This is a genomic window from Bacillus sp. PK6-026 (assembly GCF_054161455.1).
This window is the reverse complement of sequence record NZ_CP096418.1, coordinates 3,139,755-3,196,828: the sequence shown is the minus strand read 5'-3', so window position 1 is coordinate 3,196,828 and position 57,074 is coordinate 3,139,755. Positions and strand designations below refer to the sequence as shown.

61 protein-coding genes and 1 other annotated feature (2 of these 62 cut by a window edge) are annotated in these 57,074 nt (G+C 45.2%); of the genes, 46 read left to right on the top strand and 15 right to left on the bottom strand.

The window, feature by feature from the left end; translation table 11 throughout:
* The 10 genes from M1D59_RS16240 to motS form a co-directional block, all read left to right on the top strand.
* Nucleotides 1-263 carry the end of a DNA translocase FtsK gene (locus M1D59_RS16240; protein WP_458117526.1) on the top strand. Its footprint begins 2,644 nt before the window's first position, so the window shows 263 of its 2,907 coding nt (coding positions 2,645-2,907); its start codon lies off the left edge, out of view; its stop codon occupies nt 261-263.
* Nucleotides 264-528: 265 nt separating this feature from the next.
* Nucleotides 529-1,827, top strand: coding sequence for a UDP-N-acetylmuramate--L-alanine ligase (gene murC, locus M1D59_RS16235; RefSeq protein ID WP_023855512.1), 1,299 nt, complete (start codon nt 529-531; stop codon nt 1,825-1,827).
* 167 nt (nt 1,828-1,994) lie between these two features.
* On the top strand, nt 1,995-2,417 hold the full coding sequence (locus M1D59_RS16230) for a DUF948 domain-containing protein (protein WP_458117525.1): 423 nt from the start codon (nt 1,995-1,997) through the stop codon (nt 2,415-2,417).
* A gap of 3 nt (nt 2,418-2,420) precedes the next feature.
* Complete coding sequence (locus M1D59_RS16225) at nt 2,421-2,837, top strand: YtxH domain-containing protein (protein ID WP_020452608.1); 417 nt, start codon at nt 2,421-2,423, stop codon at nt 2,835-2,837.
* Nucleotides 2,838-2,857: 20 nt separating this feature from the next.
* Complete coding sequence (gene ytxJ / locus M1D59_RS16220) at nt 2,858-3,184, top strand: bacillithiol system redox-active protein YtxJ (protein WP_146873372.1); 327 nt, start codon at nt 2,858-2,860, stop codon at nt 3,182-3,184.
* A 149-nt stretch (nt 3,185-3,333) separates the two neighbouring features.
* On the top strand, nt 3,334-3,783 hold the full coding sequence (locus tag M1D59_RS16215; protein ID WP_458117524.1) for a hypothetical protein: 450 nt from the start codon (nt 3,334-3,336) through the stop codon (nt 3,781-3,783).
* Nucleotides 3,784-3,995: 212 nt separating this feature from the next.
* Entirely contained in the window at nt 3,996-5,072 is a 1,077-nt protein-coding gene (locus M1D59_RS16210) for a bifunctional 3-deoxy-7-phosphoheptulonate synthase/chorismate mutase (protein ID WP_003184447.1), read from the top strand.
* 315 nt (nt 5,073-5,387) lie between these two features.
* Complete coding sequence (gene ccpA, locus M1D59_RS16205) at nt 5,388-6,389, top strand: catabolite control protein A (protein ID WP_020452605.1); 1,002 nt, start codon at nt 5,388-5,390, stop codon at nt 6,387-6,389.
* A gap of 95 nt (nt 6,390-6,484) precedes the next feature.
* Complete coding sequence (gene motP / locus M1D59_RS16200) at nt 6,485-7,303, top strand: flagellar motor protein MotP (protein WP_020452604.1); 819 nt, start codon at nt 6,485-6,487, stop codon at nt 7,301-7,303.
* Nucleotides 7,293-7,985, top strand: a complete 693-nt coding sequence (motS, locus tag M1D59_RS16195) for a flagellar motor protein MotS (RefSeq protein ID WP_144499106.1) — start codon at nt 7,293-7,295, stop codon at nt 7,983-7,985. The genes motP and motS overlap by 11 nt, the downstream gene beginning before the upstream one ends.
* 63 nt (nt 7,986-8,048) lie before the next feature.
* On the opposite strand, the gene M1D59_RS16190 is transcribed toward motS, so the two are convergent.
* Genes M1D59_RS16190 through M1D59_RS16180 form a run of 3 tightly spaced genes read right to left on the bottom strand, consistent with a single transcriptional unit; the run spans nt 8,049 to nt 10,504 of the window.
* The gene (locus M1D59_RS16190; RefSeq protein WP_043054433.1) at nt 8,049-9,209 is read right to left on the bottom strand and encodes an acetoin utilization protein AcuC; all 1,161 of its coding nucleotides are present in this window, start codon (nt 9,207-9,209) and stop codon (nt 8,049-8,051) included.
* Nucleotides 9,206-9,850, bottom strand: coding sequence for an acetoin utilization AcuB family protein (locus M1D59_RS16185; RefSeq protein ID WP_020452601.1), 645 nt, complete (start codon nt 9,848-9,850; stop codon nt 9,206-9,208). The genes M1D59_RS16190 and M1D59_RS16185 overlap by 4 nt, the downstream gene beginning before the upstream one ends.
* Nucleotides 9,851-9,871: 21 nt before the next feature.
* Nucleotides 9,872-10,504 (bottom strand): GNAT family N-acetyltransferase, encoded by a 633-nt coding sequence (locus M1D59_RS16180; RefSeq protein ID WP_020452600.1) that lies wholly within the window; start codon nt 10,502-10,504, stop codon nt 9,872-9,874.
* A 155-nt stretch (nt 10,505-10,659) separates the two neighbouring features.
* Here M1D59_RS16180 and acsA point away from each other — a divergent pair, with 155 nt between their 5' ends.
* Together acsA and tyrS are read left to right on the top strand one after the other, a co-directional pair.
* Nucleotides 10,660-12,378, top strand: a complete 1,719-nt coding sequence (gene acsA, locus M1D59_RS16175; protein WP_458117523.1) for an acetate--CoA ligase — start codon at nt 10,660-10,662, stop codon at nt 12,376-12,378.
* Nucleotides 12,379-12,431: 53 nt separating this feature from the next.
* Nucleotides 12,432-12,672, top strand: a binding site (T-box leader).
* Between the two features lie 48 nt (nt 12,673-12,720).
* Nucleotides 12,721-13,986 carry a tyrosine--tRNA ligase gene (gene tyrS / locus M1D59_RS16170; protein WP_023855507.1) on the top strand — a complete coding sequence of 422 codons (1,266 nt, stop codon included), beginning with the start codon at nt 12,721-12,723 and terminating at the stop codon, nt 13,984-13,986.
* Between the two features lie 306 nt (nt 13,987-14,292).
* On the opposite strand, the gene M1D59_RS16165 is transcribed toward tyrS, so the two are convergent.
* On the bottom strand, nt 14,293-14,739 hold the full coding sequence (locus tag M1D59_RS16165) for a hypothetical protein (RefSeq protein ID WP_458117522.1): 447 nt from the start codon (nt 14,737-14,739) through the stop codon (nt 14,293-14,295).
* Nucleotides 14,740-15,055: 316 nt separating this feature from the next.
* On the opposite strand from M1D59_RS16165, the gene M1D59_RS16160 reads away from it, so the two are divergent.
* The gene (locus M1D59_RS16160) at nt 15,056-15,202 is read left to right on the top strand and encodes a hypothetical protein (RefSeq protein WP_176275258.1); all 147 of its coding nucleotides are present in this window, start codon (nt 15,056-15,058) and stop codon (nt 15,200-15,202) included.
* Between the two features lie 49 nt (nt 15,203-15,251).
* On the opposite strand, the gene M1D59_RS16155 is transcribed toward M1D59_RS16160, so the two are convergent.
* Nucleotides 15,252-15,671, bottom strand: a complete 420-nt coding sequence (locus M1D59_RS16155) for an Lrp/AsnC family transcriptional regulator (RefSeq protein WP_144499104.1) — start codon at nt 15,669-15,671, stop codon at nt 15,252-15,254.
* Nucleotides 15,672-15,803: 132 nt separating this feature from the next.
* Between M1D59_RS16155 and M1D59_RS16150 the strand changes: the two genes are divergently transcribed.
* Both M1D59_RS16150 and M1D59_RS16145 read left to right on the top strand, forming a co-directional pair.
* Nucleotides 15,804-16,565 carry an MBL fold metallo-hydrolase gene (locus M1D59_RS16150; protein ID WP_186439855.1) on the top strand — a complete coding sequence of 254 codons (762 nt, stop codon included), beginning with the start codon at nt 15,804-15,806 and terminating at the stop codon, nt 16,563-16,565.
* Nucleotides 16,566-17,045: 480 nt separating this feature from the next.
* Entirely contained in the window at nt 17,046-17,483 is a 438-nt protein-coding gene (locus M1D59_RS16145) for a DUF805 domain-containing protein (RefSeq protein WP_026579070.1), read from the top strand.
* Between the two features lie 276 nt (nt 17,484-17,759).
* On the opposite strand, the gene M1D59_RS16140 is transcribed toward M1D59_RS16145, so the two are convergent.
* Complete coding sequence (locus M1D59_RS16140; RefSeq protein WP_458117521.1) at nt 17,760-17,990, bottom strand: hypothetical protein; 231 nt, start codon at nt 17,988-17,990, stop codon at nt 17,760-17,762.
* 109 nt (nt 17,991-18,099) lie between these two features.
* Here M1D59_RS16140 and M1D59_RS16135 point away from each other — a divergent pair, with 109 nt between their 5' ends.
* Nucleotides 18,100-18,234 (top strand): hypothetical protein, encoded by a 135-nt coding sequence (locus M1D59_RS16135; RefSeq protein WP_256164420.1) that lies wholly within the window; start codon nt 18,100-18,102, stop codon nt 18,232-18,234.
* A 52-nt stretch (nt 18,235-18,286) separates the two neighbouring features.
* Here M1D59_RS16135 and rpsD read toward each other — a convergent pair whose 3' ends face one another.
* Complete coding sequence (gene rpsD, locus M1D59_RS16130) at nt 18,287-18,889, bottom strand: 30S ribosomal protein S4 (RefSeq protein ID WP_020452596.1); 603 nt, start codon at nt 18,887-18,889, stop codon at nt 18,287-18,289.
* Between the two features lie 331 nt (nt 18,890-19,220).
* Here rpsD and M1D59_RS16125 point away from each other — a divergent pair, with 331 nt between their 5' ends.
* Nucleotides 19,221-20,921, top strand: a complete 1,701-nt coding sequence (locus tag M1D59_RS16125) for a sensor domain-containing diguanylate cyclase (RefSeq protein ID WP_144499102.1) — start codon at nt 19,221-19,223, stop codon at nt 20,919-20,921.
* 13 nt (nt 20,922-20,934) lie between these two features.
* Here the strand turns inward: M1D59_RS16125 and M1D59_RS16120 are convergent, their stop codons facing one another.
* Nucleotides 20,935-21,429, bottom strand: a complete 495-nt coding sequence (locus M1D59_RS16120) for a GAF domain-containing protein (protein ID WP_020452594.1) — start codon at nt 21,427-21,429, stop codon at nt 20,935-20,937.
* Between the two features lie 129 nt (nt 21,430-21,558).
* Here M1D59_RS16120 and refZ point away from each other — a divergent pair, with 129 nt between their 5' ends.
* Nucleotides 21,559-22,197: a forespore capture DNA-binding protein RefZ gene (refZ, locus tag M1D59_RS16115; RefSeq protein WP_020452593.1), complete on the top strand. Its 639-nt coding sequence runs from the start codon at nt 21,559-21,561 to the stop codon at nt 22,195-22,197.
* Here refZ and hisJ read toward each other — a convergent pair.
* Complete coding sequence (hisJ, locus tag M1D59_RS16110; RefSeq protein WP_020452592.1) at nt 22,190-23,002, bottom strand: histidinol-phosphatase HisJ; 813 nt, start codon at nt 23,000-23,002, stop codon at nt 22,190-22,192. The genes refZ and hisJ overlap by 8 nt on opposite strands.
* 186 nt (nt 23,003-23,188) lie before the next feature.
* Here hisJ and ezrA point away from each other — a divergent pair, with 186 nt between their 5' ends.
* A complete protein-coding gene (ezrA, locus tag M1D59_RS16105; RefSeq protein WP_039072913.1) occupies nt 23,189-24,883 on the top strand; it encodes a septation ring formation regulator EzrA in 1,695 nt (564 codons plus the stop codon).
* Nucleotides 24,884-24,990: 107 nt separating this feature from the next.
* On the opposite strand, the gene brnQ is transcribed toward ezrA, so the two are convergent.
* Nucleotides 24,991-26,328, bottom strand: a complete 1,338-nt coding sequence (brnQ, locus tag M1D59_RS16100; RefSeq protein ID WP_020452590.1) for a branched-chain amino acid transport system II carrier protein — start codon at nt 26,326-26,328, stop codon at nt 24,991-24,993.
* Between the two features lie 194 nt (nt 26,329-26,522).
* Here brnQ and M1D59_RS16095 point away from each other — a divergent pair, with 194 nt between their 5' ends.
* From M1D59_RS16095 to M1D59_RS16075, 5 genes are all read left to right on the top strand, one after another.
* Nucleotides 26,523-27,668 (top strand): cysteine desulfurase family protein, encoded by a 1,146-nt coding sequence (locus tag M1D59_RS16095; RefSeq protein ID WP_105981145.1) that lies wholly within the window; start codon nt 26,523-26,525, stop codon nt 27,666-27,668.
* Between the two features lie 7 nt (nt 27,669-27,675).
* Nucleotides 27,676-28,881, top strand: a complete 1,206-nt coding sequence (gene thiI, locus M1D59_RS16090; protein ID WP_023855502.1) for a tRNA uracil 4-sulfurtransferase ThiI — start codon at nt 27,676-27,678, stop codon at nt 28,879-28,881.
* A gap of 111 nt (nt 28,882-28,992) precedes the next feature.
* Nucleotides 28,993-29,205 carry an alpha/beta-type small acid-soluble spore protein gene (locus M1D59_RS16085; RefSeq protein ID WP_003184396.1) on the top strand — a complete coding sequence of 71 codons (213 nt, stop codon included), beginning with the start codon at nt 28,993-28,995 and terminating at the stop codon, nt 29,203-29,205.
* Nucleotides 29,206-29,338: 133 nt separating this feature from the next.
* On the top strand, nt 29,339-30,937 hold the full coding sequence (gene mbcS, locus M1D59_RS16080; protein ID WP_035339327.1) for an acyl-CoA synthetase MbcS: 1,599 nt from the start codon (nt 29,339-29,341) through the stop codon (nt 30,935-30,937).
* Between the two features lie 25 nt (nt 30,938-30,962).
* Nucleotides 30,963-31,391: a MarR family winged helix-turn-helix transcriptional regulator gene (locus tag M1D59_RS16075; RefSeq protein WP_020452586.1), complete on the top strand. Its 429-nt coding sequence runs from the start codon at nt 30,963-30,965 to the stop codon at nt 31,389-31,391.
* Between the two features lie 272 nt (nt 31,392-31,663).
* Here the strand turns inward: M1D59_RS16075 and M1D59_RS16070 are convergent, their stop codons facing one another.
* Nucleotides 31,664-32,461 carry an NAD kinase gene (locus tag M1D59_RS16070; RefSeq protein ID WP_026579076.1) on the bottom strand — a complete coding sequence of 266 codons (798 nt, stop codon included), beginning with the start codon at nt 32,459-32,461 and terminating at the stop codon, nt 31,664-31,666.
* Nucleotides 32,462-32,654: 193 nt separating this feature from the next.
* Here M1D59_RS16070 and sppA point away from each other — a divergent pair, with 193 nt between their 5' ends.
* From sppA to M1D59_RS15995, 15 genes are all read left to right on the top strand, one after another.
* A complete protein-coding gene (gene sppA / locus M1D59_RS16065) occupies nt 32,655-33,662 on the top strand; it encodes a signal peptide peptidase SppA (protein ID WP_026579077.1) in 1,008 nt (335 codons plus the stop codon).
* Between the two features lie 15 nt (nt 33,663-33,677).
* Nucleotides 33,678-34,196 carry an RDD family protein gene (locus M1D59_RS16060; RefSeq protein ID WP_105981144.1) on the top strand — a complete coding sequence of 173 codons (519 nt, stop codon included), beginning with the start codon at nt 33,678-33,680 and terminating at the stop codon, nt 34,194-34,196.
* A gap of 120 nt (nt 34,197-34,316) precedes the next feature.
* On the top strand, nt 34,317-35,000 hold the full coding sequence (locus M1D59_RS16055; protein ID WP_020452582.1) for a DUF2953 domain-containing protein: 684 nt from the start codon (nt 34,317-34,319) through the stop codon (nt 34,998-35,000).
* Between the two features lie 12 nt (nt 35,001-35,012).
* Complete coding sequence (gene ytfJ / locus M1D59_RS16050) at nt 35,013-35,471, top strand: GerW family sporulation protein (protein ID WP_020452581.1); 459 nt, start codon at nt 35,013-35,015, stop codon at nt 35,469-35,471.
* Between the two features lie 137 nt (nt 35,472-35,608).
* Nucleotides 35,609-36,112, top strand: coding sequence for a thiol peroxidase (tpx, locus tag M1D59_RS16045; RefSeq protein ID WP_023855499.1), 504 nt, complete (start codon nt 35,609-35,611; stop codon nt 36,110-36,112).
* Between the two features lie 85 nt (nt 36,113-36,197).
* On the top strand, nt 36,198-37,184 hold the full coding sequence (locus tag M1D59_RS16040) for a class I SAM-dependent methyltransferase (protein ID WP_020452579.1): 987 nt from the start codon (nt 36,198-36,200) through the stop codon (nt 37,182-37,184).
* 229 nt (nt 37,185-37,413) lie between these two features.
* Nucleotides 37,414-38,601 carry an acetate kinase gene (locus tag M1D59_RS16035; protein WP_020452578.1) on the top strand — a complete coding sequence of 396 codons (1,188 nt, stop codon included), beginning with the start codon at nt 37,414-37,416 and terminating at the stop codon, nt 38,599-38,601.
* Between the two features lie 98 nt (nt 38,602-38,699).
* Nucleotides 38,700-39,218, top strand: a complete 519-nt coding sequence (locus M1D59_RS16030; protein ID WP_023855497.1) for a MogA/MoaB family molybdenum cofactor biosynthesis protein — start codon at nt 38,700-38,702, stop codon at nt 39,216-39,218.
* 193 nt (nt 39,219-39,411) lie between these two features.
* Complete coding sequence (locus M1D59_RS16025) at nt 39,412-40,623, top strand: argininosuccinate synthase (RefSeq protein WP_195257989.1); 1,212 nt, start codon at nt 39,412-39,414, stop codon at nt 40,621-40,623.
* Complete coding sequence (argH, locus tag M1D59_RS16020; protein WP_195257988.1) at nt 40,620-41,999, top strand: argininosuccinate lyase; 1,380 nt, start codon at nt 40,620-40,622, stop codon at nt 41,997-41,999. Before M1D59_RS16025 ends, argH begins: the two co-directional genes overlap by 4 nt.
* Before the next feature lie 74 nt (nt 42,000-42,073).
* Nucleotides 42,074-42,217 carry a hypothetical protein gene (locus M1D59_RS16015; protein WP_020452574.1) on the top strand — a complete coding sequence of 48 codons (144 nt, stop codon included), beginning with the start codon at nt 42,074-42,076 and terminating at the stop codon, nt 42,215-42,217.
* A gap of 165 nt (nt 42,218-42,382) precedes the next feature.
* Complete coding sequence (locus M1D59_RS16010; RefSeq protein WP_023855495.1) at nt 42,383-43,144, top strand: SDR family oxidoreductase; 762 nt, start codon at nt 42,383-42,385, stop codon at nt 43,142-43,144.
* Nucleotides 43,145-43,176: 32 nt separating this feature from the next.
* Nucleotides 43,177-43,863: a metal-dependent hydrolase gene (locus M1D59_RS16005; protein ID WP_020452572.1), complete on the top strand. Its 687-nt coding sequence runs from the start codon at nt 43,177-43,179 to the stop codon at nt 43,861-43,863.
* A 117-nt stretch (nt 43,864-43,980) separates the two neighbouring features.
* Nucleotides 43,981-44,538, top strand: a complete 558-nt coding sequence (locus tag M1D59_RS16000) for a PadR family transcriptional regulator (protein WP_020452571.1) — start codon at nt 43,981-43,983, stop codon at nt 44,536-44,538.
* A gap of 92 nt (nt 44,539-44,630) precedes the next feature.
* On the top strand, nt 44,631-45,953 hold the full coding sequence (locus tag M1D59_RS15995) for a CBS domain-containing protein (protein WP_020452570.1): 1,323 nt from the start codon (nt 44,631-44,633) through the stop codon (nt 45,951-45,953).
* Nucleotides 45,954-45,981: 28 nt separating this feature from the next.
* Here M1D59_RS15995 and M1D59_RS15990 read toward each other — a convergent pair whose 3' ends face one another.
* Complete coding sequence (locus M1D59_RS15990; protein ID WP_023855494.1) at nt 45,982-46,284, bottom strand: YtpI family protein; 303 nt, start codon at nt 46,282-46,284, stop codon at nt 45,982-45,984.
* Between the two features lie 146 nt (nt 46,285-46,430).
* On the opposite strand from M1D59_RS15990, the gene M1D59_RS15985 reads away from it, so the two are divergent.
* Nucleotides 46,431-47,375: a DHH family phosphoesterase gene (locus M1D59_RS15985; RefSeq protein WP_023855493.1), complete on the top strand. Its 945-nt coding sequence runs from the start codon at nt 46,431-46,433 to the stop codon at nt 47,373-47,375.
* A gap of 113 nt (nt 47,376-47,488) precedes the next feature.
* Here M1D59_RS15985 and M1D59_RS15980 read toward each other — a convergent pair whose 3' ends face one another.
* The 3 genes from M1D59_RS15980 to M1D59_RS15970 form a co-directional block, all read right to left on the bottom strand.
* Nucleotides 47,489-47,668, bottom strand: a complete 180-nt coding sequence (locus M1D59_RS15980; RefSeq protein WP_020452567.1) for a hypothetical protein — start codon at nt 47,666-47,668, stop codon at nt 47,489-47,491.
* Between the two features lie 111 nt (nt 47,669-47,779).
* Nucleotides 47,780-48,283, bottom strand: a complete 504-nt coding sequence (ytrI, locus tag M1D59_RS15975; RefSeq protein WP_020452566.1) for a sporulation membrane protein YtrI — start codon at nt 48,281-48,283, stop codon at nt 47,780-47,782.
* Complete coding sequence (locus tag M1D59_RS15970; protein ID WP_003184343.1) at nt 48,280-48,621, bottom strand: YtrH family sporulation protein; 342 nt, start codon at nt 48,619-48,621, stop codon at nt 48,280-48,282. The genes ytrI and M1D59_RS15970 overlap by 4 nt, the downstream gene beginning before the upstream one ends.
* A gap of 139 nt (nt 48,622-48,760) precedes the next feature.
* On the opposite strand from M1D59_RS15970, the gene dnaE reads away from it, so the two are divergent.
* From dnaE to pyk, 6 genes are all read left to right on the top strand, one after another.
* Nucleotides 48,761-52,105 carry a DNA polymerase III subunit alpha gene (dnaE, locus tag M1D59_RS15965; protein WP_025810999.1) on the top strand — a complete coding sequence of 1,115 codons (3,345 nt, stop codon included), beginning with the start codon at nt 48,761-48,763 and terminating at the stop codon, nt 52,103-52,105.
* 142 nt (nt 52,106-52,247) lie between these two features.
* A complete protein-coding gene (locus M1D59_RS15960; RefSeq protein WP_020452564.1) occupies nt 52,248-53,483 on the top strand; it encodes an NAD(P)-dependent malic enzyme in 1,236 nt (411 codons plus the stop codon).
* Between the two features lie 362 nt (nt 53,484-53,845).
* The gene (gene accD, locus M1D59_RS15955) at nt 53,846-54,721 is read left to right on the top strand and encodes an acetyl-CoA carboxylase, carboxyltransferase subunit beta (RefSeq protein ID WP_020452563.1); all 876 of its coding nucleotides are present in this window, start codon (nt 53,846-53,848) and stop codon (nt 54,719-54,721) included.
* Nucleotides 54,706-55,683 (top strand): acetyl-CoA carboxylase carboxyl transferase subunit alpha, encoded by a 978-nt coding sequence (gene accA / locus M1D59_RS15950; RefSeq protein WP_197407189.1) that lies wholly within the window; start codon nt 54,706-54,708, stop codon nt 55,681-55,683. The genes accD and accA overlap by 16 nt, the downstream gene beginning before the upstream one ends.
* A 242-nt stretch (nt 55,684-55,925) precedes the next feature.
* Nucleotides 55,926-56,885 carry a 6-phosphofructokinase gene (gene pfkA, locus M1D59_RS15945; protein WP_020452561.1) on the top strand — a complete coding sequence of 320 codons (960 nt, stop codon included), beginning with the start codon at nt 55,926-55,928 and terminating at the stop codon, nt 56,883-56,885.
* A 24-nt stretch (nt 56,886-56,909) separates the two neighbouring features.
* On the top strand, nt 56,910-57,074 hold the 5' portion of the coding sequence (gene pyk / locus M1D59_RS15940; RefSeq protein WP_020452560.1) for a pyruvate kinase. The gene runs 1,593 nt beyond the window's last position; the window shows 165 of its 1,758 coding nt (coding positions 1-165); it begins with the start codon at nt 56,910-56,912; the stop codon falls past the right edge of the window.

The following is a 57,074-nucleotide window of genomic DNA, read 5'->3' as shown; positions in this document are numbered from 1 at the left end:
AATTGGTCAGACAAAATCCGGCCGGATTTGATCAGGATGAACTGTTTCTGGAAGCGTGCGAATTTGCCGTGGAACAAAACAGCGCCAGCACTTCAAGCCTGCAGCGGCGCTTTCGCATCGGCTATAACAGAGCTGCCAGATTAATCGATATGATGGAAAGGGAAGGCATGATTTCTGAGGCGAAAGGAAGTAAGCCGAGAGAAGTCCTGATTACAAAGGCCGACCTGGAACAGTTAATAGAAAGTAGTTCACTTTTCGGCTAAACATGGTATGATAGCAGATGGGCGTGTTTTTTTTAGAGCGCCGCATATTAAAGCGCCGGCAGCGGCGTTTTAATCCGTTTTTAAGAGCACTTCCGTGAAAGGGTTCAAAAAAATCCTTTACGCAGGAGGTTTATTCACTCTTGAAAATGTCTGATACTGAATATAATGATGACTTTGAAGAAAACGATGCGGCCGAGCTTAGGTTGCAAATTGAAATAAGCGTCATATACTGGGAAGCAGATAGACGTTTGTTGGAGGTACAATTATGACTGTTTATCATTTTGTCGGAATAAAAGGGACAGGTATGAGTCCGCTTGCCCAAATTCTCCATGATAATGGATATAATGTCCAAGGATCGGATATCGAAAAGTACATTTTTACACAAACCGCTTTAGAGGAGAGAAATATCCCGATATATCCGTTTGATCCGGAAAATATCAAGCCGGGAATGATTGTTATTGCCGGAAATGCTTTTCCCGACACCCATCCTGAAATTGAAAAAGCGCGAGCGGAAGGCCTGCAAGTCGTGCGGTATCATAAATTCCTCGGTGACTATCTGAAGAAATTTACGAGTATTGCCGTGACAGGGGCACATGGCAAAACGTCAACGACGGGTCTTTTATCCCATGTCATCCAGAAAGCAAAACCGACATCTTATCTGATTGGAGACGGGACTGGAAAAGGCTGCGAAAACAGCGAGTACTTTGTGCTTGAAGCCTGTGAATACAGAAGGCATTTTCTGAGCTATCAGCCTGATTATGCGATTATGACAAATATTGATTTTGATCATCCCGATTATTTCGCGAATATCGATGATGTATTTGACGCATTTCAAACGATGGCATTACAGGTGAACAAGGGAATTATCGCATGCGGCGACGACGAATATTTGATGAAAATCCATGCGAACGTTCCAGTCGTATACTACGGCTTTGCCGAGGAAAACGATTTTCAGGCGAGAAATGTCATCAAAAATACCGAGGGCACAACGTTCGATGTTTTCGTCAGGAACACATTCTACGATACCTTCTATATACCGGCATACGGCAGCCATAACGTTCTGAACGCTTTGGCCGTTATCGCACTCTGCCATTATGAACAGGTCGATGTCGATATCATTAAAGAAGGATTGCAAACCTTTGGCGGCGTTAAACGCAGATTTAACGAAAAACATGCCGGCAGCCAAGTGTTGATTGACGATTATGCCCATCATCCGACTGAAATCACGGTGACGATTGAAGCAGCCAGACAGAAGTATCCGGAACGGGACATTGTCGCAGTATTTCAACCGCATACATTTACGCGTACGCAGTCGTTCCTGAATGAGTTTGCCGAAAGCCTCAAGAAAGCCGATTATGTATATCTTTGCGATATATTCGGATCTGCCCGAGAAAATGCAGGAAAGCTGACGATCGGCGATTTGCAGGAGAAAATCCCGCAGGCGAAGCTGATCGATGAAAATGACACATCGATTTTAAAGGAGCATGAAAATGCAGTGTTAATTTTCATGGGCGCAGGTGACATTCAAAAGTATTTAAAAGCATATGAAAATGTATTAGCATAATGAGAAAAAGGCAGTGTGAGTCAATCCGCTGCTTTTTTGTACATATGGAGCCGGGAGTTTCTGTTAAAGGAATTCTCTCGTGCGTGTAGAAAAAGTAAATATAAAGGTTTACGATTTAAACAATTGGGTATACATCAATTGTAAGACCTTAGCTCGAGGAGGATAAGATGATTATTATTCTATATTTAAGCGCCGCACTCATCGCTGTCAGCTTTCTTATTCTGGTTATCTATTTATCAAAAACATTAAAATCGCTTCAACTCACACTCAATCATGTTGCCGCAACGCTGGAAGGTGTTGAAGGACAAATGAAAGGCATCACAGCTGAAACAACGGAGCTCCTGAATAAGACGAACCGGCTCGCTGATGATATTCAGGAAAAATCTTTGAAGCTGAATACGGTCGTGGATGCCGTTCAGGAAGTCGGCACATCGGTCAGGCAGTTTAACAGCTCCATTCAGCAGGTTTCAGAGTCCGTCACATCAGCCGCAGAGCAAAACCGTGAAAAAATTTCTCAAGTTGTCAGCTGGAGCAATGCAGCTTTGGAAATTTGGAATAGATGGAAACAAAAGAAGATGAAGGAGGAATAATTTATGAGTAAAGATGGAATGAATACTAAGGATTTTTTAATCGGCACGTTTGTAGGCGGAATCATCGGGGCAGCCGCAGCTTTATTTTTAGCACCGAAGTCAGGGAAAGAGCTTCGCGATGACCTCGGAAATCAGGCTGTCGTTTTAAAAGATAAGACCGGAAAGCTCACAAGCGAAGCGAGGGAGAGAGGTTCTGAGTACGTCAGCATCGCCAAAGAGAAGACATCTTCGATTTCACAGCTTGTTGCCGACCAGTCTTCACAGATCATGGATAAAGTCAAAGACTTGCGAAACAAAGGTGCTGAAAAAGCTGATGAACTAAAGGAAGAAGCATCGACTAAAATCGAAGAACAGGCTGAAGAAGCCAAAAATGAAATAGAAGATGAAGCAAGGGAAACAGCGGATACCGTCCAGAAATAATGGAGGAAAGGGAGATCACCGTGTCGAAACAGCTCATTCAAACAGAGGATGAATTTAAAAAGCTTCCAAAAAACAACGATACATTTATCTTTTTGAAACATAGTGTGACATGCCCGATCAGCAGGCGCGCGTTTGAAGAATTTGAATCATTCGCCAATCAGCATGAAGACATACCGGCTTATTATCTAAAAGTGCAGGAAAGCCGACCGCTGTCAAACTATATCGCTGAGCAGTACGGAATTAAACACGAAAGTCCTCAAGCCTTCATTTTTACAAACGGGAACGTGAAATGGCACGCCTCCCATTCGCAAATTACAGCTCAAGCACTTGCGGAAAACAGCAGATAATCCGCAGGTAAAAACGGCCAAGACGTATAGCGTTTTGGCCGTTTTCTATGTTGTTATGATGCTTTTGCCTCATGGAAATGCCTTTTTAGGAAAATGTATCGTTTGATCTATGGTTGTACGTTATAATTAATAAAACAGGAGGTGATGAGTTGAACACTGAATTAAAGGACATGCTTCAATCCGTTCTAAAAGAAGAATTGAGTCCGATCAATCAGCGTCTTGATGGAATCGACAAGCGCTTAGACAAAATCGACGCACGCTTCGCTGAGATCGACAAGCGCTTCGATGAAGTGGACGCACGTTTCGTTGAAGTAGATAAGCGCTTTAACGCAATCGACAAGCGCTTCAAAGAAATAGACGGGCGCTTAAACAAAGTAGAAAACCGCTTAAACGCAATGGACAAGCGGCTGAATCGGCTTGAAACAGATATAGATGAACTGAAAAGAGGACAGGAGAGGCTCCCGAAAACGATCATCGAGAACATCGGACAATTTACGGAGAACATTGTCGAACATGCCGATGATAAGGCGGCTGCCTTGAATGACAGGGTTTTTAGCGTCGAAACCGCAATACAGAGAATATACAGGTTATCAAGTTAAAGAATCAAACAGGATTCTTTTTTTTTTATTCTTCCGACAAACACCCGCACAGCAAGGGATAAACTGCATATAATGCTTTATCGCTTAAAAGCGTTTTGGTAATAAAGAATTTTTTCGTGACATTTTAAGAAACATTGTTTATAATAAACCCTAATCAATTGAATCATTCTTATTCTCATAGAGGGTGAAGTTAAAAAGAAAGGATGGATAACATGAGCAACACTGAACTTGATTTGCTGAGGCAGCAGGCGAATGAATTAAACTTGCAAATATTAAAGCTGATTAATGAGCGAGGAAGAATCGTTCAGGAGATTGGAAAAGCGAAGGAAGCGCAAGGCATCAACCGCTACGATCCAGTCAGAGAAAGAGCGATGCTGAACGAAATTATTGAAAATAATGACGGACCGTTTGAAAACTCGACGATCCAGCATATTTTCAAAGAGATTTTCAAAGCTGGACTTGAGCTTCAGGAAGACGATCACAGCAAAGCACTGCTCGTTTCCCGCAAGAAAAAGCCTGAAAATACGATCGTTGATTTGAAAGGCGAAAAGATCGGCGACGGAGAACAAAGATTTATCGTCGGTCCGTGTGCAGTTGAAAGCTATGAGCAAGTAGCCGAAGTTGCAGCCGCAGCTAAAAAGCAAGGCTTGAAACTGCTTCGCGGCGGAGCCTTCAAACCCCGTACAAGCCCGTACGACTTCCAAGGCCTCGGTGTTGAAGGCCTGCAAATCTTAAAGCGTGTTGCTGATGAGTATGATCTTGCCGTCATCAGTGAGATCGTGAATCCGCAGCATATTGAAGAAGCCATTGATTACATTGATGTTATCCAAATCGGCGCCCGCAACATGCAAAACTTCGAGCTCTTAAAAGCCGCCGGTTCAGTGAAGAAGCCGGTTCTGCTAAAGCGCGGACTTGCCGCAACGCTGAAGGAATTCATCAATGCAGCGGAGTACATCATGTCACAGGGCAATGATCAAATCATCCTTTGCGAACGCGGAATCAGAACGTATGAGACAGCGACTAGAAATACGCTTGATATCTCAGCTGTGCCGATCCTGAAGCAGGAAACTCACCTTCCTGTATTCGTGGATGTCACTCATTCTACCGGACGCCGCGACTTGCTGCTTCCGACAGCAAAAGCAGCGCTTGCGATCGGAGCTGACGGCGTCATGGCCGAAGTCCACCCTGATCCTTCTGTCGCGCTTTCCGACTCTGCTCAGCAAATGGATATCCCGACATTTGAAAAATGGTTAAATGAACTGAAGCCGCTCGTTCAAGTAAAAGCATAAGATTCGTTTATGGACCGCTTTCGAGCGGTCCTTTTTTTAGTTGTCATCAAAAATTGTCGAAAAAATGTCTTATTTTTAATTAAAAAGCTGTTTATTCTTATTTAAATTAATTATAAAAATAAAGGGAACGTTTTCATATTAGGTAAAACCGTGTATAATTTCAGAGAGCCCCTTTTGTTTTGGCAGGTTATGAAAAATAATGTAAACTTGAGTTCTGTTTATTTTACATAAAGTTTTACATTTTGACATTTCTCTACATGAAAATGTTTATGCTATAGGAAAAGAAAAGTGTACCCAGTTGAAGGAGTGGTAAAAATGAGTAATGTGACAATATATGATGTAGCACGCGAAGCAAATGTAAGTATGGCAACCGTTTCCAGGGTTGTGAACGGAAATCCGAACGTCAAGCCGACGACGAGAAAGAAGGTGCTTGAAGCCATCGAGCGTCTTGGCTATCGTCCAAATGCCGTGGCAAGGGGCCTTGCAAGCAAAAAGACGACGACTGTCGGCGTGATCATTCCCGATATTTCCAGCATCTTTTATTCAGAGCTGGCGAGGGGAATCGAAGATATCGCAACGATGTACAAGTACAATATTATTTTGAGCAACTCCGACCAGAATATGGACAAAGAACTTCATCTTTTGAATACGATGCTAGGAAAACAAGTTGACGGTATCGTCTTTATGAGCGGAAATGTCACTGAAGAGCATGTGGAGGAGTTTAAGCGGTCACCAGTTCCGATCGTGCTTGCGGCATCTGTTGAAGAAAAAGGGGAAACGCCGTCGGTTGCGATCGATTATGAACAGGCGATTTATGATGCGGCTACCATGCTGATTGAAAAAGGCCATAAGCGCCTTGCGTTTGTATCAGGACCTATGACTGAGCCGGTCAATCAAGCGAAAAAACTTCAAGGCTTTAAAAGAGCGCTTGAGGATAAGGGGCTGACATTTAAAGAAGAGTATGTCGCAGAAGGCGATTATACGTACGATTCAGGAATGGAAGCGCTGGAGGCGCTAATGAAGCTGGATGAAAAACCGACGGCCGTCCTGTCAGCGACAGACGAAATGGCACTCGGCGTTATTCACGCAGCACAGGATAAAGGACTGGCTATTCCGGATGACCTTGAAGTGATCGGCTTTGACAATACAAGGCTTTCATTAATGGTTCGACCGCAGCTGTCGACTGTCGTCCAGCCGACGTATGATATCGGTGCCGTAGCGATGAGACTTCTGACAAAGCTGATGAACAAAGAGGAAGTCGAAGAGCATATTGTCCAGCTGCCGCATCGCATTGAACTCAGACAATCAACAAAATGATCATGATTAAATAAACGAGAAAGAAAGCAAGTGTTCACAGCTTTTTTCGTGAATTGCTTGCTTTCTTTTCCTTGAGCTGGAGAGATTATGAAAAAATGAAACGATTTGATTATCTGACACCGGTCGGTTTGATTTTGGGTATTTTCATTTTAGTAATCGGCGTTGTCTCTGGAGCGGGGCTTTCCGGTTTTTATTCGTTTATCGATTTGACGTCTTTCTTTATCGTGACGGGCGGATTGTGTGCAGCTGTTTTCATCAGCTTTTCCCCGAAAGATTTAAAAAGAGCGCCGGCTGTGCTGAAGCAGGTCTTTATTTCGGAAGAAGACGATGTACGCGACTTGGTCAAAACCTTTGTCAGCCTGTCTGAACAGGCGCGCAAACAAGGAATTTTATCATTGGACGCCAATATCAATGAAATGAAAGACCCGTTTTTGAAAAAAGGTCTGCTTCTTGCCATCGACGGATGGGACGAGGAGACGATCCGTAATGTGATGAACTCGGAAATCGCCGCGATGGAAGAAAGGCACAGAAAGGGAAGAAGAATCTTTGAAAAAGCGGGGGAATTTGCCCCTGCATGGGGAATGATCGGAACCCTTGTCGGACTCGTCATGATGCTCAAAAACCTGAACAAGCCGGAAACGCTCGGTCCGAATATGGCGATCGCCCTTTTGACGACGCTTTACGGATCCCTTTTAGCCAACATGCTGTTTATACCGATCGCCGCAAAGCTTGAAGAAAAGACTGAGAATGAAATCTTTAAGAAGCAGGTCATGATCGAAGGCATCATCGGCATCCAGTCGGGAAGAAATCCGCGAAATCTGGAAAGCCAGCTTGTCGTTTTCAGTTCAAAAGAAGAATGGGCAAAAAAGCGGGCGGATCATATAAAACAAAAGGACAGGGCTCATGAAGCTTAGACATGAACGAAGAAAGCGCGAGCAGGGTCGCAAATCGTCAAACTGGATCATCACGTTTTCGGATTTGATTACGCTCATCCTCGTGTTCTTTATTTTACTGTTTTCGATGTCGCAAATCGATTTAAACAAATTTAAAGCAGCAGTCGGTTCATTTCAAGACAGGGCCGACGACAAATCCGCCGCAGAGCTGAAAAAAGAAAACGCGGACGATCAGAAGGCTGAAAAAACGGCTAAAAGCCAAGAAGATTTATTAAAGAAAATCAACGACTATATTGAAAAAAATGAACTGTCAAGTTTGATAGCGGCCAAGCGTGATGAACGGGGCATCATCCTCGTCCTTCAGGAAGCGGTTTTGTTTGATTCGGGAAAAGCGGATCTGAAAGACCAGGCTCACCCGCTTTTGCATAAAATCGCCGTCCTTCTCAAATCAGTGTCCAACCCGATCCGTGTGGAGGGGCATACGGACAGCCGCCCGATTTCGACTTACCGTTTTCCATCCAATTGGGAGCTTTCTGCGGCAAGGGCGAGCACTGTGATCGGCTACTTTACGTCGAAAGAAAAGCTCGACTCTTCACGTTTTCTTGCCATCGGTTATGCCGATACAAAACCGGTCAAGGACAACCGCACAGAGAGCCATATGAAGGAAAACAGGCGCGTTGAAATTGTCATCGCAAAAAAATAAATGAGAAGAAAGCAAGGTCTTGCATAAAAGCAAGGCCTTTTCTGTACGCCGGGATTTTTCGCATTAAGTGGCGCGCTTGGCAGAGCGAATCGGATAAAGAGCTTTGGCAACGGTTTGGGCGTTTTTTTCCGTTATTTCGGATTTTCTTGGAATCGAAGGATACAAATCTGCCGGGTCGGACCAGTTGGCAGGAAGTCGGACAGATGCCTGCTTCCCCCACTTTTTCAGCCATTTTTCAGGCATCTTATCCTCAGGTTTCATTCCTTTCATTTCAAGCCAGATTCTTGCCCATGCCCTCGGTACGACGCGCCAAATGTCGTACCCGCCTCCGCCGACAGCGATCCATCTTCCGTTGCAATAGGTGTGTGCAAGTTCGTGAGCGAGCTTTGGAATCTCTTCGTAAATCTTCATCGTCGTGCACAAGTGTGTCAGCGGATCGTAGTAATGCGCGTCAGCTCCGTTTTGCGACAAAATAACGTCCGGTTTGAAAAACTCGGCTATTTCAGAAACAGCCGTCCGGTAGGATTCAAGAAAAGACTCATCTTCTGTGAAGGCATCGAGCGGGATATTAAAAGCGTAGCCGTAGCCTTCGCCATGACCTCTTTCCTGTACTTGCCCCGTTCCCGGGAAAAGGTAGCGGCCGGTTTCATGAATCGAGACGGTACACACGGAAGGATCATCATAGAACGTAAACTGCACCCCGTCGCCGTGATGGGCGTCCGTATCAATATATAAAACCTTCGCATGATATTTTTTCTGCAAATATCGTATCACAACTGAACTGTCGTTATAGACGCAAAATCCTGAAGCTCTTCCTCTGAATCCGTGGTGAAGCCCGCCTCCGAGATTGAGGGCGTGTCTTGCTTTGCCCGTCATGACATAGTCTGCAGCTGTCAGTGTTCCGCCCACCAAAAGGGAGGCGGCTTCGTGCATCCCGGCAAAGACAGGGGTATCTTCTGTTCCAAGCCCGTAGTTTTCGCTTTCGGCTGCCGGGAGTTTTCCCGCCCCTGCAAGCTGGACGGCCTTGATATAATCGCCTGTGTGAACAAGGGCGAGCTCGGCTTCTGTCGCTATGCGCGGAGCAATCGTTTCTCCCGGTTCAAATGCGCCGACTGTATTCAAAAGATCGTATGTTACATAGACTCGCAGCTGATTAAACGGGTGATCTTGATGAAATTGATAGGTTTGGTAAGAGGGAGAAAAAATAAATACGCTGTCCTTCATGGCAAATCCCTTTGAACAGCCGGCCAAAGAACCTGATACCCTTTGGACTTCACGTCTTTGATGATAGAGGCGGGATTCATTGTTTGAACGCGAAACACGAGTATTTTCGAATCATCTTCATCACCGGGATATACGAGCACGCTCAATATGGCGATTTGGCGCCTGCTGAAAATGGCGCTGATATCAGCGAGGCTACGGGCGATATGATCGGTTTTGATTTCGATTTGGGAGCCTGGAAAATGGGCTCCTGTCAGCTGGACGAACGTATGCAGCAAATCGGATTTTGTCACAATGCCGACAAGCTTCCCGTTTTTTACGATCGGGAGGCAGCCGATTTCGTGTTCGAAAAAAATAGCTGATATTTCTTCGGCAAAATCAAGCGGGTGACCGGTGATCACTTCTTTTGACATAATCAGTTCCACCGGCTTTTTTAAATCTTCGTCAGATCTGTTTTGGGCAAAAATACTCGGACTTGCTGTTTTGACGTCCCTGTCCGTGACGATGCCTATGACCGTTCCCCGTTCATTGATGACGGGAAGGTGTTTAATATGAAATGTTCGCATGCGTTTGATCGCTTCTTCAATCGTATCCGTTCTGGAAAGTGTCACAACATCCCGTTTCATGATTTTTTCAACAATCATATTCAGGTCCCCTTTGCTCCCTTAATACATAAAACGATTGTGGAATCTGAGTCTGTCAAAACGCTCGATCGACTCCTGACTGACCTCTTTTCCGATGCGGGCCATTAAACAGTTGGCGGGATGGGAGCTGATTTCCGGATCGTCTGTCGCAAACCAGACAAGCCCTCCGGCATTCATCATTTTCTCCATCATCTTTCTGTATTCCCAAACATCTTTATTAGTCCCCTTTAGATCCCAATGCCAGTAATATTCAGTCGTGATGATGATATATTTTTCCATCTGTGGATCCATCATGCTGACCGCAAGCAGCGTCTTCCCGACAGAGTGACCCCTGAACGCCGGAATGACTTCGATGGCTCCAAGCTCAATTAAATTTTCCATGTTTCCTTCAGACCATCTTTCAAGCGGGTCTGGATAAACATATGTCACATAGCCGACAATGGTTTGCCGGAAACGGGCGATGATGATCCGTCCTTCGGGAAGCCCTGCGATTTCGATTAATGCTTCATGTTGTTTTTGAGATGGGCGAAAGGCTGTAAGCTCGTTGTGAAATTCATATTGTGCGAGTTTTTCGGGACTGATAGGGCCCTCTATCAGCACGGAGCCTTTCTCGGTCTGCAATTCTTTGGCATGATAAGTTTTGTGATGGTCCACGTATCCACCGCCTTACATCTTAGTTGAAGTCTTTTATACATAACATACCAAAATATTAAGCGTTTTCATAGGATGGAAGAGTATTTTTTAAAAATTGAGAAAATAAAAAATCTATACTATAATATATTTTGATGAGCGAACAAAGGGGGATGGGCATGGAATTGAAAGCGTTGCCAGCAGAAAAGGGAAACTACAACTTGAAAGACTATAATGAAGCATACCGGACATTTGACTGGAAGGATGCCGAAAAACATTTTTCATGGCACAAAACGGGAAAAATCAATGCAGCTTATGAAGCGATCGACCGCCACGCTGAGTCAAATTTGAAAAATAAAGTGGCATTTTACTACAAAGATCCGGTCCGCGAAGAAAAGTACACCTTCAGAGAGATGAAAAATGAAACGAATAAAGCCGGGAATGTCTTAAAGCAGCATGCCAATGTGGGAAAGGGAGACCGTGTGTTTGTTTTTATGCCGAGATCACCCGAGCTTTATTTTATTCTTCTCGGCGCTGTCAAATTGGGAGCGATCGTCGGGCCGTTGTTTGAAGCATTTATGGAAGGCGCTGTCAAAGACAGGCTTTTAAACAGCGGAGCGAAGGTTATCGTGACGACGCCGGAATTGCTTGAACGGGTGCCGGCCGGCGAACTTCCGGATCTTGAATCAATCATTGTCGTTGGAGAAGGCGTAAAGGAAGAAGGGTCTGTCATCGATTATTACGCGAAAGCGGCTGAAGCAGATACTGATCTTGAGATTGAATGGATGGATCAGGAAGACGGGATGCTGCTTCACTATACATCGGGTTCGACCGGCGCGCCAAAAGGGGTTCTCCACGTCCACAAAGCAATGATTCAGCATTATCAAACAGCCAAATGGGTTCTTGATCTGCACGACGATGACATTTATTGGTGCACGGCTGATCCAGGCTGGGTTACCGGAACGGTCTACGGGATCTTCGGTCCGTGGCTGAATGGAGCAACGAATGTTGTCGTAGGCGGCAGATTCAGTCCCGAAGCATGGTACGAAACGATTGAAAAAATGGAAGTGACGGTATGGTACAGCGCGCCAACGGCTTTTCGGATGCTGATGGGTGCTGGCGACGATCTCGTGAACAAATATAATCTGAGCTCATTACGGCATATTTTAAGCGTAGGGGAGCCGTTAAATCCTGAAGTCATCAGATGGGGGCATAAAGTCTTCAGCAACCGGATTCATGATACATGGTGGATGACCGAAACAGGAGCGCAGCTCATCTGCAATTACCCGTGCATGGAAATTAAACCGGGATCGATGGGCAAGCCGATTCCAGGCGTAGAGGCTGCAATCGTCGATCACCAGGGAAATGAACTGCCTCCTTACAGAATGGGGAATCTCGCCATTAAAAAAGGCTGGCCGTCGATGATGCATTCGATCTGGAACAATCCTGAAAAATACAGCTCCTATTTTATGCCGGGGGATTGGTATGTGTCAGGAGATTCCGCCTACATGGATGAAGACGGATACTTCTGGTTCCAGGGAAGGATCGACGATGTCATCATGACATCGGGCGAGCGCGTCGGCCCGTTTGAAGTCGAAAGCAAGCTTGTTGAGCATCAAGCTGTCGCTGAAGCAGGCGTCATCGGCAAACCGGATCCCGTCCGCGGTGAAATTATTAAAGCGTTCATCGCCTTGAGGGACGGTTATGAACCGTCAGATTCGTTAAAAGAAGAAATCAGGCAGTTCGTGAAACAAGGTTTGGCCGCACACGCCGCGCCAAGGGAAATCGAATTCAAAGATAAACTGCCGAAAACAAGAAGCGGAAAGATCATGAGACGCGTCCTGAAAGCTTGGGAGCTGAACCTTCCGGCAGGCGATCTCTCATCGATGGAAGACTGATGTCTCATTGACAATGCAAAAATATTATGTTAAAAAAGATTTAGTCGAATATTCAAAAGGTGAAGACTGAGATCAGTAAAACGCATCCTTCCCTGTCTTAGAGAGCTGATGGCCGGTGAAAATCAGCACATATGGATGGTTTGAATTACACTCACGAACCGCTTTTGCGAAAAAAGCCTCCCGGGCTTTGTGTAGCAGAAGAACGGAAGCTTTTCCGTTATCATTGAGAGTGAAAAGAGCGCGGCCATGCGTTCTTTTAAGCAGGGTGGTACCGCGATTTTTATCGTCCCTTCGTTTTTGCGAAGGGGCGTTTTATTTTTGGAAAAAAGGAGCTAAATGATGATGACACACTTACTTGATGATTTGTCCTTCAGGGGACTGATTCAGCAGCAAACCGATGAAGCAGGCTTGAGAGAACTGCTGGATAAAGAAAAAATCAGCTTATACTCCGGATTTGATCCGACAGCTGACAGTCTGCATATCGGACACCTGTTGCCGATTTTAATGCTTCGTCGCTTTCAGCTGGCCGGACATCGTCCGATTGCGCTCGTAGGCGGAGCGACGGGCCTGATCGGCGATCCGAGCGGAAAGAAAGCGGAGCGCACGCTGAACAATGAAGAAATCGTCCGCGAATGGTCGCAGAAAATCAAAAACCAGCTTTCGCGTTTCCTGGATTTTGAAGCTGAAAAAAATCCGGCGATTATGGCGAACAACTATGACTGGATCGGCAAAATGAACGTCATTGATTTCCTGCGCGATGTCGGCAAAAACTTCGGAATCAATTACATGCTTGCCAAAGATACGGTAAGTTCCAGAATCGAGACGGGCATATCTTATACTGAATTCAGCTACATGATCCTACAGTCTCTCGATTTCTTGAATTTGTACAGAAACCAGGAATGCAAGCTGCAGATCGGCGGAAGCGACCAGTGGGGCAATATCACGTCAGGCCTCGAGCTTATCCGCAAATCTGAAGAGAATGCAAAAGCTTTCGGATTGACGATTCCGCTTGTGACAAAAGCAGACGGCACGAAGTTCGGAAAAACGGAAGGCGGCGCGATCTGGCTTGATAAAGAGAAGACGTCGGCATATGAGTTTTATCAGTTCTGGATCAATACCGACGACAGGGATGTCGTGAAATACTTGAAATACTTCACTTTCTTGTCCAAAGAAGAAATTGAAGATCTCGCTGAAAAAGCAGAGACGGCGCCTGAAAAACGCGAAGCGCAAAAGCGCCTCGCCGAAGAAGTGACCGTTCTTGTACACGGCCGTGAAGCGTTTGAGCAGGCTGTCAACATCTCAAAAGCACTCTTCAGCGGAGATATTAAACAGCTGACTGCTGAAGAAGTGAAGGTCGGCTTTAAAGGGGTTCCTTCCATGGAACTTGAGAAAGCGGATGAACTGCCTCTTGTTGAGGTGCTCGTCCAATCCAAGCTGTCTCCGTCTAAACGCCAGGCGCGCGAAGATATCACAAACGGCGCGGTATACGTTAACGGCGAGCGCCGCACCGATGTTGCGGACGTCCTCACCGGCGACGACCGCATCGAAGGACAGTTTACCGTCATTCGCCGCGGTAAAAAGAAATACTTCCTGCTGACTTATAAATAATCAAAAAGCTCTTGCCAAACGGCAAGGGTTTTTTTGTGTCCGTATGTTTCATGTATGTTCATTCAGGAAATGTCAAAAATATAGAGGCTTTCGGAGTTTATGGGGGATTATCACAAGTAAAGAGAATGAATTTTTTCGGGGGAAAGGGGTGAGGAAAAGAATTTAATTTATTTAATGGATTTTAAATTTGAACATCACGAAGTCTGATCTTTAGTTTCAACTTTTTACGGTTTAAAGAGTGAAAATCTCAATAATAAAAAATAAGGCTCTCTTTAGTAAGAGAGCCTTGCTAAAAATATATATTTTTTAGCGAGTCCATTTACTTGAATATACAGTTTGCATTAACTCTGAGTGCTTCCAATTATTATAAAGGTTTACCTTTACTCGTGTTGAAGCAGATTTTTTGGCGATATTTGAAAATGTAACATTTAATTTTTTTCCAGTTTCTGCATATCCGGAAGCCGAATCAATCGTTTTCCAAGACCCCTTAGTATAACGTTGTAGATATAATTTACAGTAAGCTGCTGAATTCCAAACGTGACTTCTACTTCCTAATTCAATTGTGGCATATACATTTTTATAGTTGTCTGATGTATGTATATATGATTTAGATGGACCTAAACCTGATTTAAATGTAAAACTTGTAGTTTTACTTACAGCCTGTGCAGTCTGACCTGGTCCAATAAAAGTAAATCCAAATAACATTACACCAGCTAAAACTAAAGCCATAAAATGATTTACTCTTTTTTTCATAAAAATCCCTCCATTAAAATTTTATATCTTGTTAAATATGAGATTCTTATCCATTATAATCCACATTAGCAGATTTTTCAAGTTCAGATTAGTAGAATTGAGTCTTTATGTTTACGGTTAAATAAAATACTTCACTTGATTTTCATTTTTTTGTATAATTTTTTAGTTATAACGAGTAACAAGTTTCAAAAAGCTCTTGCCAAACGGCAAGGGTTTTTTTGTGTCCGTATGTTTCATGTATGTTCATTCAGGAAATGTCAAAAATATAGATGTAATAGGTAGAGCATTTCCATCGTTGAAGAGGGAGGAATGTAGCATGAACCTGTTCATTGCGGCGAAAGAAAAGTTTATGGAAGATTACAACAAGCAGCTGGAAACGGAACGAAAACAAGAGGCGCAGCAGTCAGCTGACGGATACAATCAATTGAATCAGACGGAAAATGCAGCAAAGCGGCTGAAGTAGAGGGTCTTTAGGGCCCTCTTTTTTATAAAAAAAGCGGACGGCGGATTCTTCACACGCCCGTTTTATTAATAACGATCGACAGTTTATAATTTGCATGATGGTTTAAGTCTGTTAAAAATTGATCCAACAGTTGATTTGACGGAAACTTGCATTCGAGAAGATAACAGCCGTCCCCGCTGATTTTATAGTTTTGAATGATGTATTTCTGCTGTGCTTTGATAAACGAAAGATAAGGCTTATGATAAGTGCTTTTTGTATAGATATTGATAAAAGCGTGAATAAAACACCCGAGTTTGTCTTGATTCACTTTTATGGTATAACCTTCAATCACTCCTTGATCCTCTAATTTTGCAACCCTTGAGGAAGCCGCCTGCCCTGTCAAATGAACTTTCTCTCCTAATTCCTTCATGGTCATCCGGCTGTTTTTTGATAATTCCTCTATGATTTGCCTGTCTGTATGATCCAGCATTTCATCAAATCCTCTCAAAAGAACGTTTTTCAAAAATCAAGTCAAATGCTAAAAAGACTTGACTATATCTATTTAAATGATGATCGGTCATAGTATAAACTAATCGTAAATAAAAGGAAAGGCATGATAACCATGGATATTCAACAAATTCGAAATGCAACATTAACCGTTAAATATGCTGGCAAAACATTTTTAATAGATCCGATGCTGGCTGAGAAAGGCACTTATCCTCCTTTTCCGAACTCAGCAAGACAAGATCAAAACAACCCTTTAGTCACCTTGCCTGTGCCAACCGACGAGCTCGTCAAGAATACCGACGCAGTCATCGTCACTCATCTGCATTTAGATCACTTTGACGATGCTGCCAAAGATCTGTTGCCGAAAGAAATCAAACTGTTTGTCCAAAATGAAGCAGATGCTGAGGAAGTGAGAAAAGCAGGTTTTCAAAATACAGTGGTTTTAACAAAAGATACGGTGTTTGAGGGGATTCAATTAATCAAGACAAAAGGCGAGCATGGACGAGGAGAGATAAAAAAGCTTGCCGGAGAAGTGTGCGGCGTTGTCTTCAAGCACTCAAAGGAGAAAACGCTGTATGTAGCAGGGGATACGGTTTGGTATGAAGGTGTCCGGGAAGAAATCGCTGCGCATCAGCCGGACATCATAGTCGTTAACGGAGGAGACAATCAATTCTTTGAAGGAGGGTCTCTCGTCATGGGGAAAGAGGATATTGCTGAAGTCTATCAAGCCGCTCCTGACGCCACAATCATTTCCAGTCATATGGAAGCTGTCAACCATTGGACTTTATCACGGGAAGAATTGAAGAGTTTCATTCAGGAAAAAGGAATGTCTTCACGTGTTTTTGTGCCGGATGACGGCGAATCTTACACATTTTAATATATGACAGGTCAAAGCCGTAAAAAACAGACAGTGAATTTCTGTCTGTTTTTTTGGCTTCTTCTTCGAGAACAAAGATCAATGCCTCCGGCGGGATTCGAACCCGCACTCCTCTCGTAAGCATAGGCTAGGGGAGAACACGCTTCCCTACGGACTTTCACCGACAGGAATTCCACCTGTCTCAGCTATTTGCTTTTCGGTGCTTCTGAAACCCTTGCCTTGCGACCCGTTCCTACAATGTTTTACGGCGCTCTTCCCTTCTAGAGCTACAGAGGCGAAATGGATGATTCATATTATACAGAAGCAATGGTGAAATGAGAACTGAAATTTTGAAAAGGAACAAGCTCAAATTTCAATTAAAAAAATGTTCCTCTAAGATGACTTGGGAGCATCCTTCAAGTAAATGGTCGATAATGATATTTTATGGTATAATTCATATGTTTTTCGCAAATTTATAGATTTGACAATGGAGGAACTTGTATGAAGTGGTTTTGGAAAGGCTTGAGGAATTATGCGAATTTTGAAGGGAGAGCAAGACGAAAGGAATATTGGTTGTTTCATTTGTTTAACGGTATCATATGTTTTATTTTATTTATCTTAACAGTAATGATCGTAAGTTTATTTATTTCAGGAATCATGACAGCGGAAGGATATGATGGATATCAAGTAGGATATATCATCGGGTATGGCGGTGGATTCCTCGGGTACGTCCTGATCTTAATTTATCAGTTGGCTGTTTTGGTGCCTTCTTTGGCTGTCAATGTCCGCAGGCTGCATGATACCGGAAGAAGCGGCTGGTGGATTTTAATTGGCTTGTTGCCGATTATCGGTGCTGTCATTCTGCTGATTTTTTACTGTCAGGCTGGCGAAACAAAAGAAAATCAATATGGACCAGATCCAAAAGTAAATGTATCGTAAATTGCACCCCAATTGTTAGACAATCATCTGGCGATTGGGGTTTTTTATAGTCTGAAGAAGACCGAAGGGGAACGACTGTTAACTTGATTTTTAATGAGAGATGCCCGTATTTCCGATGATTGTTTGGCATATCAATTTCAGTGACGATTCAAGATGGTTTTGAGATACCGGAGACAGTCAAATGGGCGAGACTAAAGCAAAAAAGCAGTCACTGAAGTTCATGCCCCTTGTATCGCGAGACGGATCTTGGCCCTCATCGAAGCTTTCGGGAGTTTTTTATAAATAAATCGCACACCATCCCGCTAACATCCCCATCACAAAGCAGTCGTTGCTGTCCATTTTCTTACCGTGTTTAACAAAGACATTCAAAGCCCAATTCAGTTTAGTGCCATCTTCAGTCTTTGCAACCCATTTTTTGCTGATATTGTAGTACATGACTTTGAAAATGGCGAATGCAGCTAAACAGAACAAGTAGAACAAGAGAAACTTACCAAAAAACATAAGCATTTGTTGGTCACTCCTCCGTTTTCATTCTTTAACCAACGATTTGATTTTACCGAATATATGCATAAGAGAAAAGGAGACGTTTGTCATATCTTGCTTGTGAGGAGGTATCTTGCAAGAAAAATCATCTATTAAAAACTTGACGCTTATGAGCTGGGTCCGTTTTATTCCCGGCTTATCAACAGCCTGCAATCTCCCCGAATCAACGGGGGAAGAAGAATACAACAAAAAACCCTGGAATCGCTGATATATCAACAATTCCAGGGTTTTTGCCAATGCTCTTTAAAGAGCATTTTCTATTAACGAGAGTAGAATTCAACGATCAATGCTTCGTTGATCTCAGCAGGAAGCTCAGAACGCTCTGGAAGGCGAGTTAGTGAACCTTCAAGCTTTTCAGCGTCAAAAGTCAGGTATTCAGGAACGAAATTGTTCACTTCAACCGCTTCTTTAACTGCAGAAAGGTTTTGAGATTTTTCACGAAGTGAAATCGTTTGGCCAGGTTTAACTTGGTAAGACGGAATGTCAACGCGGCTTCCGTCAACAAGAATGTGACCGTGGTTTACCAATTGGCGTGCTTGGCGGCGAGTGCGCGCTAGGCCAAGACGGTAAACGATGTTGTCAAGACGTGCTTCAAGAAGAATCATGAAGTTTTCACCGTGTTTACCAGCCATTTTCGCAGCTTTGTCAAAAAGGTTGCGGAATTGGCGTTCGTTCACACCGTACATATGGCGAAGCTTTTGCTTTTCTTGCAATTGCAAACCATATTCTGATAGTTTTTTACGCTGTCCCGGACCGTGAGGACCTGGTGCGTAAGGACGTTTTTCTAATTCTTTACCCGTACCGCTCAAAGAGATGCCTAAACGGCGGGATAATTTCCAGCTTGGACCTGTATAGCGAGCCATAATGTGACTCCTCCTTTGGTTTTATTTTTGTGAAAATAAAACCCATCTGTTCAATTCAGCCATGTCCATTTTGTTTTCATGTATCCTCGCTCCAGCAGCAAAGAGTTACACGATACACCTTAATAGATAAGGAACAAAATGAAACACAGAAGCAGAACAAAAAGGCTGCATTATTTCACACAAAGAAGATTATATAATGTCCGCTGTGCAAAGTCAACCATTCATGGACTGTCCCAAAGAGCCTGAATCGTTAATAAGTATAAAGTCCTGTTTTTTATGATATAATCAGGAAAATAAAATACATAAAACGGATTTTTTTAAGGTGATGACCATGAATAAACAAACTGAAGACCTATATCTGTCTTTTCATCAGAAGCTGTTCCAATTTCTTTTAAAAAAGCCGGCCGTCTCGTACGATGACTCTGTTGCCTGGCTAAAAGCGGCAGCAGAGTCATTTTTTTCGTTTATATCTCTTACATTGCGTCCTTCTTCAAGTCCGCAGGGAGCGAACGGCCAAAGCGGCCAGATCAGCCGAGTTAATGATTATTATATCATTATAACAATAGAAGAAAACAGCAAATATATAGAACTTTTGTGTCAAAAGAATCATAAAGTACCAGAACGTCTTGCTGAATCCATCCGCCTGTTTTTAATGCATTGTCTGAAACTTGATGCATTATTTCATGAGGAGCTCAATAAAACAAAGATTTATGAAAAGACGGCGCTGCTGCATGAGCTGATGGATCAGGAGCAGGTGCTCAAGACAATGGTTGAAAGTTTGAGGGATGTTTTTCCTTTTTTGGCATATTGTCTTTTCTTGTCATACGACGAGGACCAATACATCAGCCTTCCTGCGATAGAGTTAGATGTGCAAAGCGAATCGACCGATTCTTTCGCCTTAGAGGCATACTTATCAGGACAGGCGAAGAGCAAAAATGAATCGGAAGTTTACATTCCGATTAAAGGCCGGCAGGGAACGTATGGCGTTTTGAAGGCTTTTGGACCAGGGGCTGCCGATACGGCAGCGGATATATGCATTATTTCGAATGCGGCAGGGAAAGCATTTGAAAATTCCCGGCTTTACGAACAGTCGCAGAATATGATTTCAAATTTGGAGCTGATTAATGAAACATCGCATCAGCTGAACCGGACGAAACGCCTCCCTGATATGATGAAGAGTTTGTCCGAAAGGCTGATCAGTTCATTTGGCGCCGAAGAGGTGGGCTTTTTTTATAAAAATCATTTGGACGAGGAAACCCTGCTGCCGGGAAGCACAGGTTTTTTTCAGACGGATGCGGCCCTTCCATATATCCGCTATGTTAAAGAAAAGATTTCAGAGGAAAACGGGGTATTTGTCGGAAACGGTTCTTCGTTTTTTGGAAATGACGGTTATGCTTCATTAATGGGCGTTCCGATGCTGGAGAATAATGAAAACAAAGGATTTGTCATCGTATTGAAAAAAAACGTCTGCTCTTTTTCATTTGAAATGTTTAAGCTGTTTCAGACGCTGATCAGGCATTCCACGCTCGCCGTGTCGAATTTGATGCTGCGCGACCGGCTGAAGTATCTTGTTCAAACAGACCGTTTGACAGAGCTTTACTCGAGAAGCTATTTCGATGAAAAAATCGGGTACAGTATGAAAGCGGATGAGAGCGGCGTACTCGTATTGATTGATATCGATGATTTTAAACAGATTAACGATACGTACGGCCATCAGAAAGGCGATGATATTCTCATTCAAGTCGCCAGGGTGATCCAGCGAAACATCCGCGACCAGGACGTCGCAGCAAGGTGGGGAGGAGAAGAGCTTGCGGTATACTTGCCGAAAGCAGGGCTGAACACCGGTGAAATGCTTGCTGAGAGGCTGATTACGCTTGTCAGGGAATGCACTGATCCAAAGGTGACGATTTCGTGCGGGGTATCCAATTGGTCTCAGGATCGTCCGAAATCTTTAACCTGCCTTTTTAAAGAGGCGGATGTCGCGCTGTACAATGCAAAGCGAAACGGGAAAAACAGGTTTATGACACATTAAAAAAGAGCCGGATTTACCGGCTCTTTTCGCTTAAACGCTCTCCAAGCATCTCTGTGAACTTTTTCAAATAATACTCATCTGTTTCATCGAAGCGGTTTTTAATCGGGCTGTCGATATCGAGCACTCCGATGATGTTCCCGTCCACTTCAAGCGGAACTACGATTTCGGATTGGGATGCCGCATCACACGCAATGTGTCCGGGGAACGCGTTCACATCTTCAACGCGCTCGACCCGGCCGTTTGTATAAGCGGTGCCGCAGACGCCTTTCCCGAACGGGATTCTTACGCATGCAGGAAGTCCCTGGAACGGCCCGAGCACAAGCTCGCCGTCTTTGGCAAAATAAAAACCCGCCCAGTTGATGTCTTCCAATGATTGATATAAAAGAGCGGAGGCGTTTGCTGTATTGGCGATCATATCAGGTTCGCCTTCTGTCAGCGCATCGATCTGTTTGAGGAGAAGCTCGTATTTTTTTTCTTTGCTGCCTTCTGTTTTTTCGACATGAAACATGATAATTTCCCTCGCTTTTTCTTTGAAATGGCAAAAACACGCTTGCCGTGATGCTATTTGTCGAGCACTTTTTACAGGAACAATTCCGCTTGAAGTGGAATTGTTTTAAGTAAGAAGGGGTGAAACAAGATGGGATCAAACGCTATTTCAACCACGAAGGACAGGATCATCGAATCTGCCGTGGAGCTGTTCAACCAAAAAGGTTTTTCAGGAACATCCGTCCGCGAAATTGCCCGAGCAGCCAATGTCAATGTCGCCCACATCTCCTATTATTTTAATGGAAAAGGCGGTTTAATGGAGCATTTGATATCCCGTTTTTATGAAGGCTATTTAAGAGTCCTTGAAAAGGGTTATGAACGCCTTCCGGATGCAGGTGCAACGGATTGCCTTCTTCAATTGGTTTTTGATATTCTATCGTATCAGCATGAGCACCGTCAATTAACTCGGTTTGTTTATCGCGAAGTCACGATTGATTCCACACTGAATCGCGAAGTGATGTCGACATATTTAACAAAAGAAAAGTACATTCTCCACCTGATCATTGAAAAGGGAAATGAGGACAATGAATTTTCCCGTTTTCCCCTTTCCCATTTTATGATTCAGCTGAAGTCGCTTTTAATGATGCCTTATCTGCAGCCTCAATATATTTCAGAAGTGCTGTATGTACAGCCGCACGAGCCGTACTTTTATCAGGCGTATTACAAGGAAGTCAAAACATGGCTTCTCAGTCTGTTGTACAGAGAAGGTCGGCAAGCCGCCGTTATTTAGCCAAGCGGCTCTCAAAATGTTCGTAACCAAATCCGGCATCCTCTGCTTGGTGGGCATCAGACCCAAAGACAAGCGGGATGTTTTTTTGTTCCGCTTCTTTTATCATCCATTCTTCCATATAGACGTCGCCTGCATAAGGCTTGCGGAGGCCGGACGTATTAAAGTCAAGTTCGTATCCGCGCTTTGCGGCTTCATCCAAACAGGAGGAGACCGATTTTCTGACGCTTTCTGACATCGAATACGGAAACAGCTTCACAAATTTTTTCGCAAGCGTAATGTGGCCGATTCGTTTTGGCTTAAATGCTCCCAGCGGTGATACAATGGAAGAATAAATTTCGTCATAATAGGCGAGATAGACCTGTTCTGTGCTGCCGTAGCAGCCGATCAGCTGCTGAAACGCTTTTTCATCGTAGTCAAGGCAGATGTGCGATGATCCGGCCGGCAAAAAATGAACGGAAAGAATGCTGTCGTCAAGATGCGTGCCGTATTGATCGAGAAAAGCTTTCGTTTCGTGTTCAAAGGTGCGGATATAATCGACTTCAAGACCGATTAAAACGTCGAGCTGTCCTTTGTACTCTTCCTTCAGTTCGGTCAGCCGTTCAATATAGCGGTCCAGCTCGGAGATCGGCATGGCGCTGTCTTTCTCCGGGGTCGGATCCATGAATGAAGGCGGAAGCGGCGCATGCTCGGTGAAGGATACGGATCGGAAGCCTTTTTTGCATAATTCTTCTATATAATATCTGAATTCGTCTTTTGATCCGTGCGGACAAAAGGGAGAATGAACATGACCGTCTCGTTTCAGCATGATGTCACCCCGTAAAAAAATAGTCAGATGTTGTCACTTTGATGTAAAAAAATTAAAAATTCTGCTCAAAAAATGTTGGTTACATGGTATCATAAGAACAATGAAAACGATAGTTTAACTTCATTTTTACATAACAATTTCAAATACATACCCTGACAGAACAGATAAACAGCAAGGGGGCTCATTATGGAGTTTGTCATTGGCTTACTGGCGTTATTTTTAATCTTATTCGCTACGGGCTACTTATTCAGAAAAAATATATATAAAGAGATCGACCGTTTAGAAGCTTGGAAAATCGAAATCATGAACCGATCGATCGTGGAAGAGATGTCAAAAATCAAGCATCTGAAAATGACGGGGCAGACTGAGGAATTCTTTGAAAGGTGGCGCCGGGAATGGGATGAAATCGTCACCTCGCATATGCCCAAAGTCGAAGAGCTTCTGTTTGAAGCCGAGGATTGCGCCGACAAATACCGTTTTCAAAAATCGAAACAGGTGCTCGCGCATATTGAGAATCTTTTATCAGCGGCTGAATCCAACATTGAAGACATCTTAAAGGAAATCGCCGATCTTGTCTCGAGCGAAGAGCAGAACCGCAAAGAAATCGAAGAGGTAAAAGAACGGTATACAAAAGTGCGGAAAAACCTTTTGGCATACAGTCACCTGTACGGAGACCTCTATGAGAAAATTGAAACCGACCTCGATACCGTGTGGGAAGGCATTAAACAGTTTGAAGAGGAAACAGAAGGCGGAAATTATATAGAAGCCAGAAAGGTGCTGCTCGCCCAAGACCGTTTGCTTGAAGAGCTTCAATCATACATAGACGATGTGCCGAAACTGCTTGCAAGCTGCAAGCAGACCGTTCCGCAGGAACTCGCCAAATTGAAAGCCGGCTATCAGGAAATGATCGATAAAGGGTACAAGCTCGATCATATTCAAGTGGAGAAGGAGCTCGAAAACCTTTTGAAAGAATTGAAGCGTGCTGAAGGTGCGCTTTTGGACGAACTTGATTTAGAAGAAGCCGCCGCAATCGTGCAGATGATTGATGAAACGATCCAGACGCTGTATAACCAGCTGGAGCATGAAGTCGAAGCAGGGCAGGAAATTTTGGGGAAAGTGCCTGAGCTTGCCGCTGCATTGGAAAAGCTTGAAGCCTCCAAAAAGGATACCGAAGCTGAAACCGAACTCGTCAAGAAAGGCTACAGACTGACAACCGGAGAACTGGAGAAACAGCAGTCATACGAAAAACGCCTTGAAATGATCGAAAAGCAGTTCGAACAAGTGAAAGAAAGGCTTGATCAGAAACATGTCGCCTACTCGCTGTTAAAAGAAGAGCTTGCGGATATCGAAAAGCAGATGGAAGCCGCTCAACGGGAGCATGACGAATACAGAGACATGCTGCAAATGCTGAGAAAAGAAGAGCTTCAGGCAAGAGAGCTTCTCAAGCAATTAAAGCAGACGATCAAGGATACGGCGCGGAGCCTGGAGAAAAGCAATGTTCCAGGGATTCCGGAAGCCATAACCGAAAAGATCCGGCAGTCGCAGACGACTGTGCAGAAAGTGACAGAACAGCTGAATGAGCTGCCGCTGAACATGGATGCGGTGAACGAACGCCTTCAAGAGGCGGAACAGCTTGTCACAGAAGTGAAAACAAAGACGGATGAACTGGTTGAACTGGTTTTGCTGATCGAACGCATCATCCAATATGGCAACCGCTTCAGAAGCCAGGACCGGATTCTTTCCGAACAGCTCAAAGAAGCAGAGAAAAGTTTTTATGCATATCAGTATGAAGAGGCTTACGACATTGCCGCCAGAGCGGTCGAAAAAGCGTCGCCGGGAGCAGTTGCCCGGCTTGCAGCGGACGCGAAGCAGCCTGAATAGAGCAAAAACCCGGCACGTGAAAAGGCGTGTCGGTTTTTTTTGTCTATAGCTGCAATGAAAAATAAAAAAACCGGCCCTGTTTAAAAACAGAGCCGGTTTTTCAAAGATCAGCTGACTTTCTTTAATTTGTCTTTCGGCGAAGCGATGAAAAATGTCACAATGTAACCGATCACCGCGCCGATAACAGCCGGAATGACCCAGCCGACACCCATGCTGAACAGCGGGATGTTCGCTTTTAAGATATCGTTTACCGGACCCAGCGGAATTTTCGCCGCGTTTAATCCGTCGATGATGCTTAAAATTCCAGTCGGGATAAGGGCACCGATATAGACTTCGCGTCGTTCAGCAAACAGCTTGTCAATGAAAGAGAGCAAAACGACGACGATCGCAAGCGGATAAATCGCCGACAGAATCGGAACTGAAAACGAGATGATTTCTGTCAGTCCGAAATTGGCAATCACAAGGCTGAAAAGCGTCACGATGATGACAACAGCTTTGTAAGAGAGCTTCGGAATCAGCTTTGAAAAATACTCTCCGCAAGAGGAAACGAGTCCGACGCTCGTCGTCAGGCAGGCGAACAAGATCGCGATACCGAGCACGGCATTTCCAAGCGAGCCGAATAAATACGCGGAAGCTTTGGACAATATTTCGCCGCCGTTGTTGAGCGAACCGACGGTTTCAACACTTGTCGCCCCTAAATAAGCGAGAGAAACATAAACGAGTCCGAGACCGACTGCAGCGACGATCCCCGCTTTGATGCATGAAGCGGCGATTGACTTTGGATTTGTAACGCCGCGGTCTTTAATCGCGGTAATAACGACAATTCCAAATACGATTGAAGCGATCGCATCCATCGTTTTATATCCTTCTAAAAATCCGACAAACAGAGGTGCGGATTGATAGGCCTCTGTCACAGAGCCGATGCTGCCCATCGGGGTGATAAACGCTTTGATGACTAATATTGCGATTACAGTCAATAATATCGGTGTTAAAATTTTACCGATGCGGTCAACAAGCTTGCTTGGGTTTAAAGCCAGGAAATAAGTGATTCCGAAAAATATCAGGGTAAAGATAAACAGATAAAGACTTGATGAATGTTTCCCTAAAAACGGCTCCACCGCTATCACGTATGAAACATTTCCTGTCCTTGGAATAGCAAACAAAGGTCCGATCGTCAAATAAATGCTGACGATTAATATCGTGCCGAAGACCGGATGGGCTTTGTCAGCTAGGCCTTTTGCACTCCCTTTTAGAGCAACCGCGATGACGCCGAGCAGCGGAAGACCGACGCCTGTCAGCAAGAATCCGATGATAGCCGGCCAAACATTCTCTCCGGCAGCTTGACCGAGCTGGGGAGGAAAAATCATATTTCCCGCTCCGAAAAAGAGGGCGAACAGCATAAGTCCAATCGCCGTCGTTTCCTTAGCGGATAGTGAAGTTTTCATTAAAAAGAACCTCCTGGTTTGTTGTTTAAATTTTCTGTCAATTTATTTTCGTGATATAATATGACAAAAGTCCAAAGACTATTATATTTTAAAAATCAGAGAAGTCAAACATTTATTTTTAATTTTCAATTACAAGTTGATATGATAACATATACAGTCATGAAAAAGAACGTTCATTTTTAAAGGAGTAGATCATGATTTATCTTGATAATAGTTCAACAACAAAACCATATCCTGAATTATTACAAATTTATGAACAAGTAAATCAGCGCTTCTTCGGCAACCCTTCGTCGTTGCACCGCCACGGCATTGAAGCGGATCAATTGCTTTCAGAAGCAAGGAAACAGATCAAAACGGCGCTTTCGCTAAAAAGTCATGATATCGTGTTTACGTCCGGGGCTTCAGAAGCCAACAACATGGCGCTGAAAGGCATTGCTTTGGCACATATGCAAAAAGGAAAACATATTATTGCTTCCTCCATTGAACACCCGTCTGTGACGGAATCTTTGGAGCAGCTGAAGACAGCCTTCGGCTTTGAGGTTACATATCTTCCTGTCGACAGCCGCGGATTTGTTTCGCTTGAAGATCTGAAACAAGCGTTCCGCAAAGACACGATTCTGGTGAGCATCATGCACGTCAACAATGAAACAGGTGTCATCCAGCCTGTGGAAGACATCGGCAAAATCGTAAAAGAAAACACAAGGGCATACTTTCACGTTGATCACGTTCAAGGCATTAACAAGGTTCCGCTGGACATCTCCGGGGCGGACATTGACCTTTGTACGATATCGGGCCATAAATTTCACGGCTTAAAAGGAACAGGAGCGCTCATTCTGAACGAACGGATTTCGCTTTTTCCTTTGATTTCCGGAGGAGAACAGCAGAACAACAGGCGTGCCGGAACTGAAAATACCGCCGGCGCTGTTACGCTTGCAAAAGCGATCAATATGTCAAAACAGGATTATAACCATTATATAGAAGAAATAAAGGCGGCAAAATTGGCTTTTATCAAGGAGCTAAAAGAGCTAAAAGGTGTTATATTAAATACGCCGGAAGAAAACAGCGCGCCGCATATCATTAATTTTTCCGTGCCGGGATTGAAGGCCGAGGTCCTTTTGCATATGCTAGAAGAGCGGGGTATTTTCGTATCGACGACATCAGCATGCTCTTCAAAACAGCATAAGCCGAGCAAGGTGCTTTTAGCAATGGGAAAAGGTGAAGATGCAGCGGCAAGCAGCATCAGAATCAGTATGACATACCGGGACAATCAGGAGATTGTCGACCCGTTTATGACGGCCTTAAAAGAAAGTTTACACAAACTAAAAGGAATTATGAGGTAGAGACACAATGAATGAAGACTATATTTTAATCAGATTTGGCGAAATTTCAACAAAAGGAAAGAACAGAAAGCTTTTTGTCGATCGCCTGAAAAGAAATATCAAAATGGTCTTGCGCGATTTCCGCAACGTCCGTTATGAGTCAACACGTGACAGAATGACTCTCGTATTAAACGGAGAAGACGCGGAAGCCGTAATGGCCCGTCTGAAAAACGTTTTCGGCATCCAATCGTTCAGTCTTGCCGTGAAGTGCCGGACAGATCTGGAAAGCATTAAAGAGACGGCGCTCGCGTCTGTTCAAGAACAATACAAGCCCGGAGATACCTTTAAAGTATCGACGAAAAGGGCTTACAAGCAGTTTGAATTAAATACAAATGAGATGAATGCCGAAATCGGCGGACACATTTTGCGCAACACCGATGATCTTACCGTTGACGTTCATTCCCCGGACATCCATTTGCGGATCGAAATTCGGGAAGATGCTACGTATTTGACATTCCGGGATGAAAAAGGTGCGGGCGGACTGCCGGTCGGAAGCGGAGGAAAAGCGATGCTTATGATATCCGGCGGAATTGACAGCCCTGTTGCCGGGTTCTATGCCATGAAGCGCGGGCTTGAGATCGAAGCTGTTCACTTTTTCAGCCCGCCATATACAAGCGAACGGGCCAAGCAAAAAGTGATTGATCTCACTAAACGCCTTACGGCTTTCGGCGGAGACATCAAGCTTCATATCGTTCCGTTTACGAAAACCCAAGAGCTCATTCAAAAGCAGATTCCCGAAAACTATTCCATGACGGCGACCAGAAGGCTGATGCTGCAGATCGCCGACAAACTGCGCGAACGACATAACGCGCTTGCCGTTTTTACAGGAGAAAGCCTCGGCCAGGTGGCAAGCCAGACGCTCGAAAGCATGTATGCCATCAACGCGGTCACGAGCACGCCGGTTTTGCGCCCTTTAATCGGCATGGATAAGACGGAAATCATCGAAAAAGCGAAGGAAATCGATACGTACGATATCAGCATACGTCCGTACGAAGACTGCTGCACGATCTTCACGCCTTCTGCGCCGAAAACGCGTCCGAAAAAAGAAAAAATCGAACACTTTGAAAGCTACACAGATTTCGAACCGCTCATCAACGAAGCTGTAGAGAACACAGAAACGATTGTTTTGAGCAGCAAAGCGGAAACGAAAGATCAATTTGCGGACTTTTTCTAAAGGAATATTCGATCAAACGCCTTTGTCTGTTTTTGCATACAATTACCAAACATTCTTTGTATGAAGTCATGTGTTTTTACACAATCTATACTCACAAGGAGGTGAGAACACATGGCTCAAAACAACAGACAAAGCAGTTCTAACCAACTATTGGTTCCTGGTGCTGCTCAAGCTATCGACCAAATGAAATTCGAAATCGCTTCTGAATTTGGCGTTAACCTTGGAGCAGAAACTACTTCTCGTGCAAACGGTTCAGTTGGAGGAGAAATCACTAAGCGTTTAGTTTCTTTCGCTCAACAGCAAATGGGTGGAACACAACAATAATTAAAATTAAAAAGCAATGGATAATGGGTGGGGTTTAATCCCCACTCTTTTTTATGTTCTGCAAAATAGGCATTTCGGAATACAATTGTATGAAAGGATTATGTATAATAAAAAGATGGCACAAGACAAGGAGATGGATGGGTTGAGAAGAGAAGATTTGATTGCGCCGGAGAAGTATAACGCGGTTGATGAAATTGAAAAATTTAAATCTTCCCGTGATAAAACCGCTTTGATCTGGGAAGATGAATCAGGACGTCAAGTGTCTTGGACTTATGAAAAATTAATTGAAAGGGCTTACAAAATCGGCAGCATATTGACCCGTTCTGGACTGAAAAAAGGTGACAAGCTTATCGTGATGATGCCGCGGATCCCGGAGACGTATGCCGTCTACATGGCCATTTTAAAAGCCGGAATGGTGGTCATCCCATGTTCCGAAATGCTCCGGGCGAAAGACTTGGATTACAGGATCAAGCATGCCGGCGTCAAAGGAGCCGTCGTATATTCAGCATTTCTTGATGCTTTTCTAGATGTTCAAGCAAAAGATGAGCTGTCGTTATTTGCCGTCGGAGAAAGCAGAGAAGGGTGGATCAACCTGCTTGAAGAAATGAATCAGGCCGTTGCCGCGGATTTTCAAGCGGCTGATACCTCTCGCGATGACATCGCATTTTTATCTTACACATCAGGCACGACCGGTCAGCCAAAAGGAGTTGTACATACACACGGCTGGGCTTATGCTCACTTAAGAACGACAGCTTCCGCATGGCTTGACATTTCAGAAGGGGATCTCGTCTGGGCAACAGCGGGGCCGGGCTGGCAAAAATGGGTATGGAGCCCGTTTTTAGCAGTGCTCGGCAGCGGTGCAGCCGGCTTTATCTATCACGGGAAATTTACGCCGGAAACGTATTTGCAGCTGATTGAGCGCCATCAAATCAATGTGCTATGCTGTACGCCGACAGAATATCGATTCATGGCGAAAGTAAATGATTTGTCCCGCTTTGACCTGTCTTCTCTGCACAGCGCTGTTTCGGCCGGGGAGCCGTTGAACAGGGAAGTCATTGATACATTTAAAAAGCATTTTCATATTGATGTGCGGGACGGATACGGACAAACGGAAAGCACGCTGTTGGTGGGGATTTTAAAAGGAATGAAAATCAAGCCTGGAAGCATGGGAAAACCGACGCCTGGAAACCTGGTTGATATTATAGACGGGAATGGAAAGAGCTGTCCGCCGGGCGTAACGGGCGATATCGCCGTCCACTTAAGCACGCCGGCACTCTTTAAAGAATATTACAAAGATCAAGAACGAACGCTCCGCCAAAGAAGAGGAGATTACTTTATAACAGGGGATAAGGCGCGAAAGGATGAAGACGGCTATTTCTGGTTTGAAAGCCGCAATGACGATGTGATCATCAGTTCAGGATATACAATCGGCCCGTTTGAAGTTGAAGATGCACTGATCAAGCATCCTGAGGTCAAAGAATGTGCTGTGGTGGCAAGCCCTGACGAAATCAGGGGATCGATCGTGAAAGCATATGTTGTCTTAAAGGATCGATCCCGCGGAAATGAACAACTGACAAAGGAATTGCAAAACCATGTAAAAGCCATGACGGCCCCTTATAAATACCCCCGGGAGATAGAATTCATCGAAGAACTGCCGAAAACGCCATCGGCGAAAATTAAGCGCTTTGAACTAAGACAACGGGAAATCGTTCTTAAAACAAAAGCTGAATAACCACACAAGAGGGGGGGAATATCCTTTGGGGCATGACTCACTCCGAAACATCGAGAAGGAAATCGCGCTTTTAGTCCGTCTGACGACGGCCTACAGTCCGCGGTTCGGAAGTCTGGACCGCTCGGAATATCTGCTGTTAAGCGAGCTTGATAAGCAAAGTCCTCTTGCCATCAACTCGCTGGCTGAAACCTTAATGCTGAATCTTTCGACAGCGAGCAGACAGGTTGCAGCATTGGAACGGAAAAAGCTCATCAGGCGTTTTCCCGATCCCAACAACGGCCGGATCAGCCTTGTAGAAATGACTTCGGAGGGCATTGATACTCTGAAAAAAGTGCAAAAGGCTCGCTATCATGTATACACGGAGGTTCTTCAAGACTGGACAAAAGAAGAACTGAGCACATTGGAAACTCATTTGATCAGACTGAATCAGGATTTTAAAAAGTGGAGCAAATAATCGGCTAAAGGCTGTTGGTCAGACGATCACCAGCCTTTTTCTTTTTAATCTGTTGATTTATAGAAAAAAGGATGCGTAATACAACTTGTAATACGATATATAAAAACCGGAAGGAGGAGCACTTTTGAGGCAATCCGATGTGTCGATATTAAATTCGTCCGCCAAAGTGCTTGCTGCCCGGCATGAATGCGGAAGTGAAAATTTCGTGATAAGCATCCGCAAAAAAGAGCAGGAGGAACATCCCGCTCTTTTTAATGAAAGGGTTTTCAAAATTATAGAAATGTGCGCCTTACTTTTTCCCAAAATGAATTGTCTTTTAATTTAATGGTTTTGATCATCTTGCCCGAGAGGCTGACTTCGACTTCTTTTACATGCATCGTACTGAAGGCTTCGTTATCAAGGCCGATGATCGGATAGTCGTTCCCGTCTTGGACGATTTTTAATGTCAGCTTTCGATCCGCACTTAAAATAAACGGAGATCCGAGTGTTCTGTATGTGTTGTTGTTCAATGAAGCGAGCTCTGTCACCTGTATGCATGGAAGCAGCGGATCAACGACTGCCCCTTCAACCGATTTGTTATACGCGGTGCTTCCGGTCGGAGTGGACACGATCATTCCGTCCCCGCGGAATGTTTCAAAGTGAAGATCATCAATATAGACGTCCATCACAAATGTTTTAATAATGCTTGAACGGATGGATACCTCATTCAGACATCGAAAGCTTGTCCCGTCAACGGTTACATCGATCAGCGGATATTTTCTGACCTCGATTTGTTCAGAGTTTGTCGCTTCAATCATTTTATCGGTATCATGTATATTAAAATCCGCATACAAATGAGCTTTCCCCTTTTTGGCCACGCCTACGTACAGGCAGTCATCCCTGAAATTCGTCTTTCGAACCGCCTGCAAAAATGTCCCGTCGCCGCCGATGCTTGCGATAATATTGGCTTCATTGTGATGGTGAACGACGCGAAATCCGTGTTCTTCTGCAAGGTGTTTCAGTTTTTTGCACTGCTCGTCGGTTTCTTCGCTTTTTTTGTAAAAGAAATAAATGTTCCGGCGGTCTGTCACAATCATTCTCCCCTTTGTCTGTTAAGTTTAGATTTTTCTGCCATCTAACATGTATGTTAAAATGACCTGTGACCCTTAGTTTACCATGTCCAAAAACTTCTTGTATATGAAGCGGCATCATACTGAACTTTTTCTCTTCATATACGTACTAAGACATGCAGCTTTTTTTATTCAAAGGAGGAGAACAGACAAAATGAATGCGAAAAGATGGATCGCACTTGTCATCGCGCTGGGCGTTTTTGCGTTATCTGCGGTGGTGAGCCTTTTGCTAGCAGTATTTGACACGATGGGGAATGACGGAAAGATGCAGTTTGGCCTTAATGACACCCAGGAAGAAACGGTGCTTGAAGAAGGAAACAGCTCAAGAAAAATCGCCGTGCTTGAAGTGAACGGAACGATTTCCGACAATGGCGGCGCTTCTGGCTTGTTCAGCTCTGAAGGCTATAACCACAGATCGTTTTTGCAAATGCTTGAAAAAGCAAAAGACGACTCTGCTGTAAAGGGCATTATTCTGCGCGTCAATTCTCCGGGTGGCGGAGTATACGAAAGCGCCGAAATACATAAGAAGCTTGAAGAGATCAAAAAAGATACGAAAAAACCGATTTACGTATCAATGGGCTCGATGGCTGCATCTGGAGGCTATTACATTTCAACGCCTGCCGACAAAATCTTTGCAGCGCCGGACACGCTGACGGGTTCACTAGGGGTCATCATGGAAAGCCTTAACTACAGCAAGCTTGCAGAAAAGCTTGGATTGAAAACGGAAACGATCAAAAGCGGTGAGTTTAAAGACATCATGTCACCGACGCGCGATATGACGAAAAAAGAAAGAGAAATCATGCAGTCAATGGTCGATGACGCGTACGAAGGATTTGTCGATGTTATAGCCGAAGGACGCAGCATGTCCGAAAATGACGTGAAAAAAATTGCCGACGGACGCGTTTATGACGGCCGCCAGGCGAAACAGAACCATCTCATTGATGAGCTCGGCTACTATGAGGATGCGGTCAAAGCGATGAAAAAAGACCACAAAAACCTTGCCGGAGCGTCTGTTGTCAGCTATGAAGAATCGGCCGGCCTTGCGTCGCTCTTTTCGATGACTGCAAATAAGATGTTTAAAAGCGAAGCCGATTTCTTAAACATTAAAGAAGCAATTTCTCAATCCGGCGCACCGAGACTCATGTATTTATACGCTAAATAGGAGGGGACCGAAAAAATGGATGTGACTTATGATGGAAAGGATCATAATGAATTATCACCGGACGCCGGTGTTTCCAGGGAAGAATCGGCCCCGCATGTAGAGCATGCATATGCCGGTTTTTGGATCAGGCTGTTTGCCTTTCTGCTCGACGGGATTGTTGTCGGCAGCATCAACAAATTAGCGGTTTCACCTGTTTTCAGCCTGCTGAATCTCCCTAAAGAATCAGGGTTTTTCACCTTTTCGCTTTATTCTTTTGTAACGGCGGCAGTATTTTTCGCTTATTTCGTCCTGATGACGAAGTATTTCAGACAGACGTTGGGCAAGATGGTATTCGGACTGAAGGTCGTGTCGCTTGCCCCGGAAAAAGGGCTGACATGGGATGTGATCTTGTTTAGGGAGCTTATCGGCCGCTATATCAACAGTTTGTATATTACGTATCTCGTTGCTGCATTTTCGCCAAAGAAACAGGGGATTCACGATTTCTTTGCGGACACGGCGGTTATTCATGAAAAGCTGTATCGAAAAAAAGACTGAGTGTATCAAACCCGGCTGCTGAAAGACAGCCGGGTTTTTTTGCTGCCTGGAATAAGCTCCGTCTATGTTTATTTTTTCAAATTTCTTCCTATAATGATTAGTATAAGAGGAAGTGAAATCATGATTTACATATGGATTGCGGGAGTATTCCTTCTTTTGGCAGCGTTAATGATGATGAAAATCCGCATCGCGATCGAATATCTTCATACAGACGATGACGACCGGCTTACCTTTAAAGTTCGAACAGGTTTTGGGCTTCTGCGCTTCAAAAAGGAAATTCCGGTGATTAAAATCAATCAGCAGGATATGACCGTTGATGTAAAAGAACAGACGAATACGGCTCTAAAAAACGATAAAAAGAGGAGAAAAGTCGGCTATCGGGAAGTGTTCGATAATACGAAGCAAATCAAAAAATTGGTGGAACAGGTCATCAATCTGCAGCCGCTTATCCGCCGATTTATGAAGCGGATTCACATCACGAAGCTCGAATGGACCTCAGTCCTCGGCTTTCCTGATGCCGCTTTAACCGGAATCGTCACGGGAGGCGCCTGGTCTCTGAAAGCCGGCACGATGGCTCTCTTGCATCAGATTTTTTGCTTTGACAGCCAGCCGGAATACGAAGTGATTCCAGTCTTTAACAGCCGCTCCTCTAAAACGCATCTGACATGTATATTCCATTTTCGCGTTGGCCATGCTATAACCGCAGCATTTAGAATCGTGATGAACTGGAAAGGGAAAATGCGCGGCTTATTTAAGCTGCCAAAAAATCTGTCAGGTTCAACAAAGAATGATTCATCAGTATAGGAGGAATGGAATATGGCTGAACATCCAATTCAAGGTTTGATGAAAACCGCAATGGAAAATTTAAAGGAAATGATCGATGTCAATACCATTATCGGAGATCCTGTAGAAACACCTGACGGCAGCGTCATCCTAACCGTCTCCAGAGTGGGATTCGGTTTTGCGGCTGGCGGAAGCGAGTTCGGCGGAAATAAACCGGCCGAATCCAAAGCGAGCGATGGAGATCGTGAACGAAAAGAATCGAAGCTCCCGTTTGGCGGGGGAAGCGGGGGAGGCGTATCGATTACGCCGATTGCTTTTTTGATTGTCGGATCATCAGGCGTTAAAATCCTGCATTTGGATGAAAACACGCACGTCATCGATAAGATTTTAGACGCAGCCCCGCAAACGATCGAACGGATTCAGCATATGTTTAAGAAAAACGATAAGCAAAAGCAAAATATGAACCGCCAAAACCAGACGCCTCCATTTTAAAAGCTTCGGCTTTCCGGCCACAGAAGTTAACTGTTCCTGCAGCAGTTAACTTTTTTTGTCTCGGCCGGACTTAAGCTTTGCAGTTTGTCCTAAACTCTTTTATAGTAGAGTCATACATAAATGAAGGAGGAATGATGATGGCTTCAATTACATTTAAAGGAAACCCGGTGACACTGGTAGGTTCAGAAGTGAAAGTCGGAGACCAGGCGCCTGATTTCACTGTTTTGTCCAATTCGCTTGAGGAAGTCACGCTTCAAGACATTAAAGGCAAACCAGCCGTTATTTCGGTGATTCCGTCTATCGATACAGGTGTTTGTGACGCGCAGACCCGCCGCTTTAACGAAGAAGCCGCAGGCCTCGGTTCAGTGAAAGTGTATACGATCAGCGCGGATCTGCCGTTTGCACAGGCTCGCTGGTGCGGAGCAAACGGAATTGAAAATGTGGAAACATTGTCAGATCATAGGGAAATGTCTTTTGGGGAAGCATTCGGGCTTTACATTAAAGAATTGAGATTGCTTGCCCGCGCCGTATTTGTGTTAGATGAAAACGGAAAAGTCGTCTACACTGAATACGTCAGCGAAGCGACAAACCACCCGGACTATGACAAAGCCATCGAAGCTGCCAAATCACTCGTTAAGTAAATTCAACTCATAAAAGGGCTCCAGGTGATCATCTTGCCGGAGCTCTTTTCATGGCTTTGATTTTTTGATAAGGAGAGACATCATCATGCAAAACTATCCAGTCGAAACGATTTATGAATGGCTTGACAAAGGAGCGGAAATCATCGCACGTGACCTGCAGATCCCTTACATAGAAGGATTGGCGGAAGCAGGAGAGGCATTCTTTACAGGTTCCGCGGACCGCGGGCTTTCCGAAAAAGCCGAACAAAAGGTGAAGGATCTGCTCGGCCGTGCGCGTTTTTCAGAATGCAGCCATGAGGCGATCCGAAAAGCCTTCCAGCTTGCCATCCTGAAAGGCCAGAAAGATATTCCCCATCCGAACCGGCAGATGACGCCCGATACAATCGGTTTATTTATCGGATATCTGGTGAACAAATTCATCGGACCCAAAAAAGAATTGACGCTGTTTGATCCGGCGGTCGGCACTGGAAACCTGCTGCTTGCCGTCTTGAACCAGCTGGCCGGTGAAGCCGGAAAAGCGTTCGGCTCAGAGATTGATGACGTTCTGATCAAGCTCGCCTATGTCCAGGCAAACCTGCAGGAAAAGGAAATCGAGCTTTTTAACCAGGACAGCCTGCAGCCGATTTTTATGGAGCCTGCCGATGCGGTCATTTGCGATCTTCCCGTCGGATATTATCCTGATGACGAAAGCGCGCGCGCTTTCGAATTAAAGGCAGATGAAGGCCATTCTTTTTCACACCATTTGTTTATTGAACAAAGCTTGACCTATACGAAACCGGGCGGCTATTTATTTTTTATGATTCCGAACCAATTGTTCGAAAGCAGCCAAAGCGAAAAGCTGCGTACCTTTTTAAAGGACAATGCGTATATTAATGCAGTGCTTCAGCTTCCGCTGTCGATTTTCAAAGATGAGGCACACGCGAAGAGCATTTTGGTTTTACAAAAGCATGGCGAACAGGCGAAAGCGCCTAAACAAGTTCTGCTTGCACAAGTTCCGTCATTCGCTAATCAGGATGCGATGCTGAAAATGACAGCCAAACTCGACAACTGGTTTCAAGCTGAAAAAAGATAAGCAGATCAGAGAAGATATATTCTCTGATCTGTTTTTATATTCAGAATATAATAATTTCTTTGTGAAAGCGTTAACATGTCGGATCGTGACTTGAAATGCACTCTTTTGAGTGTTTAAATGAGAAAGGCAGATATTTTTTGAATTTACTAAGAACGATTTTATACATATTTTTTATGATCCGGGTTGAACATAATGTCACCGGACTATAGGTAAAAAGGAGCGTCATTTTATGTCCAAAATTATTGCAATCAATGCTGGAAGCTCATCATTGAAATTTCAACTGTTCGAAATGCCCAGCGAAAAAGTACTAACAAAAGGCCTTGTTGAGCGAATCGGGCTGGATAACGGCATCTTCACGATTTCCGTCAACGACGAAAAAAAGACCGAAACAACAGATATCCCGGACCACTCCGTAGCCGTAAAAATGCTGCTGGATAAACTTACAAAATTCGGCATTATCAAAGATTTAAATGAAATCGACGGAATCGGACACCGCGTCGTACACGGCGGCGAAAAGTTCAGCGACTCCGTTTTATTGACGGATGAAATGATCCATGAGATCGAGGAGATTTCAGAACTCGCACCGCTTCATAACCCGGCTAATATTGTCGGAATTAAAGCGTTTAAAGAAGTACTTCCAAATGTTCCTGCCGTGGCCGTTTTTGATACGGCATTCCACCAAACAATGCCGGAACAATCTTATCTGTACAGTCTGCCATACGAATACTATGAGAAATTCGGCATCCGTAAATACGGTTTCCATGGCACATCTCATAAATATGTGACTGAACGCGCGGCAGAGCTGCTCGGCCGTCCGATTGAAGAACTTCGCCTGATTTCCTGCCACCTTGGAAACGGCGCGAGCATCGCAGCTGTTGAAGGCGGCAAATCAATCGATACATCAATGGGCTTCACACCGCTTGCAGGTGTAGCGATGGGTACGCGTTCAGGAAACATCGATCCTGCGCTTATCCCGTTCATTATGGAAAAAACGGGTCAAACAGCCGACGAAGTCCTGAACACACTCAATAAAAAGAGCGGTCTTTTAGGTATTTCCGGATTCTCAAGCGATTTGCGCGATATTGTCGAAGCAACTAAAGAAGGCAATGAACGTGCGGAAACAGCCCTTGAAGTATTCGCAAGCAGAATTCATAAATACATCGGTTCTTATGCAGCGAGAATGAGCGGAGTAGACGCGATCATTTTCACTGCCGGCATCGGGGAAAACAGCGTTGAAGTCAGAGAGCGCGTTCTTCATGGTTTGGAATTCATGGGTGTCTATTGGGATCCTGCGTTGAATAACGTCCGTGGAAAAGAAGCATTTATCAGCTATCCGCATTCACCTGTAAAAGTCCTCGTCATCCCGACGAATGAAGAAGTGATGATTGCAAGAGACGTCGTTAGACTGGCTCACTAAAAATAAAAAAACAGCCTTCTCTTTACAAGGAAGGCTGTTTTTTTATGCATCTTCCCCTTTATAATGAAAAAAGACTGTATAAAGGAGGCTATTTAGCCGTGAGTGTTGAGGAACATAAAAAAGAAGCGCCGGACCGCGTCAACTGCAAAGTTATTACTGTCAGCGATACAAGAACGGAAGACACAGATAAAAGCGGCCGGCTTATGAAAGAGTTTTTAGCGGAAGACGGTCATGAGATCGTTTCCTATGAGATTGTAAAGGATGAAAAGGAAATGATTCAAAAAGCCGTGCTGGAAGGCTGTCTTGATGACCGGATCGATGCCATCCTATTAAACGGAGGGACGGGCATTGCCTCTAGAGATGTAACAATCGAGTCGATCGTTCCTCTTTTTTCGAAAGAAATTCCGGGATTTGGGGAGATATTCCGCATGCTGAGTTATACAGAGGATATCGGAGCGGCTGCGATCCTTTCAAGAGCTGCAGCGGGTGTTATTCAAAATAAAGCCGTGTTTGCAACACCGGGTTCAAGCGGGGCGGTTAAGCTTGCAATGTCAAAGCTGATTGTGCCTGAGCTTGCCCATGTCATCAGAGAACTGAGAAAAGATATGAAAAAATAAAGCCGGAAAGCCCTCCGGCTGAACGCTGAATATGCACTGAACTTCATTCATAAAAAATGAATGAAGTTTTTTTTATAAAAAGGTTGAAAAAACCAGACTTCCTTGTTAAAGTGTATACATATTAAATGTATTTTTATTAAATAAAACTTATTTTTATACAAAAAGAGCACCGAGATGAGAGGAGTTTTTCAAAATGACGCAAAAGAAAAAAGTGGTTTTAGCATATTCAGGAGGACTTGATACTTCTGTCGCGATAAAATGGCTGCAGGAACAGGGATATGATGTAGTGGCCTGCTGCCTTGACGTCGGGGAGGGAAAAGATCTCGCATTTGTTCAGCAAAAAGCGCTTCAAGTCGGGGCTTCTAATTCATATGTTATCGATGCAAAAGAAGAATTTGCGAAAGAGTTTGCACTGACCGCCCTCCAGGCCCATACGCTTTATGAAGGAAAGTACCCGCTTGTATCAGCTCTGTCCAGACCGCTGATCGCCAAAAAGCTGGTCGAAGTGGCTGAAAAAGAGAACGCCCAAGCCGTGGCTCACGGCTGCACAGGCAAAGGAAATGACCAAGTGCGCTTCGAGGTGTCCATTAAATCGCTCAATCCGGATTTAGAGGTGCTGGCACCTGTGCGCGAATGGAAATGGTCGCGCGACGAAGAGATCGCGTATGCAGAAAAGCACGGCATTCCGATTCCGATCAATCTTGACAGCCCGTATTCAATCGACCAGAACCTGTGGGGCAGAAGCAATGAATGCGGAGTTCTGGAAGATCCATGGGCGGCGCCTCCTGAAGGGGCTTATGATTTGACGAAGCCGCTTGAAAAAACACCGGATACCCCCGATGTGATCGAAATCGCTTTTGAAGAGGGCGTTCCGGTTTCCATTGACGGCGCTCATTACTCGCTGTCAGACTTGATTTTAAAGCTTAATGAACTGGCGGGCGCGCATGGAGTGGGGCGCATCGACCATGTTGAAAACCGCCTTGTCGGCATCAAATCACGCGAAGTGTACGAATGCCCGGGCGCGATGACTTTGATTAAGGCGCACAAAGAGCTTGAAGATTTGACATTAGTAAAAGAAGTGGCGCATTTCAAACCTCTGATCGAACAAAAAATGGCTGAAGTGATCTATAACGGCCTGTGGTTTTCTCCGCTTAAAGACGCGCTTTCCGGTTTCCTGAAAGAAACGCAGAAGCATGTCACGGGCGTCGTCCGCGTCAAGCTGTTCAAAGGCCATGCGATCGTTGAAGGGCGTAAATCCGAATACTCCCTGTATGATGAAAAACTGGCGACGTATACAAAAGACGATGCGTTCGATCATCACGCTGCCGTCGGCTTTATCGAGCTGTGGGGACTGCCGACGAAAGTAAACAGCATCGTCCAAAAAAAGGAGCAGATTAAAGCATGAAAAAGCTGTGGGGAGGCCGGTTCCAAAAAACACCGGAAAAATGGGTCGATGAGTTCGGCGCATCGATCCACTTTGACAAAACGCTCGTGAAAGAAGATATCGCAGGGTCTCTCGCTCATGCTTCCATGCTTGAAAAATGCGGCATTTTAGCCGAAGCAGAAGCGGTCAAAATAAAAGAAGGCCTGACATCCCTTTTGCACAAAGCGGAAAAAAACGAACTCGATTTTTCAGTCGATTACGAAGACATTCACCTCAACCTTGAAAAAATGCTCATTGACGAAATCGGGCCGCTCGGCGGAAAGCTTCATACGGCCAGAAGCCGAAACGACCAGGTGGCGACGGATATGCACCTGTATTTAAAAGGGCACACAGAGCATATCATCGAGCTGATTACGGCTTTTCAACACGTGCTTATCGAAAAAGCGGAAGAACATGTGGAGACGATACTGCCGGGATACACCCATCTGCAGCGGGCGCAGCCGATCTCGTTCGCGCATCATTTGCTCGCTTACTTCTGGATGCTTGAGCGCGATAAAGAACGCTATCATGATTCATTCAAGCGGATTAACAAGTCCCCCCTTGGATGCGGGGCGCTCGCCGGAACGACATTTCCGATCGACCGTGAATATTCAGCAGGTCTGCTCGGGTTTGACTCGATATATGAAAACAGCTTGGACGGCGTCAGCGACAGGGATTTCATCCTTGAATTTTTAAGCGCGAGCAGCATTTTGATGATGCATCTGTCAAGATTCTCCGAAGAAATCATTCTTTGGTGTTCGCAGGAATTTAAATTCATTGAGCTTGATGACACTTATGCTACGGGGAGCAGCATGATGCCGCAAAAGAAAAACCCGGACATGGCAGAGCTTATCCGCGGGAAAACCGGACGCGTATACGGTGATCTGATCGGCCTTCTGACGATTATGAAAGGGCTCCCGTTAGCGTACAATAAAGATTTGCAGGAAGACAAAGAAGGTATGTTTGATACTGTGAAAACGGTCGAAGGAAGCCTTGAGATTTTTGCCGGCATGACGAAAACGATGACAGTGAACAAAAATATGATGAAAAAAGCAACGGAGCAGGATTTTTCAAATGCCACCGAACTTGCCGACTATCTGGCGAAAAAGGGCATGCCGTTCAGAGAGGCGCACGAAGTCGTCGGGAAGCTTGTCTACACTTGTATCGAAAAAGGCATTTATCTCAGCGGCCTGCCGTTTGAAGAGTTCGAAAAGGCAAGCGAACTGTTTGAAGAAGACGTCTACATCGTGCTCGACCCGCACCATGCCGTCGAAAAAAGGATGAGTGAAGGCGGGACGGGATTCAAAAAGGTGGAAGAAGCCATTCAAAAGGCGAAGCATTGTTTGAACAATTTTTAACACTTCCCGATTCGATTCATAACTGTGCGGCTTCATACGCAAAATAGATTTGTGAATCGAAAAGGGGTGTGGCAATGAAACAAGATCAGTCAAAACACGCATACATGTATGATGCCGACGGCGATAAAGAAACCGTTCAGCAAATCTCTGATGCCTATTTCAGCGGATTTGTCGCGCACGATGACGCACAGCCGTTAGCTGATGCAGATAAACAATAGAAAGCTGGAGCCCGTAACAGCGGGCTTCAGCTTTCTTCTGTCCAGCGGCGATTGCAAATTTCCCGATGCTCCACATGTGATATACTCTGGCTTTTGTAGTAAAGTATAGGTAGATACATGCAATCATTTGCGAATACCGAGAACCAATGCCTGGGAGGGAAAGATGTGCGCCATGCGTTAATTACTGCCGGTTCAAAAGGTTTGGGGCGTAAAGTGACGGAAGCCCTGCTTGAAAAAGGCTACTCAGTGACGGTGAATTACAGGCAGGACGAAGAAGCTGTCAGCCGCCTAAAAGAAAAATGGCGGTCATCCCTTGACCGTTTACAGTTTGTAAAGGGAGATGTCACCAAGAAAGAAGACCTGCTCCGGATGGTGAATGCCGCACTTGAGCGATTTGGAAAAATTGATCTTCTGATCAATAATGCCGGCCCATACATATTTGAACGAAAAAAGCTTGCAGATTATACTGATGATGAATGGTATGACATGCTTGAAGGCAACTTAAGCTCTGTCTTCCATCTGTTTAAAGCGGTTGTTCCGGTGATGAGGCGCCAGCGGTTCGGCCGCATCATCACATACGGATTTCAGGGGGCCGACCATGCGCCGGGCTGGCTGCATCGTTCCGCTTTTGGAGCGGCGAAAGTGGGGCTGGCTTCTTTAACAAAAACGATCGCCATTGAAGAAGCGGGCTCCGGCATCACAGCCAACATGGTTTGTCCAGGCAACATCGTCGGGGATATGAAAGAGGCCTCGATTTCAGAAGCGAGGGCGTCACTTGATGAGGAAACGCCGATCGGCAGGTCGGGAACCGGTGAAGATATCGCAAGGATCATCACTTTTCTATGCGATGAACATTCCGACTACATTACGGGAACAGTCATTGAAGCGACAGGCGGCTTGAATGTGATTAACCGTCATTCTCTTTAGACGTGCGAAATTAAAAAACAGGGGTGGATATGATGAAAGTGACATATCATGGTCATTCAGTGGTAACAGTTGAAACGGGAAATCATCAGTTGATCTTCGATCCGTTTATTACAGGAAATTCTTTAACCGATTTAAAGCCGGAAGAGGTTAAAGCGGATGTTATTTTGCTGACCCACGGTCATAACGATCATGTCGGCGATACCGTCGAAATCGCCAAGCGAAATCATTCGCTCGTTGTAGCTCCGAATGAACTCGCGGTCTATCTGGGATGGAAAGGCCTGAATGTCCATCCGATGCATATCGGCGGCTCCCATCAGTTCGATTTTGGCCAAGTCAAGCTGACGCAGGCTTTCCACGGATCGGCTTATACGGAAGAAGACAGCCAAAAGATCGTCTATACCGGCATGCCGGCGGGGATCCTCTTGACTGTGGAAGGAAGGACGATTTTTCATGCAGGAGACACCGGGCTTTTCTCAGATATGAAGCTGATCGGTGAATTAAATCATATCGACCTCGCTTTCCTGCCGATCGGCGATAATTTTACGATGGGCCCGGAGGACGCCAAACTGGCCGCAGAATGGCTCAGGGCGAAACAGGTTGTACCGGTTCACTACTCGACGTTCCCCGTCATCGAACAGGACCCGCATGCATTTGCGGACAGCCTTCCCGGCGGCGTCGGAAAAGTGCTTGAGGTCGGTGAGTCAATCGAATTTAAATAAACTTGTTTTTAGAGGACCCGAATCCGGGTCCTTTTTTCGGTTGAACCGGTTATATGTCTATCAAAACATGTTAATGATGATATAATATAGGAATCGGATTGTTCTTGGGAGGATATTATGAGGGTATTGAAATACGCGATTTTGGGGCTCCTTGATCACGGGAGTTTGAGCGGCTACGATATGACAAGCCGCTTTAAAGCCGAATTGGGCCAATTTTGGAGCGCCAAGCACAGTCAGATTTATCCCGAGCTGAAAAAGCTGACGGATGAAGGATTTATTGAATATGAAACGGTGATCCAAGGCTCAAAATTAGAAAAGAAAATGTATTCCATCACAGAGGCCGGAAAGCGTGAACTTCACGGATGGCTTACGGAATTCAAACCGGTCCCCGATACGGTAAAAGATGAATTTATGCTGAAAGCTTATTTTATCTCTTCGATGGAACGTGATGAAGCGAAAAGGCTTTTTGCCGATCAGCTTCAAAAGCGGGAGGAGAAAGCCGTTTTTTTAAAAAATAAGCTCGAAGAATTGAAGCGCGAAGCGGGTGAATCGATAACTTTCCGCTCGCCTCATTTCGGCCATTACCTTGTATTGACCCGGGCGCTGGAGCGGGAAAACGGCTATTGCTCATGGCTTGAAAAAGCGCTTCTTCTGATGGAGAATGATCGCTCTTAGACGGACATGATGTTGCGAAGGCGGATTGCGGTTCAATTGCACAACCATTTATAATAAATATATCTAGCAGTCAGAGGATGAAGGTGAAACGATTGGCGACAAAACACGAACAGATTTTAAAATATATTGATTCTTTGTCCGTCGGCGAAAAAATCTCCGTCAGGCGGATTGCGAAGGAAATGAAAGTCAGTGAAGGAACTGCTTACAGAGCGATAAAAGAAGCCGAGAATAAAGGGTTTGTCAGCACGATCGAAAGGGTCGGAACGATCAGGATCGAGCAAAAGAAAAAAGAGAATATTGAAAAACTGACATACGCTGAAGTGGTCAATGTCATTGACGGCCATGTGCTTGGCGGAAAAGCAGGGCTTCATAAAACGCTCAACAAATTCGTCATCGGAGCGATGAAGCTTGATGCGATGATGAGATATACCGGGGCGGGCAACCTGCTGATTGTCGGCAACCGAATCGATGCGCACCGCCAGGCTTTGGAAGCGGGTGCTGCCGTGCTGGTGACCGGCGGTTTTGATACGGAGCCGGAGATTATTGAGCTTGCCGACAGGCTCGAGCTCCCGGTCATTTCTACAAGCTATGACACGTTTACTGTAGCCGCGATGATCAACAGGGCGATTTATGACCAGCTCATCAAAAAAGAGGTCGTGCTTGTCGAGGATATTTTGACCCCTTTGGAAAAAACGGTCTGCTTATCCCCTCATGAAAAGCTCGAAAGATGGTATGAGAAAAACTTTGAAACGGGGCACGGACGTTTTCCCATCGTTGACGAGCAGATGAAAATCCACGGCATTTTAACTTCAAAAGATGTTGCCGGATATGACCGCTCTGTATTGATTGAAAAAGTCATGACGAAAAACCCGATTACAGTAATCGGCAAAACGTCAGTCGCTTCAGCGGCGCAGATGATGGTCTGGGAAGGAATCGAAGTGCTTCCCGTCGTTGACGAGCGGCAAAAGCTGATCGGCATGATCAGCAGGCAGGACGTATTAAAGGCGCTTCAAATGATTCAGAAGCAGCCTCAGGTCGGCGAAAAACTCGATGACATTGTGACAGGCGGTTTCAAAGAATCGGACAATGACAAAAACAAGCCGGATCCGGTTTATCAATACGAAGTAACGCCGCAAATGACAAACCACTTGGGAACGATTTCCTACGGCGTGTTTACGACGATTTTGACCGAAGCTGCAAACCGTTTTTTGCGGTCGCACAAAAAAGGCGAACTCGTGATAGAGAGCATGACGATTTATTTTTTAAAGCCTGTGCAAATGGAGTCTGTCATTGAAATAAAACCGAACATTCTCGAAGCCGGGAGAAAGTTCGGAAAAATGGATATAGAAGTTTTTCACCAGGGTGCTCTCGTCGGCAAAGCGATGATGATGGTTCAGCTGATGGAAAGAAGCTAAGGGACGCGGCCAGTGTCCCTCTTTTCGCTTATGCGTTTTCCCGTTCGTTTTCTTTCGCAAGCAAAGGGACATAGTGCTTATAGGCTCTGTAGCCGGCCCACATGCTCCCGAGCCCGGTCAGCATAAAAATAACGCCGATGACGACAGCAAGCGTGCCGCGGTTTAAAAGCAGCTGATTGGCGCCGAAGAACATGATAAACAGGCCCAGACTCATGCTTGACTTGGCCGAATAGTATTCCCGTTCAATCGCTTTTTTGGTGCGCACATACCTTACTTTGAAGTACCCATAAGCTATCGCTGAAACCACAATGAAAAAAACAAAAAACGGCATAATCGACATCCTCCATTGTAAGTTTTACAAACCCATTGTATACATAATCGGGTTCGCTTTCTACAATAAAAAGTCATAACTTTCACTTTCCACCAACAACAGATTATGATTTAATGGTTAAAAACAAAGTAAAGAAGGGGCGCGTCATGAAAAAAGAAATCATCAGAACCATATCATTATATGACACGATCATTATACATAGACATGTGAGACCGGATCCCGATGCCTACGGATCCCAATGCGGCCTTGCGGAAATCCTGAGGGCAACCTATCCTGAAAAAAATATTTTCGCGGTCGGAACGCCCGAGCCTTCCCTCGCTTTTTTGTACACCCCGGATGTGATTGAAGACCCGGTGTATGAAAATGCACTTGTCATCGTCTGTGACACGGCCAATCAAGCGAGAATTTCCGATTCGCGCTACAACATGGGCGACAAGCTGATCAAAATCGACCATCATCCGAATGAAGACCAATACGGCGACCTTTTATGGGTGGATACGAATGCGAGCTCGACGAGCGAGATGATTTACGAACTGTATTTAGCGGGTAAAGAACAAGCGGGATGGACGCTTCCGACAAAGGGTGCCGAACTGATCTATGCCGGCATTGTGGGGGATACAGGGCGCTTCTTATTTCCGAACACGACAAAAAAGACATTGAAATATGCCGGAGAGCTGATTGAGTATCCTTTTAATTCTCAGGCGCTTTTTAATCAATTGTATGAGACGAAATTAAATGTTGTGAGGCTGAACGGTTACATTTACCAGAATGTTTCTCTGTCCGAAAACGGTGTGGCGTCGGTATTCATCACCCGTGACATTTTGCATCAATACAATATTACGCCGTCTGAAGCTTCACAGCTTGTCAGCACGCTCGGCAATATTTCAGGAATCAAAGCATGGGTGTTTTTTGTGGAGGAAGCCGACCAGATCAGGGTAAGGCTTCGTTCAAAGGGGCCGATTGTCAATGAAGTCGCTAAAAAATACAACGGCGGAGGCCATCCGCTCGCAGCCGGTGCTTCCATCTATGACTGGAAAGACACCGATCTTGTCATCGCTGACTTGGAGCGCATATGCAAAGAAAACAAATAAGAGGGGAAGTCCCTCTTTTTTTGTGCAGTTCAACTGCAAGCGTTTGCATTATATTTTGCGAAAAAGTAAGCAGCAAAGTGTAAGCAGATCATTTTACGCATCACAGCTGCTGCTTATTCAGGTATAAACCATGATCCGATATCTGTTACATCCTCATAAACATGGATGTTTTGGGCTCTTAACTCTCTTTTGATAAGGGACGCGAGACTTTCGGTTTCCGCATAAGCCGAGTAGCCCAGCTTGATCCGGTTTACTTTATCTCTTGCCAGCTGATGGTAACTGTAAATGTACATTCTGCTTTCCTCCCTTTTTAAAAAAACTTACATATCGCTTACTGTCAGTTTAAATTAAAATATGGAAAAAAGCGACGAATGCATGTAAATCGTAAAAAAAAATCCATAATTTTATTCGGAAAAAGAGATTTTGATTTCAACGGAAAGCCGTGTATAAATCGTCAGTTCGGTGACTTTCGCTTTGTACGTTTTATCGTTTATCGTATACTCTTTATTTTCAATCGTCCGCTTTAAAAGCTCCTTCGTCCGGTAGACGCTTTCGATATCCTTTGTGATGACATCCGAAATATTATCCCGGATACGCTCTTCAAAGTTCATCATGTCGGGCTGTGACAATTTGTATTGCTTGCCGTTGATCAGCTTGACGTCGACGCTTTGAATCAGCAGTTTTCTTTTATTGTCTTCATTCAGCTTATGAAGGTCCTCCCGGTAAATGGTGATCTGGTCATTTAAATCATTGATGCGCTCTTTCTGTTCTCTTATCAAGACGACCTGCTTCTCCTGAAAGGTGCCGTATGTAAACAGGAACACGACCCAGCTGATGATGGCTCCGCACATCATTCCCGCAAAAAAACGCTGCCAACCCGGTTTTTTATAATAAGGAGGGATTCTCATGAGGAAATATGCTCCTGTGTGAGCCAATTGATGATCAGATAACCGGTCTGCGCTCCTCCCATCGCCGAAAGAATCAGGAGAAGCTGTTTTACGATGTCTCTCGTATTGCCTTCGATAATGCCCCTTTCAAAGCTGTAGACCGCGTCAAACGTGCCGCCGATTGCCGCAACCAGCGCCCAGATTTTTAGACGGTTTGCGAGGCTTGTAATAATCGTTAAAGGCGGCTGTCCCGACAGATAGGCGCCGATCCCTCCGATTAAGCAACCGCCGAGAAGCACTCCTAGCGCAATAAAATAACAGCTGATAAAGTTTGGAAAAAAGGGCTGTTCAGGATCCATTCCGATCACCTCACCTTATCACACTATATGGATAAAGAAAGACAAGTATGATTGTTGATCAAAGAAAGAACATTTGTTTCTCATTCGATCCCATCATATAATGAAAAGAGACGGCTCGAAAAAGGAAGGGGTGACAGAAATGCCTTTTGTTCACCTGCAAGTACACAGCGGTTACAGCTTATTAAACAGCGCCGCTTCCGTAGAGGACCTCACGGCCAAAGCCAAAGAGCTGGGCTACAGCGCAATGGCGCTGACGGATGATGAGGTCATGTACGGGGCGGTGGAATTTTATAAATCATGCAAAAAACGCGGCATCAAGCCGATTATCGGGCTTACAGCCTCAGTTTTAACAGATGAAAAAGAACAGCTTTCATATCCGCTCGTTCTTTTGGCGAAAACAAACAAAGGCTACCAAAACCTGCTGAAAATCAGCAGCGTGTTGCAGTCGAAATCAAAAACCGGCATCAAAGAAAAATGGCTCAAAAGTTATCATGAAGGGCTCATTGCGCTGACAACGGGCGGGACAAGCCATGTTGAAGCGCTGTTGAAAGAAGGGCTGATCGAAGAGGCGAAGAACGCCGCCCTCCGCTGTCTTTCGATCTTCGGAGAGGGCAGCTTTTATTTGTCGTATCAGCCGTACAAGGGCGACCCGCTTCTTTCTGAACGCATTCTGGAGCTCAGCGAACATACGGGAATTCCGATTGCCGCAACCGGCGATGTACGCTACATCGAAAAAGAGGATGCGGCAGCTTATACGTGTTTAAAAGCGATTAAAGCGGGCGAGAAGCTGAACGAAGACATGAAGGCCGAAGGAGATCTGCATCTTGAGCTCAAGCCGCCCGCTGAAATGCTTGACATTTACAGGGATCGTCCGGACGCGTTGGAGAATACAGTCAAAATCGCGGATCTGTGCCAGGTGGACCTGAGCCTTGGCCAGACGCGCCTGCCGAAATATCCGGCGCCTTCCGGCAAGAATGCTGACGATTATTTGGCTGAGCTTTGCTTTCTCGGACTGGAAAAACGGTTCGATGCCGCTCCGAGGGAGTATGTCGAACGGCTTGAGTATGAGCTGAAAGTGATTCGCGACATGGCGTTCAGCGACTATTTTTTGATCGTCTGGGATTTCATGAAGTTCGCCCACGACAACGGCATTATCACAGGGCCGGGGCGGGGGTCGGCGGCCGGCTCTCTCGTCGCTTATACGCTGTTTATCACAGATGTCGATCCGATCAAGCACAAATTGCTGTTTGAACGGTTTTTAAATCCGGAGCGCATCAGCATGCCCGATATCGATATCGATTTTCCCGATACGAGAAGGGATGAAGTCATCCAATACGTGAAAAATAAATACGGGGCACTGCACGTAGCGCAAATTATCACGTTTGGTACATTGGCCGCAAAAGCGGCGCTCCGGGACGTCGGCAGGGTGATGGGCATCAGTCCGAAAGAAGCCGACCAGCTGGCGAAATTGATTCCGTCCAAACCTGGAGTGACGCTGAAAGAGGCGAGAGCTCTTTCTGTTGAACTGGACAAGCGCCTGAACGGGTCCAAGAAGCTTCAGGACATATTTAAAACGGCTCAGAAAATCGAAGGGCTTCCGCGGCATACGTCCATTCATGCGGCGGGCGTCGTGTTGAGCGAGGAGCCGCTGACGAATATCATACCGATACAGGAAGGACATGACGGTGTATATTTAACGCAATATTCGATGGGCTATCTAGAAGACTTGGGACTATTGAAAATGGATTTTCTCGGCTTGCGCAATTTAACGCTCATTGAATCGATCAAAACGCTGATCGAAAAAAGCGAGCGGGTCACCATCGATTTTTCGGCGATTCCCTATGAAGATGAACAGACGTTTAAGCTGCTGTCAGAAGGAGATACGACAGGTATTTTCCAGCTCGAATCAGCCGGCATGAGAAACGTTTTAAAAAGGCTCAAGCCATCAAGCCTTGAAGACATTGTCGCTGTCAATGCCTTGTACCGCCCGGGCCCGATGGAAAATATCCCGCTGTATATCGAACGAAAGCACGGACGGGTTGCCGTGTCTTATCCGCACGAGGATTTGGCCGAGATTTTGAAAGATACATACGGCGTGATCGTTTATCAGGAACAGATCATGATGATCGCATCGCGGATGGCGGGTTTCAGGCTTGGAGAAGCCGATCTTTTGCGAAGGGCGGTCGGCAAAAAAAACAAGGAAATTCTCGATACAGAGAGAAATCATTTTATTAGTGGATGCTTGAAAAAAGGGTATTCCGTACAAGCGGCTAATGAAGTATACGATCTGATTGTAAAATTCGCCAATTACGGTTTTAACCGGAGTCATGCGGTTGCATACAGCATGATCGGCTACCAGCTCGCTTATTTAAAAGCGCATTACCCCCTCTACTTTATGTGCGGCCTCTTGACGAGTGCGATCGGAAATGAGGAAAAGCTTGCTCAGTACATCTATGAAGCGAAAGGGAAAGGGCTGCATGTTTTAGGTCCTTCCATTAATAAGAGCGGCTATCCGTTCGTCGTGGAAAACGGGGCGCTGCGCTACAGTTTAAGGGCTGTTAAAGGCGTCGGTATTTCGGCTGTGAAAGAAATCTACAGGGCGAGAAAAGAAAAGCCGTTCGCAGATTTGTTTGACTTTTGTGTCAGGACTTCTGTGAAAAGCGTGAACCGGAAAACGATTGAAGCTTTAATTTTTGCCGGAGCAATGGATGAATTCGGTGAAAACCGGGCCACTTTGCTCGCTTCTGTCGATGTCGCGCTGGAGCATGCCGAATTGTTTGCAGGAGACAATGATCAGCTCGGCTTCTTTCTCGATGAAGGCTTGACAATTAAGCCGAAGTACGCCGAGACGGAAGAAATGCCGCTCGTCGACCTGCTGGCACACGAGAAGGAGACGCTCGGCATTTACTTTTCTGACCATCCGCTGAGCGTTCACCGCAAGAAGCTGGACCGTGCAGGTGCGCTGCCGATTATTCAGCTGCTCGCCTCCAGCCGTAAAAAGGCGGCTTTGGGCGGACTTTTGACGAAGATGAAGACGATCCGTACAAAAACGGGACAGACGATGGCTTTTCTGGAGCTGAGCGATGAAAGCGGGGAAATCGAAGCGGTTGTTTTTCCTGAACAGTTCAGACAGCTTTCCCCGATCCTGGAAGAAGGCGTATCGCTTTTTGCAGAAGGACGTCTTGAGACAAGGAATGAAAAGCGCCAGCTGATCATCGCCGGGGCATCGCTTGTCGAATCGCTTCATGCTAAAAAGCAGCCGTCCGTCTATATTAAAGTGGAGGAAAGTCAGCACACCCACGATATCTTTAAGAAAATCAGCAGCATCCTGCTTGAACACAAAGGGGAAACGCCGGTCTGCGTCTATTATGAAAAACGGAAACAAACGATGCAGCTGCCGGAAAGCTACAACATCAAGGCTGACCACGCTGCCCTCTACAGGCTGAAAAGCGTTGTAGGTGAGAAAAATGTCGTGCTCAGATAGCAGGTATTTTGAGCATTATTGATCAAAAAAGCGGTCAATTGTGTTATCATTTTTAAGATTCTAGGGTTCGTCTTACAAGAATCTTAAGCAGAAAACGAAGCAAAGTTTTTGGCAAAATTCCCTTGAAGGAGTGTTTGTTAACATGTCATTGAAAGAAAAAGCGCTGCATATGCACAAAGTAAACCAGGGCAAATTGGAATCAAAATCAAAAGTGCAGGTTCGCAATGCGGATGATTTAAGCCTTGCATATTCTCCGGGTGTGGCTGAGCCCTGCAAAGCGATTTACGATGATAACAGCAAAGTATACGATTATACAATGAAGGGAAACATGGTAGCAGTCGTCTCGGACGGAACGGCAGTGCTCGGTCTCGGCAATATCGGCCCTGAAGCCGCCCTTCCGGTTATGGAAGGAAAAGCGGTTCTTTTCAAAAGCTTTGCCGGTGTGGACGCTTTCCCAATCTGTTTAAATACATCTGATGTCGACAAAATTGTTGAGACGGTCAAGCTGCTTGAGCCGACATTCGGCGGCGTCAATCTTGAAGACATTGCAGCGCCGAACTGTTTTGTCATTGAAGAACGCCTCAAAAAAGAAACAAAAATCCCGGTGTTTCACGATGACCAGCACGGTACTGCAATCGTTACGGTAGCCGGTCTCGTCAATGCGCTTAAGCTGTCCGGCAAATCGATGTCTTCCGTCAAAGTCGTGGCAAACGGCGCCGGGGCAGCGGGAATTGCCATTATCAAGCTTCTTTATCATTTCGGCGTGCGCGATATCATCATGTGCGACACGAAAGGCGCGATTTACGAAGGCCGTCCGAACGGCATGAACGCTGTTAAAGATGAAGTCGCAAAATATACGAACAAAAACCGCATAGACGGATCGCTCAAAGATGTGATCAAAGACGCCGATGTCTTTATCGGAGTTTCCGTCGAAGGCGCTTTGACAAAAGAAATGGTTGAAAGCATGGCTGACAAACCGATCATCTTCGCCATGGCGAATCCAAATCCTGAAATCATGCCTGCTGAAGCGCATGAAGCCGGAGCAAGCGTCGTTGGAACGGGACGCTCTGACTTCCCTAACCAAGTGAACAACGTTCTCGCATTCCCCGGCATCTTCCGCGGGGCGCTCGACGTCCGCGCGACACATATTAACGAAGAAATGAAAATCGCCGCGGTTGAGGCGATCGCATCACTCGTTTCCGACGAAGAGCTGAGCCCCGAATATGTCATTCCGGCTCCGTTCGATCCAAGGGTCGCACCGGCCGTTGCCAAAGCGGTAGCGAAAGCCGCGATGGAAACAGGTGTTGCACGAATCGATGTCGATCCTGAAGAAGTCGCTGAAAAGACAAGAAAGCTTGCAGTAATTGAAGGAAAATAAAACTCCATTTTTGTGATCAGCGCGTGATTGCTCTGGCCTAAAGAGCCGTCACGCGCTGTTTCTCGAATATGATGTACAGTTTTTCCTCTTATTGGGGACACTTGTAAGGGAATATGCGGGCTGTAAAAAATTTTTTCAAATCGCTTTTCCAGACTTTTGTATCCGCTCTCAAGGCTGATATATCAATTTGTCAGTCTCTAACCGCATCAAGTGCGATTCGGCTGTTTGCCGGTCAAAAATGTCGAATTGAGGATGACACCGTTTGACAAAAAAAGTACAATAGTTTCGGTATAGTGATGTTCTAGTCTATAAACAGGACAGGCATACATGAAGAAAACCCTTCAGAAAAGGGAGGTAATCTTTTGTTAAAAGATATATTCAGCAAAAAGAAAAAAAAATACGCTTCCGTTCCCGCGGAATCAGCAAAGCAAGATGTACCGGAAGGGATCATGACAAAATGCCCGGATTGCAAAAAAATCATGCTCACAAAAGAGCTGGATAAAAACTTAAGGGTCTGCATGAACTGCGGTTACCATCTTCAAATGAACGCGAAGCAGCGTATAAAAAGCCTGCTGGACGATGGCTCCTTTGAAGAATTCAATCAGGATATGATGTCTGAAAACCCGCTGGAATTCCCAGGATACCTTGAGAAACTGCAAAAAGACCGGGAAAAAACATCGCTGAATGAAGCGGTTGTCACCGGAAAAGGGACGGTTGACGGATCTCCGGCAGTCGTTGCCGTGATGGATTCATCTTTCAGAATGGGAAGCATGGGGTCTGTCGTAGGCGAAAAAATTACGCTGGCGATCGAAAAGGCAAGAGAAGAAAAAGTGCCTTTCATTATTTTTACCGCATCAGGCGGTGCGAGAATGCAGGAAGGCCTTCTCAGCTTGATGCAAATGGCTAAAACAAGCTCCGCTTTAAAGCTGTTCAGTGAAGAGCAGGGCTTGATCATTTCGGTGATGACACATCCGACAACAGGCGGTGTATCCGCAAGCTTCGCATCCCTCGGCGATTACAACCTTGCCGAGCCGGGCGCGCTGATCGGCTTTGCCGGAAGAAGAATTATCGAACAAACCATCCGTGAAGAACTGCCTGAGGATTTTCAGACTGCGGAATTTCTGTTAAAGCACGGACAGCTTGATTCCGTCGTTCACAGAGCAGACATGAAAAAAACGCTCGGCAGCATTTTGAAAATGCACCAAACTGGAGGTGATCTCGAGTGGCTGGAGAATTAGAATTTGAAAAACCGGTGGTCGAACTGCGTGAAAAGATCGCCGAATTGAAAAGGTTCACACAGGATTCCGATATGGATTTAAGCTCTGAAATTACGAAGCTTGAAGCTCGTCTTGAAAGGCTTGAAGAAGACATTTATACAAATCTGAAAGCCTGGGACAGAGTCCAGATTGCAAGGCATCCGAACCGTCCGACAACGCTCGATTATATCGAACATCTTTTTACCGATTTTTTTGAATGCCACGGAGATCGATATTTCGGTGATGATGAAGCGATTGTCGGCGGAATTGCCAAGTTCCGGGGCCTTCCTGTGACAGTGATCGGCCAACAGCGCGGCAAGGATACAAAAGAAAACATCCGCCGCAACTTCGGAATGCCGCATCCGGAAGGCTACCGCAAAGCGCTCAGGCTGATGAAGCAGGCCGATAAATTTAACAGGCCGATCATCTGCTTTATTGATACAAAAGGAGCATACCCTGGAAAAGCAGCTGAAGAGCGGGGGCAAAGCGAAGCAATTGCCAAGAATCTTTTTGAAATGGCGGGACTCTCTGTGCCGGTCATCTCGATCGTCATCGGGGAAGGCGGCAGCGGGGGAGCGCTTGCGCTCGGCGTCGCAAACCGCTTATTGATGCTGGAAAACTCAACTTATTCGGTGATCTCTCCCGAGGGAGCGGCTGCTATCCTCTGGAAGGATTCAGGACTCGCGAAAAAAGCGGCAGAAACAATGAAAATCACCGCTCCAGACCTTAAAGAATTGGATATTATAGATCATGTTATAAAAGAAGTAAGAGGCGGAGCGCACCGCGATGTAGAGCAGCAGGCCGCCTACATCGATGAAGCGCTGAAAAGCGAGCTTAAATCTTTGCTGAAACTGGATAAGAACGAGCTGATTCAACAAAGATATACCAAGTATAAATCAATTGGAAAAATTTCGACTGAAAACCAATTTGTTGGGATAAAATAAATAAACGTGAGGCCTTTGGCTCACGTTTATTTTTTATGGATAAAGGTGAAAAGTGAAAGGATTGTGTCTTTCACCCGCGATTTTTCAAAGAGTTTGCTTAAAATTTATTTAAAAACTTTTTGTTTAATTGTATAATGAGTAAGGTTTTATAGGGATTTTCGGAAAATTTTCATCCCTTTTTCATTGTTTTAGCGGCAATGAACGTGTTAAGGTAAATTATATATGTTTTCGAGGTGAAAAAGATGAAACGTATCGGAGTATTGACGAGCGGCGGAGATTCCCCGGGAATGAACGCGGCGGTCCGCGCGGTTGTCAGGAAAGCGATCTACCATGACGTAGAAGTATACGGAATTTACAACGGGTATTCAGGTTTAATCAGCGGAAAAATAGAAAAGCTTGAAATCGGTTCTGTCGGAGATATCATTCACCGCGGAGGAACGAAGCTATATACAGCAAGGTGTCCTGAGTTTAAAACGGTAGAAGGACGGGAAAAAGGAATAGCGAATTTAAAAAAATATGGTATAGAAGGATTAGTCGTCATTGGCGGAGACGGTTCTTATATGGGAGCGAAAAAGCTGACAGAACACGGTTTTCCTTGTGTCGGAGTGCCGGGAACAATCGACAATGACATCCCTGGAACAGATTTGACGATCGGATTTGATACGGCGTTAAATACCGTTATCGATGCCATCGATAAAATTAGGGATACAGCTACATCCCACGAACGTACATACGTGATTGAAGTAATGGGCCGCCATGCCGGGGACATTGCTTTATGGTCAGGTTTGGCAGGAGGCGCGGAATCCATTTTGATCCCTGAAGCTGACTACGATATGGAAGAAATTATTGCAAGGCTGAAAAGAGGGCATGAGCGCGGCAAAAAACACAGCATCATCATTGTGGCGGAAGGCGTCGGAAGCGGCGTTGAATTCGGCAAAAGAATTGAAGAAGCCACAAATCTCGAAACTAGAGTATCGGTGCTTGGACATATCCAGCGCGGCGGTTCTCCGACTGCAGCAGACCGTGTATTGGCAAGCCGTCTAGGGGCATTTGCGGTTGAACTGCTTCTTGAAGGAAAAGGCGGACGCTGTGTCGGAATTCAAAATAACCAGCTTGTGCATCATGATATCATTGAAATACTCGATCATAAACATACAATTGATCAAAGCATGTACCGCTTGTCTCAAGAACTGTCAATCTAGTGTAAAACCCGAGGAGGAAGCAATATGAGAAAGACTAAAATAGTTTGTACAATTGGGCCGGCCAGCGAAACTGTTGAAAAGCTCACCCAGCTGATGGAAGCCGGAATGAACGTGGCGCGCTTGAACTTTTCCCATGGAGATTTCGAAGAGCACGGCGCAAGAATTAAAAACATTCGCGAAGCAGCCGGC

Excerpts from the sequence above, each read along its gene's own strand:
- murC (WP_023855512.1), top strand. The coding sequence starts at position 529 with ATGACTGTTTATCATTTTGTCGGAATAAAAGGGACAGGTATGAGTCCG.
- M1D59_RS16230 (WP_458117525.1), top strand. The coding sequence starts at position 1,995 with ATGATTATTATTCTATATTTAAGCGCCGCACTCATCGCTGTCAGCTTT.
- M1D59_RS16225 (WP_020452608.1), top strand. The coding sequence starts at position 2,421 with ATGAGTAAAGATGGAATGAATACTAAGGATTTTTTAATCGGCACGTTT.
- M1D59_RS16210 (WP_003184447.1), top strand. The coding sequence starts at position 3,996 with ATGAGCAACACTGAACTTGATTTGCTGAGGCAGCAGGCGAATGAATTA.
- ccpA (WP_020452605.1), top strand. The coding sequence starts at position 5,388 with ATGAGTAATGTGACAATATATGATGTAGCACGCGAAGCAAATGTAAGT.
- motP (WP_020452604.1), top strand. The coding sequence starts at position 6,485 with ATGAAACGATTTGATTATCTGACACCGGTCGGTTTGATTTTGGGTATT.
- motS (WP_144499106.1), top strand. The coding sequence starts at position 7,293 with ATGAAGCTTAGACATGAACGAAGAAAGCGCGAGCAGGGTCGCAAATCG.
- M1D59_RS16190 (WP_043054433.1), bottom strand. The coding sequence starts at position 9,209 with ATGAAGGACAGCGTATTTATTTTTTCTCCCTCTTACCAAACCTATCAA.
- M1D59_RS16185 (WP_020452601.1), bottom strand. The coding sequence starts at position 9,850 with ATGATTGTTGAAAAAATCATGAAACGGGATGTTGTGACACTTTCCAGA.
- acsA (WP_458117523.1), top strand. The coding sequence starts at position 10,660 with ATGGAATTGAAAGCGTTGCCAGCAGAAAAGGGAAACTACAACTTGAAA.
- tyrS (WP_023855507.1), top strand. The coding sequence starts at position 12,721 with ATGACACACTTACTTGATGATTTGTCCTTCAGGGGACTGATTCAGCAG.
- M1D59_RS16165 (WP_458117522.1), bottom strand. The coding sequence starts at position 14,739 with ATGAAAAAAAGAGTAAATCATTTTATGGCTTTAGTTTTAGCTGGTGTA.
- M1D59_RS16160 (WP_176275258.1), top strand. The coding sequence starts at position 15,056 with ATGAACCTGTTCATTGCGGCGAAAGAAAAGTTTATGGAAGATTACAAC.
- M1D59_RS16155 (WP_144499104.1), bottom strand. The coding sequence starts at position 15,671 with ATGCTGGATCATACAGACAGGCAAATCATAGAGGAATTATCAAAAAAC.
- M1D59_RS16150 (WP_186439855.1), top strand. The coding sequence starts at position 15,804 with ATGGATATTCAACAAATTCGAAATGCAACATTAACCGTTAAATATGCT.
- M1D59_RS16145 (WP_026579070.1), top strand. The coding sequence starts at position 17,046 with ATGAAGTGGTTTTGGAAAGGCTTGAGGAATTATGCGAATTTTGAAGGG.
- M1D59_RS16140 (WP_458117521.1), bottom strand. The coding sequence starts at position 17,990 with ATGCTTATGTTTTTTGGTAAGTTTCTCTTGTTCTACTTGTTCTGTTTA.
- rpsD (WP_020452596.1), bottom strand. The coding sequence starts at position 18,889 with ATGGCTCGCTATACAGGTCCAAGCTGGAAATTATCCCGCCGTTTAGGC.
- M1D59_RS16125 (WP_144499102.1), top strand. The coding sequence starts at position 19,221 with ATGAATAAACAAACTGAAGACCTATATCTGTCTTTTCATCAGAAGCTG.
- M1D59_RS16120 (WP_020452594.1), bottom strand. The coding sequence starts at position 21,429 with ATGTTTCATGTCGAAAAAACAGAAGGCAGCAAAGAAAAAAAATACGAG.
- refZ (WP_020452593.1), top strand. The coding sequence starts at position 21,559 with ATGGGATCAAACGCTATTTCAACCACGAAGGACAGGATCATCGAATCT.
- hisJ (WP_020452592.1), bottom strand. The coding sequence starts at position 23,002 with ATGCTGAAACGAGACGGTCATGTTCATTCTCCCTTTTGTCCGCACGGA.
- ezrA (WP_039072913.1), top strand. The coding sequence starts at position 23,189 with ATGGAGTTTGTCATTGGCTTACTGGCGTTATTTTTAATCTTATTCGCT.
- brnQ (WP_020452590.1), bottom strand. The coding sequence starts at position 26,328 with ATGAAAACTTCACTATCCGCTAAGGAAACGACGGCGATTGGACTTATG.
- M1D59_RS16095 (WP_105981145.1), top strand. The coding sequence starts at position 26,523 with ATGATTTATCTTGATAATAGTTCAACAACAAAACCATATCCTGAATTA.
- thiI (WP_023855502.1), top strand. The coding sequence starts at position 27,676 with ATGAATGAAGACTATATTTTAATCAGATTTGGCGAAATTTCAACAAAA.
- M1D59_RS16085 (WP_003184396.1), top strand. The coding sequence starts at position 28,993 with ATGGCTCAAAACAACAGACAAAGCAGTTCTAACCAACTATTGGTTCCT.
- mbcS (WP_035339327.1), top strand. The coding sequence starts at position 29,339 with ATGGATGGGTTGAGAAGAGAAGATTTGATTGCGCCGGAGAAGTATAAC.
- sppA (WP_026579077.1), top strand. The coding sequence starts at position 32,655 with ATGAATGCGAAAAGATGGATCGCACTTGTCATCGCGCTGGGCGTTTTT.
- M1D59_RS16060 (WP_105981144.1), top strand. The coding sequence starts at position 33,678 with ATGGATGTGACTTATGATGGAAAGGATCATAATGAATTATCACCGGAC.
- M1D59_RS16055 (WP_020452582.1), top strand. The coding sequence starts at position 34,317 with ATGATTTACATATGGATTGCGGGAGTATTCCTTCTTTTGGCAGCGTTA.
- ytfJ (WP_020452581.1), top strand. The coding sequence starts at position 35,013 with ATGGCTGAACATCCAATTCAAGGTTTGATGAAAACCGCAATGGAAAAT.
- tpx (WP_023855499.1), top strand. The coding sequence starts at position 35,609 with ATGGCTTCAATTACATTTAAAGGAAACCCGGTGACACTGGTAGGTTCA.
- M1D59_RS16040 (WP_020452579.1), top strand. The coding sequence starts at position 36,198 with ATGCAAAACTATCCAGTCGAAACGATTTATGAATGGCTTGACAAAGGA.
- M1D59_RS16035 (WP_020452578.1), top strand. The coding sequence starts at position 37,414 with ATGTCCAAAATTATTGCAATCAATGCTGGAAGCTCATCATTGAAATTT.
- M1D59_RS16025 (WP_195257989.1), top strand. The coding sequence starts at position 39,412 with ATGACGCAAAAGAAAAAAGTGGTTTTAGCATATTCAGGAGGACTTGAT.
- argH (WP_195257988.1), top strand. The coding sequence starts at position 40,620 with ATGAAAAAGCTGTGGGGAGGCCGGTTCCAAAAAACACCGGAAAAATGG.
- M1D59_RS16015 (WP_020452574.1), top strand. The coding sequence starts at position 42,074 with ATGAAACAAGATCAGTCAAAACACGCATACATGTATGATGCCGACGGC.
- M1D59_RS16005 (WP_020452572.1), top strand. The coding sequence starts at position 43,177 with ATGAAAGTGACATATCATGGTCATTCAGTGGTAACAGTTGAAACGGGA.
- M1D59_RS16000 (WP_020452571.1), top strand. The coding sequence starts at position 43,981 with ATGAGGGTATTGAAATACGCGATTTTGGGGCTCCTTGATCACGGGAGT.
- M1D59_RS15990 (WP_023855494.1), bottom strand. The coding sequence starts at position 46,284 with ATGCCGTTTTTTGTTTTTTTCATTGTGGTTTCAGCGATAGCTTATGGG.
- M1D59_RS15985 (WP_023855493.1), top strand. The coding sequence starts at position 46,431 with ATGAAAAAAGAAATCATCAGAACCATATCATTATATGACACGATCATT.
- M1D59_RS15980 (WP_020452567.1), bottom strand. The coding sequence starts at position 47,668 with ATGTACATTTACAGTTACCATCAGCTGGCAAGAGATAAAGTAAACCGG.
- ytrI (WP_020452566.1), bottom strand. The coding sequence starts at position 48,283 with ATGAGAATCCCTCCTTATTATAAAAAACCGGGTTGGCAGCGTTTTTTT.
- M1D59_RS15970 (WP_003184343.1), bottom strand. The coding sequence starts at position 48,621 with ATGGATCCTGAACAGCCCTTTTTTCCAAACTTTATCAGCTGTTATTTT.
- dnaE (WP_025810999.1), top strand. The coding sequence starts at position 48,761 with ATGCCTTTTGTTCACCTGCAAGTACACAGCGGTTACAGCTTATTAAAC.
- M1D59_RS15960 (WP_020452564.1), top strand. The coding sequence starts at position 52,248 with ATGTCATTGAAAGAAAAAGCGCTGCATATGCACAAAGTAAACCAGGGC.
- pfkA (WP_020452561.1), top strand. The coding sequence starts at position 55,926 with ATGAAACGTATCGGAGTATTGACGAGCGGCGGAGATTCCCCGGGAATG.